Source organism: Phenylobacterium sp., assembly GCF_025351295.1.
Lineage (GTDB): Bacteria > Pseudomonadota > Alphaproteobacteria > Caulobacterales > Caulobacteraceae > Phenylobacterium.
Window position 1 is genome coordinate 1 of the sequence record NZ_JANXWD010000056.1, and the last position, 56,477, is coordinate 56,477.

Genomic DNA, 56,477 nt, shown 5'->3' on the forward strand with positions numbered 1-56,477 from the left:
TCGCGGCAACCCACAACCGCGCGATTCCAATCGATCCAAACGAGGAACTCTGAATGCCATCAGCCACCAATCGCCCGATCAACCGCAAGGTGGTGCTTGTCGAGTACGTCAACGGCATGGTCGGGCCGGAGCACTTCCGCATCGAGGAGGAACCGGCGCGCGAGCCGGGCGAAGGCGAGGTGTTGGTCAAGGCGGACTCGCTCTCCATCGATGCCTTCATCCGCACCAGCCTCAACGCTGTCGAAGGCCTGCATCAGCAGGTTCCGCTCGGCGGCGCGGTCGTCGCGCTCGGCGTCGGACGGGTGATCGAGAGCAACGCGCCGGGCTTCGCGGTCGGCGACGCCGTCTCCGGCCCCCTGCTGGCCCAGACCTACGCCACCATGCCCGCGGCGATGCTCCAGAAGATCGATGACGCCCTGCCGCTGTCGACCTATCTCGGCGCACTGGGCCTGACCACGGGCATCACCGCCTATGCCGGCATCCGCTATGTCGGCGAGGTCAAGGCCGGCGACACGGTGCTGGTGTCGGCCGCGGCGGGGGCGGTCGGCAGCATCGCCGCCCAGGTCGCGAAGAACCTCGGCGCCAAGGTGATCGGACTGGCCGGCGGTCCAGAAAAGGTCGCGTTCCTCACCCGGACCCTCGGCCTGGATTCGGGCATCGACTACAAGAACGAGGATGTCGCCGCGCGGCTGAAGGTGCTGGCGCCCGATGGCATCGACGTGTTCTTCGACAATGTCGGCGGCGAGTTGCTGGACATCGCGCTGGACCACATCCGCGAGCGCGGCCGAGTGGTGATCTGCGGCGCCATATCGCAATACAACGACCACGACCACGTGCGTGGGCCCAGCCTCTACCTGCGACTGGCCGAACGCTATGCGCGGATGGAAGGCTTCACCGTGATGCACTTCGCCGAGCGCTATGGCGAAGCCCACGCCCAACTTGCCCAGTGGCTGAAGGCGGGCACGCTGAAGATGCCGGAGCAGGTCGAGCACGGCATCGACGCCTTCCCCGCCGCCCTGCGCAGACTCTTCGAGGGCGGCAACACCGGCAAGATGTTGGTGAAGCCCTGACGATCGAGCCTCCGGCCGCCGCCGGGGGTGACACATCGTCGTGCTCGCGTCGCTGACCGGCTTCACCCTCAAGGCGCTGCGGGTCATCGCCGTGGGGACCTCCGTCGCGCGCCGGAGCGAGCGGCGCGGGTTGCGCGGGTTGCGCGGGAAAGCCGATGACCGCTATTCAGGCTAGCCATCGGCCGAACCGAGCGACCCGTGATCGGCCAAGGCCTGGAGTCGACACATGGCGGATGGCGAGACGACCCGGCCCCCGGCGACAAAGACCCGCCGCGCCTTCGAAGTCGTCTACGACAAGGTTCGCAGCGATCTGGCCAGTGGCCTGTTGAAGACCGGCGACAAGCTCCCCGCGGAACGCGATCTCGCCGAGCAGCTTGGGTTCAGCCGGTCGGCGGTGCGCGAAGCGTTGCGGGCGCTGGAGGCGACCGGCCTGATCCAGCTGCAGAAGGGCGTCACCGGTGGCGCCTTCATCCGCAGCGGCGACCCGGAGACCGTCAGCCGCTCGATCAACGACATCATCGTCCTGGGGAAAATTCCCCTGCGCGACGTGATGGAGGTCCGAGCCCTGTTGTTGGGCCGCGCAGTGCAACTGGTCTGCGAGCGCGGCAAGGCGACGGATCTCGACCGGATCGCGCAGAACATCGACGACACCGAGGCGGCGGCCAACGCGCGCGCGCGCCTCGAGGACCATGTACGCGCCTTCTACAGCCTGCTCGGCGAGATTTCCGGCAACGAGGTGCTGGCGATGCTGATCGACGCGACCACGTCCATCTCGCTGAACTTTGTGTTCAGCCACAAGATCGAGTTCACCACCGAACTGCTGGTCCTTCGCCGCAACGTCCTGGCCCGGCTGCGGGCGCGCGACGCGGATGGGGCGTCCCGCGCCATCTCCGAGAACCTGGCCTTCCTGCACGGCTACGTCGTGGCCCGCGCCGCAGCCCACTAGGCGCAGCTTTCGCCGCTAGAGCACGACAGCTTGAAGTGGATACCGGTTCAAGCGCCCGTCGTGCTCTAAGTTTTTGATTTAGAGCCTTTTTGTCCGGTTCAAATGATTCCATTTGAACCGGAAAGGCTCTAGCCGGAGGTTGCGCACCCGCACCGTCGACCTATAGTCCGACGCAAATGGCCGGACCATTTGCGAAAGAGGTAGCGCCGAAGCCGCCCGTCGCATCCATTCGAGGGAGGCCGACGATGCTCAGCGACCTGCAGGCCGGCGTGATCGACGTCCATTGCCACGTGGTCCCGGGCGAGTTTCCCGCCTCGCCGTCGATGACCGAGGCCCGCTGGCCCTGCATGGTCTGCGGAGCCGCCGGCAGACGGACGGTCACCATCGAGGGCAAGCCGTTCCGCGAGCTCGACGATCGCTCCTGGGACGCGGCGCGGCGGATCGAGGGCATGGACCGGGACGGACTGGCGGTTCAGGTGCTCTCGCCGATGCCGGAACTGCTCTCGTACTGGTTCGAGACCCCGGCCGCCGAGACGATGTGCGACCATATGAACGGCTTCATCGCCAAGATGGTCGCAGCCGCGCCGCGCCGGTTCCGCGGCCTGGGCATGGCGCCGATGCAGGATCCGGAGGCAGCCGTGCGGACGTTGAGCACCCTGAAGTCGCGGTTCGGCCTGGACGGCATCGAGGTGGGCAGCAATGTCCTGGGCGCGCCGGTCGGCGACGCCCGGTTCGAGCCGGTGTGGGCGGCGGCCGAGCAGCTGGGGCTGGCGGTCTTCGTCCACGCCCTGCATCCGCTGGCCACCCGCGGGGTCGCGGGACAGCCGCTGCTCACCGCCTTCGCCGGCTTTCCCCTCGACACCGGCCTCGCGGCGGCCTCCCTCATCCTGTCCGGCGTGATGGCCCGCCATCCTCGCCTGCGCATCGGCTTCAGCCACGGCGGCGGGGCGCTCGGCTCGCTGCTTGGCCGCATGGACCAGGGGTGGCGGCTGACCAAGGGCTTCGGCGGCTCCGCGGCGGAGCCCCCGAGCCAGGTCGCCCGGCGGATGTTCTACGACAGCAATGTCTATGACCCGGCCTATCTCGCGCACCTGGTGGCGCAGATGGCGCCCGGACAGGTCTTTCTGGGCACCGACTATCCTTACGACATCCTGCAGGCCGACCCCGTCGGCTTCCTCCGCGGAGCCCCGGTGACCCCCGACGCCCTGGCGAGCCTGGAGCAAGGCGCCGCACGCCGCTTCCTCGCTATCGGCTGAGCGCCGAACGCGTTTGACGCTTCCACGGGAGCGATGCTACCAATGGTCCTACCATTTGTTTCAGGGCGTCGAAGCGGTTGCCGAGACCAAGATAAGAAGCGCTGGAGGAGGCCGAGATGCTGGACAAGCTTGACTCAGGCGAGAACGCAAACCCTTGGGTCAGAGAGGATATTGCCGGCGCGCGCTTCAAAGTCTCGCGCAAGGCCTTCGTGGACGAGGCGATCCTCAAGCTTGAGCGCGAGCAGGTGTTCGATCGCTGCTGGCTCTATATCGGTCACGAGTCCGAGCTTCCACAAATCAACGACTTCGTCGCGCGCAGCGTCGGCGGACGCGACCTGATCTTCAACCGCGACCGCAGCGGCCAGGTCCGCGCCTTCTACAACACCTGCCCCCACCGCGGCGCGCAGGTGGTCCGCGAGCCGCGCGGCAACGCCATGTCGTTCCAGTGTTTCTATCACGGCTGGGCGTTCAACAATAACGGGGCCTTTGCGACCCGCTTCAAGGACGGAAACTATCCGCCGGATTTCAATTCCGATGGCTGCGCCAACTTGAAGCCGGTCACGCGTCTGGAAAGCTATCGCGGCCTCTATTTCGTGTGCTTTCTAGATACGGTCGAGTCGCTGCACGACTATCTCGGCAACGCCTGCGAATACATCGATCTCGTCGCCGATCAGAGCGGCGCGGGCATGGAGATCGTCGCCGGCGAGCAGGCTTACAGCATGCGCGCCAACTGGAAGCTGCTGGTCGAGAACAGCGCCGACGGCTACCATGCGGCCACCACCCATCAGACCTATTTCGACTATCTGATGAAGGCCACCGGCGGCACGGCCGACATGTCGACCATGGGCGGCGGCGACAATCGCGGCAACCGCGGCGTCGACCTGGGCAACGGTCACGCAGTGGTCGAGGGCTACGCGCCCTGGGGCCGGCCGGTGGCCAATTGGATTCCGCCGTGGGGCGAGGCGGGCAAGGTCGAGGTCGCGCGGATCCGCGCCGACCTGGAAAGCCGCCTGGGCTTCGCCACGGCCGACCGCATCGCGCGCAAGAGCCGCAACCTGATCATCTTCCCGAACCTGGTCATCAATGACGTCATGGCGCTGACGGTGCGGACCTTTTATCCGGTCGCGCCGGACTTCATGCACGTCAACGCCTGGGCGCTCGCGCCCAAGGACGAGAGCGAACAGATGCGCAAGTGGCGGCTGTTCAACTACCTCGAATTCCTGGGTCCGGGCGGCTTCGCGACGCCGGACGACAACGAGGCGCTGGAGCTTTGCCAGAAGGGCTATCGCAATCTCAAGGAGGTCGGCTGGAACGACATCTCCAAGGGCATGCTGCGGGCCGAGCCGTTCGGCGACGATGAATCGCAGATGCGCGCCTTCTGGCGAGAATGGGGCCATCGCACCAGGGAAGGCGCATTGCAGGGGGTGGGCGCGTGAGCGGCGTGGCCACCCTGACCCGGCTCGGCCGGTCCGAGGCCGAGGACTTCCTGTTCCACGAGGCCGCCCTGCTGGACGAGTGGCGGCTGGACGATTGGCTCGCCCTGTTCGCGGAAGGCGCGACCTATGAGGTTCCGCCCGCGAACGCGGATGACGGGGTCAGGTCCGCCGAGTCGCTGTTCTACATCGCCGACGACTACGAGCGCCTAGGCTACCGGGTGGCCCGCCTGAACGACAAGGGCGCCCACGCCGAATATCCGCGCTCGCGCTGCGTGCGGATGATCAGCAATGTCCGCATCCTGAATCAGACGGCGGCCGGCTGCGAGGTCTCGTCCGTCTTCATCACCTTCAGATCGAAGGCCGATGTCACCGACACCTATTTCGGGCGGCACCGGCATGTGCTGCGCCCGGTCGGCGGCGCGTTGAAGATCGCCAGCAAGCGTACCGCGCTCGACATGAGCAGCCTGCGTCCGCAGGGCCGCGTCAGCATCATCGTCTGATCGGAGCCAGCGCCAAAGCTGACCCATCGACACCTAGGGAGATCTGGTCATGGCTCCAGCCGCCATCCGCTACAAACAGCTCGGTTATGTCGCCCTGAACGTCAGCGACCTGGAGGCCTCCCGGCGCTTCTATCGCGACGTCGTGGGCCTGACGCCGGTCGAAACGGACCTCCCCGACACCGCCATGTTCCGCTGCAGCGGCGCGCACCACGACCTCATGCTGACCCAGGGCGGCGCGCCCGGGCTGAAGCGGGTCGGCTGGTGGATGGAGAGCGATGCGGCGCTGGCCGCGGTCCGTGACCAGCTGCGCGGGCTTGGCCTGCCGATCCTGCCGGTGCCGGCGGGCGAGGCAGCGGCCCTGGGGGTCCGCGAAGCGTTCCGTTCGGTCGTGCCGAGCCTGGGGGCGACATTCGAGTTCTTCGTCGACATGGCGGACGCCGAGGGCCCCTACGCGCCCACCCACACCAAGATCGAGCGTCTGGGCCACCTGGTGATGAACAGTCCGGACCGCGCGGCCAGCGAGAGGTTCATGTTGGAGGAACTCAACTTCCGCGCCTCCGATCGCATCGAGGGCGCGGTGACCTTCATGCGCTGCTTCCCCAATCCGCTGCACCACAGCCTCGGCCTGGGGGGATCGCCGGACGGCAAGGGCCACCTGCACCACGTGAATTTCATGGTCACCGAGATCGACGACATCGGGAAGGCCATCTACCGGGTAAAGGCCCATGAGGTTCCCATCGTGTTCGGTCCCGGCCGGCATCCGCCGTCGGAGTCGGTCTTCCTCTACTTCCTCGATCCCGACCGCCTGACGCTCGAATACAGCTACGGGATGGAGGAATTCCCGGAGGTCGGCGACCGCGAGCCGCGACTGCTGCCGATGAAGCTGGAATCGATCGACTACTGGGGCGGCGCGCCCAGCCCGGGCATGGGATCGACCGGCGCGGTGGAACAGTTCGAGCTCGAGACCGCGGAATGAGCGCCCCACTTGGCGGCCAGGTGGCCGTCGTCACCGGCGCCGCAAGTCCGATCGGCAAGGCCATCGCCCGCCGGCTGGTGGACGATGGCGCGAAGGTGGTGCTGGCGGATGTGGATGAGGCGGCGCTGGCCGCCTTCGCCGCCAGCCTCGGGGATGACGCGCCGTGGCTGGCGGGCGACCTCAGCCTGGAGCCGACCGCCGTGGCGCTGATGGACCTGGCCAAGCGCCGGTTCGGTCATCTCGACATCCTGGTCAACAACGCCGGCGGCGGCGTGATCCTGCCGTTCCTGAAACACACCCCCGAGACCCTGCGGCGCACCCTGGACCGCAATATCTGGACCTGCCTGTGGTGCTGTCGCGCGGCGCTGCCGCTGATGATCGAGCAGAATTATGGGCGCATCGTCAGCATCGGCGCCGACTCGGTCCGCAACGGGCTGGCCGATCACGCGGCCTACAATGCGGCCAAGGGCGGCGTGCATGGCCTGACCACGGGTCTGGCGCGCGAGTTCGCGGGATACGACATCACGGTCAACACCGTGGCGCCCTGCATGGTGATGACCCCCATGGTCGCTGCGGCCATGGAGGCCCGCAATCCGCTGATCGACAAATTCCTGGCGGTGATCCCCAAGGGTCGGCCCGCGGCCTGCGATGAGGTGGCGTCCATGACCGCCTATCTCGCCTCCCGCGACGCGGCGTTCGTGACCGGCCAGGTGATCAGCGTCAACGGCGGAAGCACCATGCTCTAGGCCGCGAGGCCTCCCTCACATGCAGGACGACAGCGACGATGGATCTGGGAATTGAAGGCCGCACGGCGCTGGTCTGCGCCGCGAGCAAGGGGCTGGGAAAGGCTTGCGCCGAAGCGCTGGCCGCCGAAGGCGTCAATCTGGTGCTGACCGCGCGGACCGCCGAGACGCTGGAGGCGACGGCCGCCGAGTTGAGGTCTCGCTACCCGGTCGGCATCATCACGGCGGTGGGCGACATCGCCACCGAGGCGGGCCGCGCCACGGCCTTGGCCGCCTGCCCGGCCCCCGACATCCTGGTCAACAACGCCGGCGGCCCACCGGTCGGCGACTGGCGGACATTCTCGGTCGAACAGTGGCATGCGGCGGTGGACGGCAACATGCTGGCCGCGATCATGCTGATCCGCGCGGTCGTGGACGGCATGGCCGAGCGCGGGTTCGGGCGGATCGTCAACATCACATCGGCCATGGTCAAGCAGCCGAACCCGGCGCTCAGCCTGTCCGTCGCGGCCCGTATCGGCCTGACCGGTTTCGTCAAGGGGATCGCCCCGAGCTACGTCGGCTCGAACGTCACCATCAACAGCCTGCTGCCCGAACAGTTCGAGACCGACCGCCTGCGCTCGAACATCGCGCGGATGACGTCGACCAGCGGCAGCGCGCTCGACGAGGCCATGGCCAAGGCGGCCAAGAGCGGCCCGGCCGGGCGGATGGGACGGGTGGAGGAGTTCGGCGCGGTCTGCGCCTTCTACTGCAGCGCCCATGCCGGCTTCATAACCGGCCAGAACGTCATGCTCGACGGTGGCCGCTACCCGGCCGTGTTCTAGGAGCGACCCATGGATTTTGACCTGCCGAAAGATGACGACCCGCGGCGGCTGGACGTCCGCGCCTGGTTTGAGAGGCACCCCAATCCCACCGGCCGCGAGCTGTTCGCGGCCGGTTATGTCGTGCCCCATTGGCCCCGGCCCTGGGGTCTGGACGCCGACACAGAGCTGCAGCTCATCATCGACGACGAGATCAAGCGCGCCGGGCTGCCGGCCCCCAGCAGCGTCAATCCCGTCGCCATCAACAACTGCGCGCAATCGCTCCTGACCCATGGGACCCCGGAACAGCAGGCGCGGTTCCTGCCGCCCGCGCTCTCCTATGAGGAGGGCTGGTGCATGCTGTTCAGCGAACCCTCCGGCGGCTCGGACCTGGGCGGCCTGCGGACCTCGGCGCAGCGCGAGGGCGACCACTATGTGGTCCGCGGCCAGAAAATCTGGACCTCGAACGCCCACACCTCGAAGATCGGCGTGCTGGTGGCGCGGACCGACCCGACGGCGTCGAAGCACGCCGGCCTGTCGCAGTTTCTCATCGACATGGACGCGCCCGGGGTCACGGTGCGGCCGATCCAGGACATGACCGGGGCGGCGCACGAGTACAACGAGGTCTTCCTCGACGACGTAAGGGTTCCGGCCGACCGGCTGCTGGGCAAGGAGGGCGAGGGCTGGCGGCTGTCCAACCTGCAGCTCCAGACCGAACGGGCCGCCCTGTCCAAGCCAGGCGCGGTGTGGGGCCAGGGACCCTCGGCGCGGGACCTGGTGAAGGCCCTGATCCAGACCGGCCACATCGACGATCCCGGCGTCCGCGACGAGGCCGCGCAGCTCTACATCGAAGGCGAACTGCTGCGGCTGCTGGCCTATCGGGCGCTGACCGACCGGATGAACGCCACCCCGTCGGGGCCCGAGGCCGCGGTGCGCAAGATGCTGGCGGCGCCGCACGGCCAGCGGCTGCTCGACCTTGCCAAGCGCGTCCAGGGCCAGGGCGGCCTGGTCGAGGGCGAGGAGATCTTCCCGCTGCCGAACGAGTCCCGGCACCTGTTCGACAACTGGGACTACGCCTTCTGGTTCAGTCCCGCGGTGACCCTGGGCGTTGGCACCCAGGAGATCCTGAAGAACGTGCTGGGCGAGCGCCTGCTGGGCTTGCCGCGGGACGTCGATCCCACCGCCAAGGGGCCGTGGATCGACACGCAGCGCCCCGAACTGAAGCCGGCGAACTGAACACGCCTCTGGAGCAAGCGACATGAATTTCGCACTGAGCGACGACCACCGGATGCTTCGGGATTCCGCCAGGGCCTTCCTCGACGAGGAAGTGAACCTGCAGCCGCTGCTGAAGCGGGGCGCGACCGTAGAACAGGTCGACTACCTCGGCATGTGGGGCAAGATCGCCGAACTCGGCTGGCCCAGCCTGATCGTTCCGGAGGCCTATCAGGGCCTGGGCATGTCCTGCCTGGACCTGGCGATGATCCTCCAGGAGATGGGCCGCGCGCTCCTGCCCTGCCCGATCTCCGGCGCCCTGGCCGGCGTCTGGTCGATCCTCAAGGGCGGATCCGAAGCCCAGAAGGAGCGCCTGCTGCCGATGGCGGTGACCGGCGACCTGAAGTTGGCCCTGGCGGTCTGCGACGCCGACGGGACGTGCGACGGACCGGCCTCCGACGCCAGGGCGACCGCGGATGGCGACGACTGGCGGCTGAACGGATCGAAGGCGTTCGTGGTCGACGCGGCGGCGGCGGACATGATCGTGGTCGCAGCCGAAAACGGCGGCCGCCGCGGCCTCTACCTGGTGGACGCCACGGCCGCGGGCGTGGAGATCGAGCTGCTGCGCTGGCGCGACACCACACGTCAGCTCTGCAACGTCCGGTTCGCGAACGCTTCTGCCGAGCTGATCGCCGCCGACGACGCGGAGATCTGGCCCTGGATCAAGGACCGCCTGCTGCTGGTGCTGTCGGCTGAGAACGCCGGCGGCCTGCAGAAGGTGCTGGAGATGAGCACCGAATACGCCAAGCAGCGGATGGCCTTTGGCCGGCCGATCGGCGCGAACCAGGCGATCAAGCATGGCCTCGCGGAGACCTTCGGTCTGGTGGAGTGCTCCAACGCCGCGGTCCTGTACGCCGCCTGGATGCTGTCGGAGGCGCAGCCGAGCGCCTCGCTCGCCGCGACCATGGCCAAGGCCTACACCAGCGACGCCTATCGCAAGGCCACACACCAGAACATCCAGGTCTTCGGGGCGATCGGCTTCACCTGGGAAATGACCAACCACCTCTACTTCAAGCGCGCGCGGGCGAACGCCGAAATGCTGGGCGGCACGGCCGAGCTCCGGTCCCACGTCATCGACCTGCTGATGCGCGAGGCGGCGTGATGGGACCCGAAGGCCAGTCCAGGCGCCCCCTCGACGGGATCCGGGTGGTCGATTTCACGTCGATGGTCGCCGGGCCGTGGACGACGCGCATGCTCGCCGACGTCGGCGCCGAGGTGATTAAGGTGGAGGCGGTAGGGGAGGGCGACCTGATGCGCTTCACCGCCCCGGTGAACGCGGGGAAGAGCCGGGTCTACGCCCACTACAACTGCGGCAAGCAGAGCATTTCGCTGAATCTCAAGACCGAGGCCGGCCGCGAGGTCGCGCGCCGGCTGATGCAGGGCGCGGACGTGGTGGTCGAGAACTTCCGGCCCGGCGTCATGGCGCGGCTGGAACTCGACTATGAGACGGCCCGCAAGGACAATCCGAAGCTGGTCTATTGCTCGGTCTCCGGGTTCGGCCAGAACGGCCCGCGGGCCGGCCAGGCCGCCTATGCGCCGGTGGTTCACGCCTGCAGCGGCTATGACCACGTCCAGGCCGTGGCCCAGGGCGGCGATGGCTCGCCCCTCAACAGCGGCGTGATGATCGCCGACGTGGTGGCCGGATCCTATGCCTTCGGCGCGATCCAGACCGCCCTGCTGCACCGGGAGCGCAACGGCGTCGGCAGTCATGTGGACGTCACCCTGATCGAGTCGATGATGAGCCTGGTGGCGATCCAGTTCCAGGAAGCCCAGTGCGACACCCGGATCGCCTCGCGGGTGTTCGCGCCCCTGAAGACCGCGGATGGCCATATCATGGTGCCGCTGGTCTCGCCCAAGACCTATCTCGGCGTCTATGCGGTGATCGGCCGGGCGGACTGGCTGGCCGATCCGGTGTTCGCCTCGATGGCCGGCATCATGGGTCACCAGGCCGAGATCGACGCGGCGGTCGGGGCCTGGGCGGCATCGCGCGCGACGCGCGATTGCGAGGCGGCCCTGAACGCCGCGGGGGTCCCGTGCTCGGTCTATTCGGCCCCGGCCGACGTGCTCGACGATCCGCACCTCGTCGAGAGGGGCGTCTTCGCCAGCCAGGAAGACGCCGTGGGGCCGTTCACCGTTCTCAACGCCCCGTTCAGGATCAGCGGGACGGACTGCGGCGCCCGCGCCGGCGTGTCACGGTCGGGGGAAGACACCGCCGACGTGGTCGCCCGGACCCTGGGTCTCGGCGAGGACGAATATCGCAGACTGCGCGATGCGCAGGCGTTCGGCTGATGCGCCTCGTTACGGAACGATCCGCCTGCAGTTGCCCGTGAAGGGGATCAAGCGATGCGCGAACCAGCACGTGTTCCAGAGGCGATCGGTCGTGAGTTGGTCAGCTCCAAGGCCTATGCGGAATGGGACAGATTGCAGGCGCAACTGGCCGTTCTGCGGCGCGAGGTTCCGCTCGGCGTCGTGAACGTGGACGGCTACGATCCCTTCTGGGCGGTCACCCGGCACGCCGACATCCAGGAGATCGGCCGCCATCCGGACGTCTTTCACACCGGTGGCTATCGCGCCGGCCTGCTGAGCCAGGCCGGCGAGAAGCAGATGCGGGCGGCCAAAAGCGGCGTCCCGCCCATCCGCTCCCTGGTCGCGATGGACCCGCCCGAACACCGGCCCTATCGAATGCTGACCTTCGGCGCCTTCGCGCCAAAGGGAATCCGCGGGCTCGAGGACGAAATACGCGTGATCGCCCGCGAGACGATCGATGAGATGGCGGCGCACGGCGGGGAATGCGAGTTCGTCCGCGACGTGGCCCTGCTCTACCCGCTGCGGGTGATCATGTCGCTGATGGGCCTGCCCCGGTCGGACGAGGCGACCATGCTTCAACTCACCCAGGAATACTTCAACCCGCAAGACCCGGAGCTGAACACGTCCGGGCAGGAGGTCGAGGACAACCAGGCGTCCAGCACGGCGCACGAGGTGCTGGCCAAGTTCATCGGCTTCTTCGACGAACTGACCGCCAACCGCCGGCGCATGCCAACCGACGACATCGCCTCGGTGATCGCCAACAGCGTTATCGACGGCAAGCCGATCCGCAACTGGGAGGCGACCAGCTACTACGTCACCATCGCCACGGCGGGCCATGACACCACCTCGTCGTCAACCGCGGGCGGCATCTGGGCCCTGGCCACGCGACCGGACCAGCTGGCCCGCGTGCGCGCCGATCCGAGCCTGATCCCCGGCCTGGTGGACGAGTCGATCCGCTGGACGACCCCGATCCTGCACTTCATGCGCACCGCCAAGCAGGACTACGAGCTTCGCGGCCAGTCGATCCGCGCCGGCGACTGGATGATGCTATCCTACCTTTCGGCCAATCGAGACGAGGAAGTGTTCGCCGACCCGGCCGAATTCCGGATGGACCGCTCGCCCAACCCGCACCTCGCCTTCGGCTTCGGGCCCCACGTCTGCCTGGGCCAGCACCTGGCCAAGATGGAGATGCGGATCTTCTTCGAGGAACTGCTTCCCCGCCTGGAGTCGGTGGCGTTGAACGGCAAGGCCGAGCGCACCCGCTCGGTCTTCGTCGGCGGCGTCAAGCGGGTCCCGATCCGCTTCAAGATGACGGCGACCTGATGTACCCCGCGCGGTCAGGTCGTCAGGTCAGGTCGTCCGGGCGGGCGGGCCCCCTCAGGTTACCCTGCGTGCAGCAGGCCCGCAGGTACTGGCCGTAACGGCGCCGGCTCACGAAGCCGTCGTCGCTGCCTTGATGCGCGCGGAGCCAGGCGAGGAAGTGGTCGGGCCGCTCGGCCAGGGCGCTCATGTTGGACGCGCGCACATTGAGCTGGGAGAACCGCGCCAGCATACCGGACAACAGGGTCTCGGCGAAATCCTGCACCAGGCCCACCCGCGCCGGCCCCGCCAGGGCGTCGCCGTTCAGGGCCGAGACCGCCCGGCCGTTCATGATCAGGATCTCACGGGCATAGGTCAGCAGCGTCTGGCCGGCCGGCGTCGGGGCCAGGCGGCGGCCTTCGCGCCGCAACAGCGAGGCTTGCACCGTCTCCTCGAGCCGCTTCATCTGCAGGCTGAGCGCACCTCGGTCAGCATCCATGTGTACGGCGGCAATATCGGCGCGGTGCGGCGGTCCACCCACGACGAAGCCGGCGCCGCGACAATGCCGCGTCCGCCATGCAGGCCTACCTCGACCGGGAATTCGGCCTGGTCGAGCCGCTGCGCCGCACCGGGACCCACGGCTTCTATGTGATCAGAGGCAGATCCGGGCCTATTGACGTCAACATGGATGAGGGGCCCGCTGTGGCGCCGGACACTTCAGCGGTGCTGATAGGCGTGTTGAGGACAACTCGTAGCCCGTTTTTAATTCCTACCAGTATGATCGAGATTGAACCGCGACATCTTCCTGGAGGCAGCCATGCCAGTCGAATTCATCGGATTCATCGGGACCAACGGCGGCTCGGAGATCCATCGCTACAGCGGCCCGGTGCTGGACGTCGGATATGTGGAGGCCATCGCCAGGGCGCATGACGCCGGCGGCTTCGACCGCGCCCTGGTGGCGTTCGGCTCCACGTCGCCGGAAAGCCAGCTGGTGGTGGCGCACGCCGCCAGCGTGACCGAGCGGCTGGGCTTCATGATCGCCCACCGGCCGGGCTTCACCGCCCCGACCGTGGCGGCGCGCCAGCTCGCCACGCTGGACCAATTCAGCGGCGGCCGGGTCGCGGTGCACATCATCACCGGCGGCGCCGACGACGAGATGAAGCGGGACGGCGACCACCTGACCAAGGCAGAGCGCTACGCACGGACGGACGAGTACCTCGACGTCCTGCGCCTGGAATGGACCAGCGAAAAGCCGTTCGACTACAAGGGCAAGTACTACGACGTGGTCCAGGGCTTCGGCGCCGTGAAGGCCCTTCAGACGCCGCACATCCCGATCTATTTCGGAGGCTCGTCCGACGAGGCGATCCCGGTGGCCGGCAAGCACGCCGACATCTATGCGCTTTGGGGCGAGACCCAGGCCCAGGTGCGCGAGGCGATCGCCCGGGTCCGCGCCGCCGCCGCGAAACACGGCCGCCAGCTCCGCTTCTCGCTCTCGCTGCGCCCCGTGCTGGCCGCGACCGAGGCGGCGGCCTGGCAGCGCGCCGACGACATCGTCGCCCAGACCATCGCGCTGCGCGAAAAAGCCGGCCTGAAGACCACCGACCACACCCCGCCGAACGCCGGCTCCCAGCGCCTGCTGGACGCCGCGAAACAGGGGACCCGCCTGGACAAGCGCCTGTGGACCGGCGTCGCGGCGGTCACCGGCGCGCAGGGCAACTCCACGGGGCTGGTGGGCACGCCGGAACAGGTGGCCGAGGCCCTGCTCGACTACTACGACCTGGGGGTCACCACCTTCCTGATCCGCGGCTTCGATCCGCTGGACGACGCGGTCGCCTATGGCGCCGACCTGATCCCGCGGGTCCGCCAGCTGGTGGCCGAGCGCGACGCGCGGCGCGTCCGGGCCGCGAGCTAGGCCCGCCCGATGGCGAACGGCGTCGTCGCCTTCTCGCGGGAACCCACCGCCTGGACCCCGCGTCCGGCCGGCGAGGTCGGGTTCCGCAGCGGGCTGGCCAAGCTGACGTCGGGGGTCGCCATCGTCGCGTGCTGGGCGGACGGCCAGCCCCGGGGCTGCCGGTTAGCTCCCTGACCGGCCTATCGACCCAGCCCTGATGACCCTTGGAGCATCGCCACGCTTTGCGACGAGGGATTGCGCTTCGGGGCGGTTCATTTCCTGGCCTCGGCCTTGGCGTCCATCGCCGCCACGACCGTGCGCGCGTCGGTGGGGGTGGCCATGGCGTCCGATTCCGCGTCGACGCGGTCGGCCACGTCCGGGTGGTCGCGCCGCAGTTCTTCAAGCAGCTCGATGATCTTCGCGCTCTTGGTGTCGGCCAGCAGCGCCAGTTCCAGCGTGAGCTGCGCCCGGCGCTCGGCCAGTTCGTCCTCGCGACGCTGGGTGACCAGGATCAGCATCGAGATTACCAGGGCCGTCACCGTGGCCGCGAACTCGAGCCAGGCGAAGATCGGCTGGTCCACCCGCCCACCGGCCATCGCCATGGCCAGGCCGGCCCAGATGCCCAGGATGGCCACGACCGCGATCAGGGCGGCCGGCCGCCCCAGGCGGTTGGTCACCGCGTCGATGGCCCGCTGCGGTCGCGAGGCCCGGCGATAGTGCTGGCGATGGAATTCGGCGACGGTCTCGACCGACCGGGCGACGTGGTCGGAGAGCCCGGCGGCCCCCTCCCCCTCGGCGCGCTCGCCCACGCGGCTAGGTCCGCGCCGCGCGCGGGCTTCTCTTCGCCGCCGGCGCGGGCGCGCGCTGCTTGCGGGACTGGCGTTCGGCGTCAGCCTTCCTGAGGAAGCGCGCGCTGTTGTCGGCCGCCCGCTTGCACTTGGTGTGCAGGAGGTCGAGCTCCCGGTCGGTCAGCGTCTCGATGCCCATGAACTCGTCCTCCGCGTCGGAGGAGCGGATCAGTTCGTCGAGCTTGGTCTGGATCGCCGTGCCGTCGCGGTTCTGGGTATTCTGGATCAGGAACACCATCAGGAAGGTGACGATGGTGGTGCCGGTGTTGATCACCAGCTGCCAGGTCTCCGAGAACTTGAACACCGGCCCGGTCGCGGCCCAGATCACTACCGAGGCCACGCACAGCAGGAAGGCGACGGGACTGCCCGTCGCCCGGGCGGTGGCGTTCGCAAACCTGGCGAAGAGCTTTTCCATGACGGGTCCTAGGCGGGCGCCGCACCCGGGCGGGTCGGCGTCTGGGGCTGCGGCGGGGCGACGGCGTCAAGCATGGCGCGCGGGCCTGGCGATCTTCTGAGTGCCAACGCCCTTCAAACGCCATTGTTCCGCTTGCGCGACCGACCTCGAACGGGCGTGGCGCCTGGCCCACCGCGGGCCGACATCCACCACGCGGCCGATGGCCTTCGCGACCCGCGATGAAGCCTTTCAAGCGCCCTGACCGACGCCAAGTGTCGGCAGCTTGAGCATCGCGCAAGACTGCTGCTGGGGCGGAAGGCGGTGGTGGCCGACTGCGCCTAGGCGGCCACGGTCGGCCGTTCACCCGACGGACTGCCCGCCATCGGCCGGGGCCGCGGCTTCGACGCCCTGTGGCTGGCCAGCGGCTTCGGCGGCGACGGCGTCACCTTCGCCAGCCTCGCGGCCTCGCTCATCGCCGAGGATCTCGCGACCGTGGGAAGCTCCGACCTCGAATGCTTCTCACCGTATCGCTTTGGATAGCCGCCTGGTCAGCGAGACGGGTCGGCGATAGAGGTGGCGGGATGCTCCTGGGACATTCAGCGTGTCGTCAGTCGAACGATCGGCGCCTTGATGGCGATCAACTCGACCTGCGCACGGGCCGGCCCGTTCGATCGATGACGCCCGGCAGCGGCCGGGACGTCGACGGAACGGACGACGGGGACGGCGTGCAAAAAGGGGCGGCCAGGACTAGCCACCGACCGGAAGTTGTGGCGACTCTACGTTCGGTGACCCTGTCATGCGACAGGTCTCCACCCTAGAGGAGCGCGGCGCTTCGGCCTGACGGCGCCATCGGGCTTGGGCTTCCACCTCTGCGTCTGGAGCTGATCGGTGCATGGACAGGCTTGAGACCCGACTGGCCGGCCTACCGCTGATCCTGGCGGGTCCGATCCTGCGGCGGGTGACCGAAAGCTCGGTGACGGTCTGGGTCGCGCTTAAGACGCCGGCGCGCGTCACCCTGCAGATCCGCTCCGGCGACCCGGGCGGCGCGGCGCTGGGCGCGCCGGCCCAGGCGGCGACGATCGCGGTGGGACGCGCCCTGCACATGCTGGCGATCACCGCGCCCGTCACCCTGACCCAGGGCGTCGTCTACACCTACGCCATGAGCTTCGACCCATTCGATCCGCTCGGAGGGGCCCTGCCCCCCGTCTCCCTCCGCGACGCCGTCAAGCCTACCGCGATCGCCAACCCGATCAGCTATCCGCCGTACGACCTGCCGAGCTTCTCGCTGCCGCCGAAGGATCTGAACGACCTGCGGATCATCCACGGGTCCTGCCGCATGCCGCACGGCACCGGGCCCGATGCGCTGTCGATCGTGGACGAACTGATCCGCGTCACCGTCGCCGACGCCGGAAAGCGCCCGCACCAGCTGTTCATGACCGGCGACCAGATCTATGCCGACGACGTCGCGGGGGTGCTGCTGCTGCAGCTGATGGACGCCAGCAACACCCTGCTGGGGATAGATACGAAGACGCCGGGCGGCTGGGGCGGCGAGGAGACCCTGCCCGCGGGACTGCCGGTCGGCGGCCCCGACTACCACACCCACAAACCCAGCGACCTGCCGCCGCTGAGCCGCACGAAGATCCTGGGCGCCGACGGCGCCGGTTTCACCTCGGCCGACCTGCGCAGTCACCTGATGTCGTTCGGCGAGTATCTGTGCATGTACCTGTTCACCTGGTCGGACGTGCTCTGGCCGAAGCCCGACGACCTGCCCACCTCGCTCGACCTGTTGGCTGCGCTGAAGGCGGCCAGTCGATCCGCCAGCACCAAGGACATCAAGGCGGTCCCAGGTGACGCCACCGACGTCCAGACCCACATGAAAACGCTCTTCAGGGTCCGGCGCGCCCTGGCCAATATCCCGACCTACATGATCTTCGACGACCACGACGTGACCGACGACTGGAACATGTCGCCGGAATTCTGCCATGGCGTCTATCACCCGGACAATCCGCTGGGCCGGCGGATCGTGCAGAACGCCCTTGTCGCCTACGCCCTGTGCCAGCTCTGGGGCAACACGCCGGAACAGTTCGGGTCGGATGACTCCCACACACCGGCCGCCGGACGCCAGATCCTCAGCCTGTTGGATAACAAGACCCGGCTGGACTACGACAGCAACTCCGCGCGGCTGCAGACCCTGGTCGGGGTCCACAGCGCCGACCTGATGAAGCGCCGAAATCCCGAGGGCAACTATCACGACCAGTCGACCTGGCTCACGGTCGGCGGCGAGCGGGTCAGCGCGGATTCGCTGACCTACAACTTCGTCTATACCGGACCCGCCCATCAGGTGGTGGTGACCGACACCCGCTCGTGGCGCGCCTATCCGAACGGGTCGGACGCCACGCCCGACCTCTTGCCGCCCGACCAGATCGCGGCGCAGATCCCGCTGCTCCCCGACCTCGGCGACCGGGCGCTGATGGTGATCGTCACCACCAACGCGCCCCCGGTGCAGCCCATCCGCGGGGCGACCCGGCACGACACCGTCAGCACGTTCGCGTCGGCCCGGTTCTCCCACGACGCCCATCCGGACCTGTTCGAGTCCTGGGAGATCCCGTCGCTCGGCTTCGACCGGCTGCTGAAACGCATCACCGACAAGTTCAAGACCGACGCGGCCGGCATCCGTCATGGACAGGCGATCCTGATGTCGGGGGACGTGCACCACAGCTTCGCCACCCGCCTCGTCTACAAGGCCAACAACCGCTACGGCGACACCTCGCCACAGAAGGCGCAGGCGGTCGTCGCCCAGCTGGTCGCCAGCTCGTTCAAGAAGCAGAACGGGGACACCATCGGTTTCCAGCGCGAGGGCTATTTCTATGTCCCGCACTTCCCCGCCGGCGCCTTCGTCAAGGACGACATGAGCGAAGGCTATGTGGGGTGGAATGTCCCGCCCAGCGCCGCGCCCTACAGCGTGGGCACGCGCACCCTGGTGGCTGAGTCGGTCTTCCAGAACTTCACGGGCACGGACAATATACGCAAGATTACGACCGGCGACCCAACCCTGCAGATATTTCCTACCGACAATATAAAATTTCCTGGTGGCTCGATCGAAGCTTTCCTAGACCTGACCCGCGCGCCCGACTATCGGTATCGTCTCGACTATATGCTGCCGAACGCCTCCAGCAGCCAGCCCACCAATCCAACCCCGATCCCGGCGCCGCCGGCCTCCGGCGCGACGCCGGACCAGCGCAAGGCGGCGATGGCCGCGTTCAACACCGCCACCGGCGACTACCGCCTGCACAACCAGACGGCAGGCCACGCGAATCTGATCGGTCGGAACAACATCTCCGAGGTGACCTTCGAATGGGGCGCGAGGGACAGCCAGGGGGACCACAAGAAAGTCAATCATACGATCCGGTGGCGATCCCAGGGCTTCGCACCTAAAAACGCCACGCCAGATCCCGACCTGCCACAGACGTTCGTGATGTTCACCAACTATACCGTGGACCTGGACCCCAATAATCCCTCGTTCAAGGACTACGCAGCCCGCACGGAGAAGCCCTAGTCATGGCCTCCGATCTCTTCCACGCCCTGATCGCCGAGTTCGGCAAGGTCATCGCGCCGCTGCGAGCCGCGGCGGAGGATCCACAGCGGCTGGAGGCCGTGCTGGCGCAGGTTGGCGCCACCTCCGGCGCGCCCGGCGGCGACCCGCTGGCGGCGGCGATCGGGGCCGTGGCGCAGCTTGCCGACCGCACCCAGCAGCTGGACAGCGAGGCGTCCCCCTCCTTCGCCACCCTCGCCGCCCTGCTGGAGAGCCTGCGCAACGTGGCGCTGGCGCTGCGCGCGCTCAGCGAGGCGGACGGGCCGGCGGCGGCGCTCGAGACCCTGGGGCGCGACCTGATCGACTGGCTGATCCTGCGCTATCTCTGGAACTATCATCCGCTGGCCTACGGCGTCGCGGTCCTGACAACCCTGATCACGCCGGCCGCCGCGACGGCCCCGCGACCGGCGATCGTCAGCGGCGGCGCCATGACCCGCCGGCCGTTCCAGCAGGAGCAGTTCCGCTTCGACCGGCTGAAACTGCTGTTTACCGATCCGGTGACCGTCCTCAAGGCTGTGTACGGCACGCCGCTGGCCACGGTGGCGGACGCCAACGCCATGGCCGACCTGCTCTTCCCGCCCCTGGTGCGGGTGCTGCGGGGGCTCGGCGTGGCCTGCCGCTATGGCTTCGATCCTGCCGACGCAGCCCTGCTGGGAGACGCGGCCCGGTTCGTGGACCATTCGCTGATCATCTACACCGCCGATCTGCTGCTGGACGCCGAGGTCGAGGCCGGTGTGGTGGTGACGCTGTCGGCGGCCGATCGCGGCGACTTGGGTTTCGTGTTCAACCCGTTCGGCACGCTGACCGAGACGCGCGACCTGGGCGACTGGACCGTCGAGTTCGACCTGACCGCGGCGGTCCAGGGCTTCGCGGTCGGGCGGCACGGGTTCACGCTCTCGGCCGATCCCAGCCTTGCCGAGGTAGGCGGCAAGATCACCGCGACCCTGGCCGCGCCGGACGACAAGCCGGCTTTCAGGGTCGGCGCGCCGACCGGGACCCGGCTGGAGATCGGCGGCGCGCAGCTTTCTGCGCAGACCACCCTGTCGGAGACGCAGCAGATCCTCGCCGCCTCGGCCGCCGTGTCCAAGTCGGCCCTGGTCGTGCAATCCGCGGACGGCGACAGCTTCCTGCGCAGCGTCCTGCCGCAGGACGGCCTGCGCGCCGACTTCGACCTGGGGATCGCCTGGTCGAGCCAGACTGGGCTGAGCTTCCACGGCGCCGCGAGCCTCGACGCGACGCTGCCGGTGGGGATCTCCATCGGCGGGGTCCTGAAGGTGCCGTCGATCCACCTCGGCCTGTTCGTCAACGACGACGCCCTGCAGGCGGAGGTGTCGGCCAGCGTCAGCCTGACGATCGGACCCGTGCTGGCGGTGGTGGACCGGCTGGGCGTGGTCGCCAACCTCGGCTTCCCGGACGGCGGCGGCAACCTGGGCCCGGTGGACCTGGACTTCGCCTTCAAGCCGCCGTCGGGGGTCGGCCTGGCGGTGGACGCGGCGGGTGTGAGCGGCGGCGGGTTCCTGGCCTTCGACCCGCCGAACGGCAAATACGCCGGCGTGCTGCAACTGCAGTTCAACGCGTTGGCCCTGCAGGCCTTCGGCTTGATCACCACCAAGGTCGCCGGCGGGCAGGGCTATTCCCTCCTCGCCCTGATCGATGCCGACTTCCCGCCGATCCAGCTGGGCTGGGGCTTCACGCTGAATGGTGTCGGCGGGCTGCTGGCCGTGCACCGCACCGCTTCCACCGACGCCCTGCGCGCCGCCGTGATCGGCGGCAAACTCAACTTCCTGTTCCCGAAGAGCGCCATCACCGACGGGCCGCAGATCCTCGCCCAGCTGGACGCCGTGTTCCCGACCGCCCCGGGGCGGTTCCTGTTCGGTCCGATGGCGCTGATCGGCTGGGGCACGCCCACCGTGCTGACCATCGCCATCGCGGTGATCCTGGAGCTGCCCGAGCCGGTGCGGATCGTGCTGCTGGCCAAGCTCGAGGCGAAGCTGCCCTCGGCGTCCGCGCCGCTGATCCGCATCAACATGGACGCGGTGGGCGTTCTGGAGCTGACCCAGGGGCGGCTGTCCCTCGACGCCAGCCTCTACGACTCCAAGCTGATCACCTATGCGCTCGCCGGCGACATGGCGCTGCGAGCCGCCTGGGTGGGAAACCGCGAGTTCGTGCTGGCGATCGGCGGCTGCCATCCCCGCTTCGCGCCGCCGCCCGACCTGCCGGTGCTGAAGCGCGTCAGCGTCGACATGTCGTCCGGCGGCGTCAGCAAGCTGCGGCTGGCCGCCTATCTGGCGCTGACATCCAACACCGTCCAGTTCGGCGCCCAGCTGGACGTCTTCGTCGGGGTGTCCGGGTATGGGCTGTCCGGCCACCTCGGTTTCGACGCGCTGCTGCAGCTGGAGCCGTTCCACTTCGACGCCGACATCTCGGGCTCGGTCGCCCTTACCGCCGACGGCGACGACCTGATGTCGGTCGCCCTGGACGCGACCCTGAGCGGCCCGGCGCCCTGGAACATCGCCGGAGAGTTCAAGATCCATATCGTCTTCTTCGACGTGGGCATCTCGTTCTCGGAGACCTGGGGCGAGGAGGCTCCGCCACCGCAGACGACCACGGTGGATGTCGGCGCGCTGCTGGACGCCAGCCTGGCCGATCCGCGCAGCTGGTCGGCGCCCCTGCCCGCCGGCCTGTCGCGACTGGTCGCCATCCGGGATATCCAGGACCCTTCGGCGGTGATCGCCCACCCGCTCGCGCGCCTGGAAGTTCACGAGCGGACCGTGCCGCTCGGCCTCACCATCGAGCGGTTCGGAGACGCGGTTCCCTCCGGAGCGACGGCGTTTTCCATCACCGCCCTGCAGGTGGGCGCCGCGACCGCCGACTTCGATCCTCTGCAGGACGACTTCGCGCCGGGCCAGTTCTTCAACCTCAGCGACGCCGAGAAGCTGGCGCGGCCCTCGTTCGAGCGCCACGACGCCGGCGCGGTCATGCGCGGCGACCTGGTCGCCCATGGCGCATCGCTGACCAAGACCACGGATTTCGAGACCTTCTACATCGACACGCCCGGCGGAGCGGTCCGCGTGGAGTCGGGCGTGCCCCCGGCCTTTCCCTGGGGCGACGTGCACGCACGGTTGTTCGGCGCGGCCGGCGCGGCGCGAACGATCGGCCAGGCGGGCGCGCGCCGGTACGCCGCGCCCGGATCGCCGGTCCGCGTCGCCGAGCCGGCCTTCGCCGTGGCGGACGTCACCACCCTCGCGGCCGGCGGCGCATCGGCGGCGGGCGGGACGACCTACAGCGACATGCGGGCGGCGCTCGACGCGACCCTGGCCTCGGCGCCGGGCCAGCGGGGCCGCCTGCAGATCGTCGCGTCGCACGAACTGAGGGCTGCCTGATGGCTGATCCCACGGCCGGCTATTCGCTCCTGCCCTGGGTCCGCCGAGGCCTCGCCTCGCAGATCCAGGCGGCTTCGGCGGTGAACTTCGCGACCCTGCCGCTCTCCATCGCCGTGAATGGGGCCGCGGTGGCCGCGCCGCCGCACGTGCGACTGCCCGGGCCGGGCGACGTGAAGTCCCTCGACGGCCGCGCCTTCGTCCGCACGGAGCCGCGCGACGGCGCCGACGCCTTCGAGCCGAACTACCTGGCGGCGGTCGAGCTCGCCACCAGCGACCTGCCCTGGATGCTGACCCCGGACCCGCCGGCCGGCGACCGCCTGCGGCCGTGGATCTGCCTGGTCGTGGTTCCCGACGGCGACGGCGTGTCGTTGACCGCCCAGCCGGGCGGCCTGTCGGTACTGCGCCTGGACGCGCCGCTGGATCCCGCCGCGGAACTGCCCGATCTTGACCAGATCGACAGCTGGGCGCATGCGCAGGTGATGGGCGCGGCGGCGTCCACCGCGGTCCTGGCCGGCGACACCCCCGCGACCGTCTCGCGGCTCATCTCCCCCCGCCGGCTGGAGCCGTCGCGCCGCTACCTGGCGTGTGTCGTGCCCACCTTCCGGGCCGGCGTCCACGCGGGACTCGGCCTGCCGGTCACCGACGACGACCGCAACCTGGCCTGGGACGCCGCCATCACCGCGCCGTTCAGCCTGCCGGTCTATTTTCACTTCCGGTTCCAGACCGGTCCGGGCGGCGACTTCGCGTCGCTGGCGCGCAGGATCGGCCCGCCGGATGCGCCGGTCACGGCAGGGACCCGGACGATCGACGTCAGCGCGCCGGGCTTCGGCGCGGCCCCGGCGCCGGGCGTCAGCCTGGGCCTGGAAGGCGCGCTGCGCACCTTCGGCATGCCTGACCCGCCCTGGCCGGCCGACGCCCAGCCGCCCTACCAGGCCGCGCTTCGCGCCGCGCTCGCGCCCGCCGTCGCCGCCGACCCCGTGCTCGCCCCACCGACCTTCGGCGCGTCCCAGACCGGCCAGGCGCTGCCCAAGGACGGGCAGCCGCCCATCTGGATGAGCGACCTGAACCTCGACCCCCGCCACCGGCTCGCCGCCTCGGCCGGCGGCCAGGTGGTGCAGGCCGACGCCGAGGCGATGGTCGCCTCGGCCTGGGACCAACTGGGTGAGATCCGCAAGGCCAACCAGCTGCTCCGCCAGGCGCAGCTGGCGCGCGAGGTGGCCGCGGTCCTGCATGGGCGGCTGCAGCAGGTCTCCGGCGACGGCGCGTTCCTGCAGATGATGCGACCCGCGCACGGCCGCGTCAGCCTGACCCTTGGCGGCGCCACCGCCACCCTCGCCGGACATGTGGCGGCGAGCCGCGTGCCGGCCGGAGCGGTCTCGGCCGCGCTGCGCAGGATCGCCCGGCCGCGCGGACCGATCGGGCGGGCCTTCGCGGGCGCCGGCCCGGCGCGGATCGTCGAGCGTCTCAACATGCCCACCGGCTCCGGGCCGGCGGCGCTGGCCGTGGCGGGACCCGTCAGGACGCCGGCCGGCATGGTCGCGCTGGGCGACGTCTCGCCCGCCGTCCAGCCGGCCGCGCTGAACCGCGGGGCCTTCCTCGCCGCGGCGGGCTGGCAGGTGGTGGCGCGGGCGCCTGGAACCCCGCCGCCAACGCGCGCGCCGGACCTGAGGACTGGACCGGCGGCCGCCGAGACTGCCGTGGCGGCGGCGCCGCGCGGCGGCGCGGGCGGGCGAGGCGGCGGCGAGATCAATCCGGTCGGGGGGCCGCCGCTGCGGCGTGTGGCGCTCATCGACTGGGGCGGCGACGTCAATGTCCCGCGGGTGCTCCAGGGCGGGGTGACGGCGCTGCCGCCGCGGCTGACCTTCCCGGAGGACCGGACCGACCTGACCCGGATGCAGGACCATTTCCGCAGCGCGGCGGCGGCGGTCGCGGGACGGTTCGGCGAGGCGCAGGTCGCGCCGGTCGATCCGCAGCCGCTCGGAGGCGCGCCTGCGCTGGCCGCGGTGCGCACGGCGCTGAGCGCGCGCCTGGACCCGGCGACCACCATTACGGCCAGGCTTGGCGCGCGGGTCCCGCTGGGCGATGGCGCCGACGCCCTGGCCCAACTGAGCGGCGCGCCGGCCTTCCCGCAGGCCATGTACGCGCCGCTGGTCGACCTTTCGCCGGAATGGATGCTGCCCGGCATCTCCAGCATCCCTACCGACACCGCTGTGTTGCTGCAGACCAACGCCCGGTTCGTCGAGGCCTATATGGTCGGCCTGAACGAGGCGCTGGCGCGCGAGCTGCTGTGGCGGGAATTCCCGGCCGAGCGGCGACAGACCTGGTTCCAGAACTTCTGGGACGCCGACGGGGACCCGGACATTCCGCGCATCGCCGCGTTCGATCCGCTGGGGGGGCTCGGGACGCATACCCAGGATCACGCCCATCCGGGACGGATCGCCCTGCTGGTGCGGGCCAGCCTGTTCCAGCGCTATCCGAATGTGCTGGTCTCCGCCGCGCCCGCCGTCTGGACCCCCGGCGGCCAGACGCGCGCCCTGGGGACCTCGCGGCAGTGGCCGATCTTCCAGGGGCGCATCGGCGAGCAGTTCCGCTTCTTCGGCTTCGACATCGATGACCCCCTGGGGCGTCCCGATCCGGCCGCCGGCGATGCGGGCTGGTACTTCGTCCTCGAAGAGCACGTCGCAGAGCCCCGCTTCGGCCTGGAGCCCTCGCGGCGAGCCGTCGCCAACGGCGGCCTGACCTGGAACGATCTCAGCTGGGAGGATGTCGTTCCCACCGGCGCCTTCCTGGACGCTACCAAGCCCCCCGCCTTCGCCGCCAACGAACCCGTGGCCTGGAGCCGCAGCGCCGCGGCGATGGCGTTCATCCTGATGCGCCGGCCGGTCCGGGTGGCCATGCACGCCACGGCGCTGCTGGGCGGAGGGAGCGGCGGATGACCTTCACCGATCCCCGCGGACCCCGGCTCAGCCCCTTCGTCCGCGACGCGAAGGACCCGGCCGTGTTCTTCCTGCAGGGCAATCTGGCGCGGCCGATCCCGGATGCGGCCACGCTCGCCTTCATGCTGGGCCGGGACACGGTGCGCAGCCTGACCGACGCGGCGCTGGCGGCGATCCCGCGCGGGCAGGCCCTGCCGTCGCGCGAAAACGGCGCCATCCTGACGGAGCTGACGCCGGGCATTCCGATCGGCCCCACCGCCTTCCTCATGCAGGGCGGCGCGAAGCGCCGGGCGCCGGACCCGGCGACCGCTGCCGCGATCCTCGCCATGGGGCGCGGGGCGCACGTCGCCACGCCGGCTGACCTGGCCGCCATCCCGGACGGTCCGGCCCTGCCGTCGCGGGCGGACGGCGTGGCCTATCCGGCCTCCGGCATTGGGTTTGCCTACGTGATGAAGGGGGGCCGCAGGTCGGCCGCGCCCGACGCCACCACGGTGCGCGACGCGGGCGGCAATCCGCTGGCTCTGCAACCGATCTCAGCGACCGACCTCGCCGTCATTCCCGAGGGCGCGCCGCTGCCGTCGACCAGCAAGTTCAGGCGCCCGCCGCCCACGGGCACGCCGCTGCTGCTGTTGCCAGTGCGCCTGGAAGCGCGGTTTCAGGGGCAGGAGCTCTGGCTGCGGATCTATCCCGACACGGTCCACGTCAACAGCTTCGAGCCTGAACTGACGCCGGACGAAAGCGCCGCCCGCGCCGCCTATCGCGGCGCTGCCCAGGCGGATCCACCTTCCGCCACGGCCGCCTTCGCCGCCCTGGCCCGCCGCTTCGGGCCGAAGCGCGCCGCGTGGATCGCCAGCGATGCCGCCGGGGCCGGCGCCAAGCCGGCCTCGTGGACGCGCGCGCCGCATGCCGACGCCCTGCCGGAGCGCTGGATCGTGATCGGCTACCAGACCGACGGACCCGGCCAGGTGCTGTTCGTCGGCGGCCCCATCGCCGACAGCCTGGCCGTCGGGCCGGCCCCGCAGGGCGACGGACCCAGCGCGGACAGCGGCTTCGCCTGGATCTTCGACTTTGATAAGGCCATCACCGCCGGGATGGCGTGCCGGATCCCGCTGACCGGCGGCCAGACCCGCGGCTTCAAGCGGCTGCTGGTCCTGGGCCTGAAGAGCGAGCTGGATCCCGCCGAGGCGGCGCGCCGCGTGGGCGCTCTGTTACAGGCGCACCACTACACCGACGGTCTCGAACTACTGCCGCACGGGGCGGCGACCAACAACACCGAGGACACGGCTTCGGCCCTGTCCTCGCGCGACCCGAACTTCGAGGCGCTCTTCGAACGGGAGCAGGGCGCGCCGGCCGTCCTGACGGGGGCCGATGGGGAGCGACTGGCCCAGGCGCTGGGGTTCGATCCCGGCCTGCTGGCCCACGTGGACGGCGCCGCGGGCGGCCAGGATGCCGACGCGGCGGCGATGAACACCGTGCTGTGGCCGGCGACCTGGGGCTACTATCTCGAACAGATGGTCGGCGGCGCGATCGCCTCGGCCGAGACCCGCCTGCCCCTGACCCGCGACCACTTCGTCAGGCACGTCCGCGGGCGAGGGCACTTCCCGATCCTGCGAGTCGGGACCCAGCCCTATGGCGTGCTCCCGGTGATGCGCAGCGCGGGATGGAAGCCCTTGCAGGGCTCGCCGCTCGAGGCGCCGTTGATGGGACTGCTGGGCCGCATGCGGGCGACCTGGGAGAGCTCGGTCCAGAACGTGCCGCAGCTGCACGGGGCCGCCGACCCGGAGCAGGCGCTGGTCCAGATCCTGGGCATGACGCCCGCATCGGCCAGCTACGTCGCGCGCAACCTGCTTGGGCCGGAATACAACCTCACCGCCTGGCGCTTCCTGCAGCGCGATCTCGGCCAGGCCTGGTGGAGCGGGCTGGCGGCCAAGTCGCTGGCCCAGGTCGGGGACCTTTCCACGGCGATGGCGACGACGCGGCTGGCGAATGCCACCTTCGTCAACACCCACCGGCTGCTGACCGATGTCCTGGTCGCGCCGCAGCCGCTCGAAGGGCAGCCCGCCCCGGACTATGTCGCGCACCTGCAGAGCCTGGGCTGGCAGGCGCTGCGCGACCTGCCGACCCCCGCCCAGCCCGTGCCGCTGCTGCTCCTGCTGCTGCGCCACGCGGCGCTTCGCCAGTACCTCGACACCGCCGGCGACCTGCTGGCGAAGTCCGGCGCCGCCCAGCCGGCCGAGCGGATCGAGGCCGAGCTGCTGGGGCTGTCGACCGCGCCACGCCCCACGCCCTGGGACCTGCTGCAGCGACCGTTCGCCGACAAGGGCCCGGTCGGCGCCTATCTGGATGGGACCAAGGCCGACTCGGCGGTGTCTGCCTTCGCCGGGTTCTGGGCCGCCTTCGCACGGCTCGCGAGCCTTCCGGCGGCGGCGCTCGATGCGGCCGCGCGGGAGACCATGGACCTGGCGGCGTTCCGGCTGGACGCCTGGCTGACCTCCATGGCGCACACGCGGCTGGACCAGATGCGCGCCGCGGCGCCGACCGGCGGGGTGGTCCTGGGCGCCTTCGGCTGGCTGGAAGACCTTCGCCCACAGGCGGCCACGCCCTCGGCCGGCTACGTCCACGCGCCGTCGTTGGCGCAGGGCGCGACCGCCGCGGTCCTGCGCTCGGGCTACCTCAGCCACCAGGGCGTCGGCCGCTCGCCGCTGCAGATCGACCTGACGTCGGATCGCGTCCGGCTGGCGCTGCATCTGCTGGACGGGGTGCGCGAGGGCCAATCGCTGGGCGCCCTGCTGGGATACCGGCTTGAACGGACCCTGCACGACGCCGGGCTCGAACCGCTGATCGCGCCCCTGCGGAGGATCGCTCCGCTCGACAACCCCGACCCGCCGCCGGGCCTGCAGGAGGCGGTGGCGGCGCACAATGTGATCGACGGCCTGGCGCTGCTGCACAAGATCTTCGCCGGCGGGACGCTGGCGGCCGGTCCCGGCCTGCCGACCGATCCTGGGGCCCGCGCAAGGCTCACCCAGGCGCTGGGCGTGCTCAACGACGCCCTCGACGCCGTGGCCGACGTCACCCTGGCCGAGAGCGTGCATCAGCTGACCAAGGGCAATCTGTTGCGCGCGGGGGCGACCTTGGACGCCATCGCGCGCGGCGACGTGCGGCCCCCCGAGATCGAGGTCGTCGAGACCCCGCGCGCCGGGACGCCGCTCACCTACCGGCTCCTGACCGCCGCCGTGACCGACGCAAGTCCGCCGGGCTGGCGCGCCACGCCGCGCGCCCGTGCCGAACCGCGGCTCAACGGCTGGGCCGCCGCCCTGCTCGGCGATCCGACGCGGGTGCGCGGTCGCGTGCGCTTCACCGGCCCGGACGGCGCGGCGGTGGGCGTGGTGGAGATCGGGCTCGACAGCCTTTCGCTGGCGCCCGTCGACGTGCTGGCGCTGGCCGACGACGATCTGGCCGGGGAGCTCGGCGCGCGCCTGCTGCGGAGCGCCGGCGCGGCGCGGCCGTCGACGGCGCCGGCCGATGCGGCCCTCTCGCTCGCCGATGGGCGCGACCCGAGCTGGCCGCCGGAGACCGTCTCGGTGGCGGAGTTCATGGACCTGGCGAAGGCGGTCGCGAAGCTGGTCACCGGCGCCCGCGCCCTGACGCCCCTAGACCTCGTCGCGCCCGGCGAGCCCCCCGGTGCGATCGACACCGCCGAGTTGCAGGCCAGGGCGGACGCCGCCGAGGCCCAGGTGCGGGCGGCCCTGGCCGGTTTGCGGGCGGCAGGCGCGGGCGACCTCGCGTTGCTGGCCGCCGCCGCCTTCGGCGCTCCAGGATCGATACCGGCGAGCGACCCGTCCGGCTGGGCGGCTCAGAGCGTGGATGCGGCGGCGGAGCTTGCGGGTCGGATCGCGGCGCTGGATCGGCTGGCGTCCAGGTTCGTTCGGCCGGGCGCGGCCGGGGAGGCGCGCCGCGACCACGACGTGGCCCGTCTCAAGATCGTCTTCGGCGAGACGTTCACGGTCCTGCCGGCGCTGGATGCGGCGACGGCGACCCGATGGGACCAGCTGTGGAGCGCCAGCTCCGAGCTGCAGGGGGCCGATCCGCTGGCGGGCATCACCTGGTTCCAGCGCATGGCGCGGGTGCGCCCCGGCGCGGCACGGCTGAGCGAGGCGCTGCTCCATGCCGAGAGCCTTGCCGGGCAATCGATCCTGCAGCTCGAGGTGGCTCAATTGCCCGCGGTTGCCGGCGAGCGCTGGGTGGCGCTTCCCCAGCCCGCGCCGGCCTCTGGGCGCCTGTCGCTCGTCGCCGTCTCGCCGCAGCCAGGCACGGCAGGCGCGGCCGCCGCCGGCCTGCTGCTCGATGAGTGGGTCGAGGTCATTCCCAGCGCCCGACAGGTGACGGGGCTCGCCTTCCATCACGATGAGCCGACCGCCCGGGCGCCGCAGATGCTGCTGCTGGGCGTTCCCGCCGACGACTTCCCGGAATGGACACTGGAGGCCGTGGAGGGGACGGTGCTCGAGGCGCTGGACCTGGCCAAGGTCCGCGCCGTGGATCCCGACGCCCTCAATGCGCTGGGCCACTACCTGCCCGCGCTCTACTTCGCGTACAATGCGGGCGGACCGGCGGTCGAGGCCATCTCCACGGACTTCAACCTCGTTCGCGCCGACCTGGTGAGGCGCGCCTGATGTCTTCCATCACCATCTGGGACCGTCTCGAGCCGCGCTGCCGGACCAACGACCTCTCGCTCGGCCTGGCGGCGCGGGTGCATGACCCGCTCTGGCTGCTGGCACGGCAGTGGCAGATGGGCGAGTTCGTGGGCCGCAATGTCGGGTCGCCGGTGACCGCCAAGGTGCAGTGGACCACGGCGGCGTTCGACCGCTTCGCCAGCGGCTCCGCGCCGCCGCAGCCCTATGACGGCGCGCAGCCGATCGAGACCCTGGTCGAGCGGGAGACGGCGCGTCCGGCCGAGGCCGGCGGGGATCTGCGACAGGCCATCGAGGCGGGGTTGCAGTTCCTGCGCATGCTGGATGCCGCGAAGCTCGGCCCCCTTCGGGCGACCTATGTGGCCCACTATCCGCTCGGCGTGACGGGCGAAGGCGAGACCGCGCGGCTGGCGGCGGTCGTGGCCGGGCGGGTGGTCGATGGGGTGAGGTTGCGCGCCGATCTGGCGGCGTCAGCGGGACAGCTGCCCGCGGCGCCTGCACTCAGCGCCACGGACGCGGCGGCGGTGCTGCCGCTGGCCAGGGCCTGGGCGGCCTGGTTCGACGCGCTATTCAGCGAACCCGGGACGCCGGGCTCCTGGTCGCCGGATCGCATGGAGTACGGCTTCGCGCTCGGCGCCGCGGGCGACCCCAACGGGCTGGTGGCGAAGGAATACGACGGCGGAACCGTCGACTGGCACACCTTCGACCGCTCGGGCGCGCCGCTGCCCGGCGGCGGCGCCACTCCGGTGACCGAGAGCCGCAGCCTGGCAGCCTCGCCCGTCGTCTTCCGCGGCATGCCCGCCCGCCGGTTCTGGGAGATGGAGGACGCCGCGGTCGACATCGGCGCCCTGACCGCCGCGGCCGAGGACCTGGGCCGGATTCTGCTGCGGGAATTCGCGCTGATCTACGGCAACGACTGGTTCCAGGTCCCGCTGGCCGTGCCGGTCGGTTCGCAGGTGACCATTCAGACGCTGCAGGTTGTCGACAGCTTTGGCGTCGTGACCCCCATCCCGCACTATACCGCGGCCGACGGCCCGGCCGGGGCCTGGCGGATGTTCGCGCTGCGCGAACCGGCCGGCGCGACGCCGGGTGGCGCCAATCGCCTGGTCATCCCGCCGAGCGCCGTGGGCGCGCTGGACGGGGAGGCGGTGGAGGACGTGCTGCTGCTGCGCGACGAGCTCGCCGAAATGGTCTGGGGCGTGGAGCGCAACGCCATCGGCCCGTCCGGCGCGCGGATCGACCGCCAGCTGGCCTGGACCACCAGCCAGCCGCCCGTGCCGGCGCCCACGGCGACCGGCGCGCCACGCTACCGGCTGGGTTCGACGACCCCGGACTACTGGATTCCGTTCCTGCCGGTGGCGGTCAACCAGGGACCGCTGCAGCTGCGCCGCGGGCGGCTGCCGACCGGCGGCGGCGCGCCGATCGGCAAGCTCCTCGGCTATCCCGCGCTTACCCTCTTCCTGGAGGAGGTTCCCAGGGAGGGCGTGCGCCTGCAGCGCCACTATCGCCATGCGCGGGGCATCGACGGCTCGACGTCGCTCTGGATGGCGCGTCGGCGCACCGTCGGCCGCGGCGAAGGCCAGAGCGGCGTGGCCTTCGACGTCCTGGAATTCTGATCGGCAGCCTTTCTCAAGCGCTGGCTTCCCGCCAGGCGCCGCCGAACGGATCGCGCCGAATGCCGTCTCGCGCTAGGGTTCCGGGATGAGCCGGTCGCCTGCCAAGCCCGCCTATGAGTTCGCGCCGGAGGAGCGGCCGCTGTTCCCAGGCTCGCCCTATTCGCCGGCCCACCCGCTGTCGCACAAGCTGGGCTATGGGGCGATCGCGCTGCTGATGGCGATCGTGGCGACGCTGGGAAATGCGCTGGTCACGGTCAACCTGCCGAACCTGGCGGGGTCGTTGGGGGTCGACATCGCCCAGGCCAGCCTGCTGCCGGCGGTCTATGTAGCGATGAATGCCTGCGCCAACCTGCTGCTGATCAAGGCGCGCCAGCAGTTCGGCATCCCGGCGGTGACCCACAGCCTGCTGGGCGTCTATGCGGCGGCTGGCCTGCTGCAGTTCGTGGTCCCGGGGTTCGCGACGGCGCTGCTGATGCGGGCGGTCTGCGGCATGACCGCGGCCGGCCTGACCACCATGGTGATCTACAACCTGCTGCAGACCGTGCCGCCGGCGAAACGGCCGGTCGCCCTGGTCGCCGGCATCAGCCTTGGCCAGTTCGGCTCGCCGCTGGCGTGGCTGTTTCCGGTGGAGATGCTGGCGCTGGCCCACTGGCAGGGTCTGCACCTGATCGAGGTGGGCCTGGCGCTGGCGGCGTTCGCGGCGCTGATGGCCCTGCCGCTGCCGCCCAGCGACCGCAGCAAGGCCTTCGAGCGGCTGGACTTCGTGACCCTGGCGCTGGCCGTCCCGGCCATCACTCTGTTCTGCGGCGTGCTGGGCGTCGGGCGGGTGATGTGGTGGACCGAGACGCCCTGGCTGGGCGTGGCCCTGGCCGTCGCCGTCCCGCTGTTCGTCGCCGCCCTGGTCATCGAGCACAACCGCGCCCGCCCGCTGCTGCAGACCAAGTGGATCGGCACCCTCGACATCGCCCGCTTCGCGATCGTGGCGCTGCTGGTGCGCCTGGCGCTTGCGGAGCAGACCTATGGCGCGGTCGGGCTGCTGACCTCGGCCGGCCTGACCAACGACCAGCTGCGCGTGCTGTTCGTCCTGGTGATCGTCGCCATGGCGCTGGGCCTTGGCACCACCCTGCTGACCCTGACGCCGCCGCGCATCCCCTATCTGATCATGGCGGCGGCGCTGGCGATCGCGGTGGGCGCCTGGCTCGACAGCCACTCGACCAACGTCACCCGCCCGGCCCAGCTGATCTGGAGCCAGGTGCTGATCGCCTATGGCACGATGCTGTTCATCGGCCCGACCCTGGCCTACGGTTTCCTGCGGATGCTGGAGCGGGGACCAGGCCATCTGGTGACCTTCATCGTGCTGTTCAGCACCACCCAGAACGTCGGCGGGCTGGCGGGCTCCGCCCTGCTGGGCAGCTACCAGGTGATCGCCGCGCGGGGCCACGCGCTGGCCTTGTCCGAGCGGGTGCTGGCCTCGGACCCGCAGGCCGCCGCGCGCCTGCAGGGGGGCAGCCAGGCGCTGGCCGCGGCGCTGACCCGGGAGGCCAACATATTGGCGTTCAACGACGTCTTCCGCCTGGTGGCCGTGCTGGCGCTGCTGACCGCAGCCTATCTGGCCTACATCCGGATCTTCAATACCGTCCGCCAGCGGCGGGCGCAGGCAAGGGCCCAGGGATGACCGACATCGCCACGCCTGCCGCGCCCCCACCCGCGCCGACGCCTGCCACCGCGGCGCCGGGGCCACCGCCGCCGCAGGGGCTGTGGCGGCCGTCGCGCCGCCGGCCCTGGGTCATCGCGGCGATCGTGGGCCTGACCGTGGCCGCGGTGCTGGCCATTCTCGCCGCCTGGGGCCTGCCGCCATTCGCGGGCGGCGTGGTGGCGACCGAGAACGCCTACGTCCGCGGCCGTACGACGGTGATCGCCCCGCAGGTCAGCGGCTATGTCATCCAGGTGGCGGCGCGCGACTACCAGGTGGTGCGGCAGGGCGAGGTGCTGGCCCGGATCGACGACCGCATCTACGCCGCCCGCGTCGCCCAGGCGCGGGCCAACCTGGCCGCCCAGGAGGCCGCCCTCGCGAACAGCCAGCAGGCGCATGCCGCGCGCGCAGCCGGCCTGCAGGGCCAGTCGGCCGGCGTCGCCAACGCCCAGGCCCAGCTGCTCAGGGCCAAGGCCGACATGGCGCGCGCCGACGACCTGGTGCGCGACGGTTCGATCTCGGTGCGCGAGCGTGACCAGACCCTGGCGGCGCTCCGCCAGGCCGAGGCCCAGGTGCGCCAGGCCCAGGCGTCCAGCGAGGTCGCCCGCCAGGACATCCGCACCGTCGACGTCGGGCGCGGCGGCTTGGAGGCCCAGGTGGAAGCGGCCCGCGCCCAGCTGCGGTTGGCGCAGATCGACCTGGACAACACCACGGTCCGTGCGCCGGAACCCGGCCAGGTTGGCGAGGTCGGCGTACGGCTGGGCCAGTACGTCACCAACGGCACTCAGCTCCTGTCGCTGGTGCCGTCCGACCGCTGGGTGATCGCCAACTACAAGGAAGCCCAGACCCGGCGCATCCGGCCGGGCCAGCCCGCGGTGCTGATGGTCGACGCCCTGGGCGGCGCCAAGGTCACGGGCCATGTCGAGCGCCTGTCGCCGGCCGCGGGCTCGGAATTCGCGGTGCTGAAGCCTGACAACGCCACCGGCAACTTCGTGAAGGTGCCGCAGCGGATCGGCGTGCGGATCGCCATCGATCCCGGCCAGGCGGCGGCGGACCGCCTGCGGCCCGGCATGTCCGTGGAGGCGCGGGTCGACACCCGCCAGGCCGGCCGGTGACACGCGCCGCCGCGGGGTTCGCCATCCTTGCCCTCGCCCTTGCGGGCTGCGCCGGGGTGCGCCCCACGCCGCCGCCCGCCGCCGCGATCCAGCCCCCGGCGGCCTGGCGCACCGCCGCCGATCCCGGGGCCCCAGCCGCCGCCGGCTGGTGGGCCAGCTTCGGCGATCCGGCGCTCTCGGCCGTGGTCGAGACGGCGCTCGCCCACAACACCGATATCGCCGCCGCCGCCGCCCGGGTCGAGGAGGCGCGGGCCCAGTACCGTCTCGCCCAGGCCCAGCGGCTGCCGAACCTGACCGGCGTCGCCGGCGGCGGCCGGCAGCGCGACGTCAGCGCGTTCGGGACGCCGCGCGAGCAGACCGCCGGCCAGGCCCAGCTGCAGGTCGCCTACGACACCGACCTGTTCGGCCGCCTGGCCAGCGCCAGCGCCGCGGCCCGCGCGGCCCTGCTGGCTAGCGAGGCCGGCCGCGATGGCGTGCGCCTGGCGGTGGCGGCCTCGGCGGCGAGCGGCTACATCAACCTGCGCGCCCTCGACGCACGGCTGACGATCCTGCGGAGCACGCTGGAGGCGCGGGCCGACTCGCTGAACCTGGCCCGCCGCCGCGCCGAGGCTGGCTATGCCCCGCGCCTGGACCAGGCGCAGGCCGAGGCCGAGTACCACGCCGCCGAACAACTGATCCCGGCGACGCAGGCGGCCATCGCCCGCCAGGAGAACGGCCTCGCCCTGCTGCTGGGCGACAGCCCGCGCGCCATCACCAGGGGCGCCGACCTCGCTGAGCTGGCGCCGCCGCCGGTCCCGGCCGGCCTGCCCGCGGACCTGCTGCGCCGCCGGCCGGACCTGGTCCAGGCCGAGGACCAACTGGTCGCCGCCGACCGTTCGCTGGACTCGGCGCGGGCGGCGTTCCTGCCCAGCGTCCAGCTCACCGCGGCCGCCGGCTATGCAGCCTCGAGCCTGCTCGACGATCCGATCCGGCTGTTCTCGCTGGGCGGCAGCGTGCTGGCGCCGATCCTCGACGCCGGCCGCCTGAACGCCCAGCAGGGCGCGGCCGCCGCGCGCCGCGACCAGGCCGCCTTCGCCTATCGCAAGGCGGCGCTCACCGCCTTCCGCGAGGTCGACGACGCGCTCTCCGCCGAGCGCCGCACCGCCGAACAGGCCGCGGACATCGTCGCCCAGCGGGCCGCCCTGGCCCAGGTCCTGACGCTCGCGACCAACCGCTACCGGGCCGGCTATTCGCCCTATCTGGAACAGCTCGACGCGCAACGCAGCCTGCTTGCCGCCGACCTCAGCCTGGTCCAGGTCCGCGCCGACCGGCTCACCGCCGCGGTGAGCCTGTACCAGACCCTGGGCGGCGGCTGGACGTCGGCGCAGGCGGCCGCGGTTGGCCAATGAGGCGGCAAGCTGGCGCGGGTCGAACACCGGTCGATTTTGCATTGCCGTCCCTGGACAGCCGTAGGATGGTGCCTCGCGCGTAGGTAGAGCCGGCGAGCGGACCCATCGGGGGCGAAGGTGCCTGACTCGGTCAAGGACGTACTCTCGGCCGCCGGCGTTCTGCAGCACGTCGTCCTGCCGCCCGAGATCGGCCTGATCCTGGCGGGCCTGGAGGTGGCGCCCGGAGCCGAGACGGTCGGCGACATCACCACCGGCCAGGTCAACCTCAAGACCGACCTGAGCAAGAGCCCGATCCCCGGCTTCGACTTCGCCCTGGCGCTGCCGCCGGTGGTGAAGCCCGCGCCCTTCAAGCTGAAGCTTTCCCCGACCGCGTTCCAGTTCTGGCTGCTGCTGGCCGACCAGGGACAGGCCACCTTCATCTTCAAGTTCGCCCGCGGCGTCCCGGGCCTGGCCCTGACCGGGGCCGCCCTGACGATCGCCGCGGACGGCAGCCAGTCACTGGACCCGCTGCCGGCCGGCGACCCGAATTCGGCCCCTCACCTGGTCAGCCGGGGCGGCGAGGTCGGGGACGCCCTGGGGCCGGCGCTGCTGATCTCCGGATCGGACGGCGCACCGGCCAACCTGCGGTTCACACCGGACACGGACTCAACCAGGGGTGTCGTCGCGTTGGGCCTGGAGCCGCGCACCGTGGTGTTCGGCGGCTCGAAGATCGGCTTCGACTGCCCGGCGGTGATCATCGACGACAGCGAGGACGACAAAGGCCCCGGTGACGGCGCGCCAGCCCTCGACCCGCCGCTGGCGACGATCGATGCGGACACCCCGGCCTGGCGCGGCCTGCTGGCGCGCGAGATCGACTTCTACCTGCCGGCTTCGGTTCCGCTGTTCGGCGGCCATCCCATCAAGGGCTATTTCGCGATCCCGTTCGGCCACGGCGGCGTGGAACTGGTCGTGCAGACCAAGGTCCCCGCGCGGCCGGCGGCCGGCGACGTGCCCGGCCGTCCAGGCTGGTCGATTCGCATCGAGTGCATCGACCCGACCGCCAGCGGCCTCTCGGGTCTGCTGCCGACCCTGATCTCCGCCAGCATGGAACTGCCGCTTGACGGCGCGGCGGACCACTTCGCGGGCGGCGGGGACCAGACGGTGACCTTCGCCGCCGGCAAGCCGGTGACCGTCACGGCCACCTTCGCCCGCGACCCGGTCAATGCGCCGGACAAGATCAAGCTGGCCATCGGGGTGGCGGCCCAGGGCCAGGAGGGCCTGGTCTCGGTCACCTCCAACGGGTTCGGCGGGGCCAAGATCTTCAATACCGCCGCCGCCCTGGCCACGGCCCTGATCGCCGACAAGGACATCGAGCGCAAGGCGAAGGTCGGCGACGGCACAGGGGTGGTGCTCTACGGCCTGCTGGCCGCGGGAACGGCGTTGTCGTCGCTGTTCACCGACGACAGCCACTTCGTGCTGCACGGCGCCGAGATCGAATCCAGCGGCCATGGCGCGCCGGTCGGCGGCCCGATCGTGCTGACGCTGGACTATTCGGTCGCCGTGCGGGTGACCGAGATCAGCGTCGGCATCCTGTCGGTCTCGATGAGCCCGGACCAGCCGATGCGCATCCGCGTGCGCAAGGCGCGCATGAGCCTGGACCCGGCCAAGAGCGGGCTCAGCATGGTCGGCCTGGATTTCGACCGCGCCGAGATGGAGATCGAGAACCCCGGCGCCTGGAACGTCGAGGGCCTCGAGTCGCTGTTCGACGTGCTGGGCAGCCGGTCGGGCCGCGGCTCCTCGTGGATCGAGGTCGACCTGCAGTTCAAGCTGAACCTGGGTCCGATCAAGGTCTCCGGCGCCACCATCCGGGCGACGCTGAACGACGACGGCTCGATCGCCGCCTCGATCCGCGGGCTGGAGGCCGGCCTGACCATACCGGGCGCCGTGGAAGGTTCCGGATCCCTACAGCTGATCGCCGGCGGGTTCGCCGCCAGCCTCAGCGCCAGCCTGCTGCCGCTGAACGTGTCGGCGGACGCCGGGGTGATCTATGCGCCGCCGAAGATCGTCCTGCGGCTCAGCGTCGACCTGCCCGCGCCGATCCCGCTGGCCAACACCGGGTTCGGCCTGATCGGGGTCGGCGGCCTGGTGGGGTTCTCGGCGATCCCCGACTATGGCCCGGCCGCCGATCCGGACCCGGTGCTGCGGCAGCTGAAGTGGACGCCCAACAACCCGGACAGCTTCGCCACCCAGCGCGGCGAGTCGACCTTTGGCCTGTTCGCGGCGGTGGGCACCCTGCCGGACCTCGGCTTCTCGTTCTCAGCCAAGGCCGGGATCCTGATCAGCGTGCCGGACATCGCGATCCGCGGCTCGCTCAACGGCAAGATCCTGCAACCGCCGGTCAAGATCAACGACCCCAGCTTCCCGCCCAGCCCCGGGATCAGCTTCCTGGGCTTCATCGGAGTAAGTTCCGAGGCGCTCGACTTCGGCGTGCTGGGCCTGGTCGACCTGAAGCCGCTGCTCGAGATCCGGGTGCCGATCGCCGGCCACTTCCCGTTCACGGGCGACACGTCCGACTGGTACGTCTACCTCGGCGCCGACGGCGCGCCGACCCAGGGCCGCAGCATCGGCCCGATCTCCTCGGTGGTGCTGCCCGGCATCCTGGATTCCGGCGCCGACGCCTATGTGATGCTGCGCGGCAAGGGCATCGACGGCTGGCCGGCCGGCCGGTCGCTGCCGGGCGGTCCGCTCAATATCTCCGACGGCTTCGTCCTGGCGTTCGGGTTCGGCATCCAGGAGGTGTTCGGCGTCAAGCCGATCGTCTGGGCCGAGCTCTACGCCAGCCTCGACCTGTTGATCGGCGCCAAGCCGCCGACCCTGGCGGGCTTCGGCCGGGCCGGCGGCAGCCTGAACCTGGGGCCCTTCTCGCTGGGGGTCGAGGCGCAGGTGATCTTCATGGTCCGCGAGGACCAGCAGTTCTTCTGGGCCGAGGTGACGGGCCGGATCGAGCTGTTCTTCTTCGACATCGAAGGCACGGTGACCATCTCGTTCGGCGACAAGCCCGAACTCACCCTACCGCCGCCGGATCGGCACCCTCTGGACCAGTTCGACCCGGCCGGCAACCGCGCCGGGTCGCTGGGCGTGGTGACCGACGACAGCTACCGCACGGTCTCGGCGCTGGTCGAGGACCCGGCGCTGATCAAGGACGAGATGCAGGTCTGGCCCGACGCCATGATCTCGCTGCCGTTCGCCATCGTGCCCGCCATCAACACCGCCACGGCGGCGACCCAGTTCCCGGCGGTGGCCGGACCGGGCGCCCTGCCCGCGCCGCTCAAGCTGGGCAGCGAGATGCTGCACTACAACTGGCGGCTGGACGCGCTGGCGCTGGTCGACGTCACCGACGAGGCCGATCCGTTCGGCGGGGCCGGGGTCAAGCCCACCGGCCAGCTGGCCTCGCGCTGGCAGGCGCCGCGCAGCGGCGGCGGGCCGACCGACCTCAGCGAGCTGCTGCTGTTCTCGACCAGCCCCGACCTGTGGATCAACCGCCTGGCCGACGCCGGCGCCGGCATGGCCAGCAAGCCCCTGGAGCAGGCCGCGAACCTCTGCCAACTGACGGCCAACGGCACTCGCGGCTGGGCGATCGGCTATTTCGCCGGCGAGGACCGGCCGGGCTACCGGCTGCCGCCGGACCCGGTCAGCGCCAACCCGCTGCAGAGCCGCGTCGAGGCGCGGATGCATCATTTCGCGCTCAGCCTGCGCGGCCTGCCGTTCGGCCTGGACGGCGCCCGCACCCTGCCGGAGCCCTTCTCGCTGGAGCCGCCGCGGCTGGTGACGTGGCCGGCGCGGGCCGAGATCAAGCATGTGTTCGAAGGCCATGTGGTCGCGCCCAACCTGCATTGGCTGGACGGCCGAGCGTTCGGCGAGGTCCTGCAGGGCGGCTTCGCCTTCGCCGGCCAGGAAATCGTGCTCGACCTGACCGAGCCGATCCTGGGCGGCCAGCTGATCCTGGTGGCGGACCCCAAGCTGTTCGCCGACCCGAGCCAGCTGTTCGTCACCCCGACCTTCGCCCAGTTGCGGGTCATCGACGACACCGGGGTCCAGTGGGTCCATCCCGAGCAACTGGCCATCCCGACCGGCGAGACGGCCGGCCTATACCATGCGCCGCATGCCAATGCGGTCCGGTCGTTGCGAGTCCTGTACCCGCTCGGCGCCCCGCTGGGTGTCGTGGGCGTCGGCGGCATGACGCTCAGCGCCCGGGACGCGGCGGTCGCCGAGAACAAGGCCATCGCCGACGAGACCGTGCGCCAGATGCAGGCTGCGGCCGCGGGCCCGAAGACCACGCCTGGCCCCAACGTCCCCCACCAGCGAGCGATCCTCGATCCTGGCCGCCTCTACCGCCTCGACATCGACATGGTCTGGGCCGGCGAGATCTCCAAGCAGAACGAGTCCGGGCAGGTGGTCTCGGTGCAGAAGGTCGCCTATCGGGACGCCGGGACCGACGTCTACAATCCCAAGGGTGGGGCCGCGGCGACGACGACGCGGCGGCAGCTGTTCTTCCGGACCACGCCGAAACCGGTGGCGCGGGACACCAAGGCCTATGGCCACGCCCAGTTCAACCTGTGGCTCCGGCAGCAGCAGGACGTATTCCAGCCCGAGATGCTGCAGCGCTACCTGGCGGGCTACGACCCCGCCCAGAGCGAGATGTTCCGCTTCTGCGACGATCCGCTGCGCGCGCATTTCCTGCAGGATCACGTGCCCGCGCTCGCTAAGGCCTACGACTTCGACCTGCAGGTGGCGGTGCAGCGGGTGGACCGCGCCGGCCCGGCCTATGCCTCGCCGCTGTTGATGACCCCGGACTGGGGCTTCGCCACGGACCGCGAGTTCCTCGGCGCGACGGACAAGATCCGCTACGACAACGCCATCGCCTCGGTCTGCAAGACCCCCACCCCCGGCGCCACGGCGAGCGTCAACCCGCCCCTCGAGCCCGAGGCCTGGTACGACATCCACGTCCAGGCCAAGTCCCTCAAGCCCGCCTTTGCCGACGGCAAGCTGCCGGGCGTCACCTTCCACACCTCGCGCTGGCGCACGCCGGCCGACATGCTGGCGGGGCTGGGGTTCACCGTCGCGGGGCAAGCCGCACCCGCCGGCGTGGTCACCGGCGACTTGGCCATCGGCGCCCCGGCCGCCTTCGCGCCGGCCGTGATCGAAGGCGACGACCAGGCCTTCCAGAACGCGCTCCAGGCGCTCGGCATGGACGGCTGGCCGGTCGCCGAAGCGCCGCGCCTGAGCCGGCTCTGGATGCCGATGGATGGCGGGTGGCGGTTCGCCGGCGTGATCCTGGAATCGCCGGAGCCGATCCACCGCCCCGGCCGGTTCGACCTGGGCGGCCTGGCCTTGCAGATGGGCGCCGCCGCCGCGGCGATCCGCTTCGACATTCGCCGCCGCGACCGGGCCGGCGCGCGGCTGATCTACCTGACCGCCACACCGTTCCGGGTGGTCACCCGCGAGCGCTTCGTCTTCGGCCGGTTCCCCTTCCCGCGTGAGCCGGAGAATCCGTTCCCCCACTTCCGCAGCATCACGCCCACCCTGGTGCTGACGGGCGCCAGCAAGCTGCTCGGCGTCCACGCCGACGTTTCGGGCGCGCTGGTGATCCCGGCCGCGCCCGGCTTCTCGGAGGATCCGTGATGGCCACGCTGTTTGCGCCGCCCGAACTGTTCTCCGCCTTCTCCTGCGTCTCGGACGGCTCGGATCCGGACCTGGCGAAGGGGACCCATCTGCGGGTGTTCGCGGGCATGGGCGCGAGCTTCCCCTTGGCCCCGTTCGTGGTCTTCAAGATCGCGGCGCGCCAGGCGGAACCCCACGCGCTGCACGTCACCGACCGGGCCGGAAAGCCGGCCGGGGGCCTGTTCCTGTCGCAACTGGGGATCGCCGACGTCATCCCGATGCTGGGCGATACCTCGACCAGCCAGACCGTCCGCCTGGACCTGCGGCCCAGCGCCGACGGCGGCCTGAGCCGTGCGCAGCTGTTCGATCAGAGCGGCCGCCTGGTCGCCGAACGCGACAGCCCGCCGTTCCTGTTCTCGGCGCCGCGGTTGCACCGGCTGCGGCTCCGCGGCTCTGCCGCCTTCATCAACATCACCAGCAAGACCGTCGACGTCGCCGACATCGTCGAGTTCCCCGGCCTTCTCGCCCTTCATCGGCCCGGACGGCTGCTGGGCCTGCCGGTGCAAGGCCGCCATGCCTGGTATGTCGGGGTGCAGACCCGCCAGGATGGCCTCGACCGGGTCGCCGCCGGCGCCCCGCTGCGCCTCAACCCGATGGACCGGCCGGACGGGCCGCTCGACGCCGTCAGTCCCGAGGCGGAGGTCGCCCGGGTCCAGGCGTTGCTGCAGGCGGCGCCGTTCGACGGCGGGCTGGAAGGCCTGTTGTCGAAACTCATCGACGACGGGGCGACCCCTCCCTGGTTGCAGATCGAGAAACAGCGCATGCCCACCGGCGGTGCGCGCATCGACCAGCTGGCCGAAACACCGCGGCTGGCCGCCCTTCAGCTGGCCGCCATCGACCCCGGCATGTCGCGCTTCCTGGGCTTCGCCGACCACATCGACGACCTGCCCGACCTGCGCGGCGGCGGCGGCTGGGACGCGCTTGCAGTGGCGGGCCTGTTCGCCATCGACCCCACGCGCTTCGACCCGAACGGCTTGCTGGGACTGGAAGACCCCGACCCGAACGAAGGCGGCCTGTTCCAGGCCATCCTGCGCCAGCTTGCCGTCAAGGGCGGCGACGACGCCGTCCGGGAGCTGCGGGAACTGGTGGCGGTCACCCGCGCGCGCGGCCTGCTGCTGCGCGCGATGATCGCCGTGACGGCGCCGACCCCGCCCGCCCTGGCGCCCAGCCTGCCGGAGCCGTTGCTGACCGAGCACCGCTGGCAGACCGCGGTCGGCGACATGCCCAGTTCCCGCTACCGCGCCAGCTTCGCCTTCCATGACGCGCCGCTGGCCGGGATGGCCGCCATGGCCGCGCGTATCGACGACGAGATGGTCTCGCGCCACGCCTTTCTGCCGGTGGGCGACTTCCCGGTTCCCGAGCGGGCGACGCCGCGGATCTTCGGGCGCGAGCAGTCGGCCTTGGCGTCCAGCCGCAGGCTGAAGCGGCTGTCCGCCTCCGGGCACCGGGCCGGCCTGCTGGCCGACCAGGACCTGCCGGCCGAGGCCGGGCCGCTCGGCTACCGCTGGCGCGCGTCCGACCTGTTCGGCCGGTTCGGCGAGCCCGCCGAATCCGATATCGGGCCGCCGCCGCGCCCGCCGCCGCCGCCGCCCGTGCTGCGCTTCCACATCGAGCGGGCGGCGGTCGATCCGGCCTCGCCGGACCCGCTGTCGCCGGGTGCGCTCCGGCTGACCTTCGCCGTGCCGCAACCGCTGCCCGCCGACCGCTTCAACCCTGGCGATCGTGACCGGCTGGCGTCGGCGATGATCGTGCCGGCGATCGGCGATCTCGCCGCCGGGTCCATGCCCGTGGCCCAGGCGACGATCGGCCTGGACGGCGAAAGCCAGGACGTCGACCTCACGGTGGTGGGCTTCACCACCGTCGACATGCCGCTGCCCGCCCTGGCCCCGCAGGAGACCCGCACCCTGACGCTCAGCGTCACCTTCACCGACGCCGACGGCGTGGTGTCCGCCCCCGCGACCCGGCCGGTGAAGGTCACCGACATGCGGCCGCCGCGGGTGATCGAGACCGGCGTCGGCCTGTTCTGGACCACCGCGCCGGGCCCCTCGCCGGACGTCGAGTTGCGGCTGGCCTGGCCGGCGGCGGTCAATTCGCTGCACCGGGTGTATGTCACCGACCAGCAGGGGTTGGGCCTGACCGCCGCCGAGCTGGCCGAAGCCGTGCCCGGCGCGGCCCCATCGCGCGGACGGGTGGCGGAGATCGGCTGCAACAAGGTGCTGGGCGGCGCACCCGTCGATCGCGCCAATTTCCGCCTGCTGACCACCAAGCCCGTCCAGGCCGGCGCCGACGGCCGCGCGATCCTGCAGACCACGCTGCCGCGCAGCCTCCAGGTCGTGCAATTCCTGCGGGTCGTGCCGCTCAGCGCCGAGGGCGCGGAGGCGCCGTTCGACGGCTGCGGTGTCGTCCCGGTCGCGGTGCCGGACAGCCGCCGCCCGGCCCCGCCGCGACTGGAAGGCGGCGTCGATCCGGCGACCGGGATCGCCACCCTGAGCGTGGTCGCCGCCAGCTTCGACGGGATCGGCCTGCAGCGGGACGAGCCTGGGCTGTTCGCGGACCCGGTCGGCGACGCCCAGCCGCCGGAGTTCCGGCTTCGCCGCGCGGTCGGCGCCGTGGCCGACCCGATCTATGGCCGCCCCGTCGCCGCCGGCCTGCTGGACCGCGACGCCGCCGCGGCGCCCGACGTGCGCTTTACCGGCGCGGTCACCGACGACAACCTGGGCCGCGGCCTTGAGCCCTTCGTCCGCTACGTCTATTGGGCCGATGTGCGGCTGCCGCCGGAGCGGCGCCTCCCGGTAGGGGTCGTGCCGATCGATCCGCCCGGTGGCGTCACCGCCCTCGACCCCGGCAACGCCGCCAATCAGGCGCGACCGATGAGCCTCCCCTCGCCGCCACGGGTGCTGGTCCACGTCCCGGCCGACCCGCCCGCGGCGCTGGCCGAGGCCGCGATCACCGCGACCCGGGCCGCGCCCGACGGGGCCGGCGCGGTCGAGGTCAGCCTGGCGATCGCCGACCCCCCCATGGCCCACCCCAAGGCCATCGGTCCCTATCGCCTGGCCGTCTGGACCCAGTGGCCGGGCCAGTCGATCACCCCCATCGCCTTCGCCAACGGCGAGGACCTAGCCGGCGGCTGGCCCGACCTGTCGGACGGGTTCCTGTCGGTCACGGTCGCCGCGCCGGCCGCCCCAGGCAATGCGGCGGCCGATCCGATCACCTTGCGGTTCGCCGTCGTCGATCCGACAGGCCGGATGGGCGATATGACGCCGCCGATCTTGGTGGCGTAGAAGCCTGGGCGATCACCCCATCCAGCGGTAGCCCACGCCGGGCTCGGTCAGGATCAGCACAGGCGCCGAGGGGTCGGGCTCGATCTTCTGGCGCAGCTGTCCTACGAAGACACGAAGGTACTGCACGTCCTGTTCGTGCGCCGGGCCCCACACGGCGGTCAGCAGCTGGCGCTGGGTGACCACCTTGCCGCCGCCCTGGACCAGCTGGGCCAGCAGGTCGTATTCGCGCGGCGAGAGCCGGATCGCCTCGCCGGTCCGGGTCACCAGCCGCTTCACCAGGTCGATGGTCAGCTCGCCGACGGTGACCACCGGCTCGGCGCCCTGATCCTGCAGGCGGTGGCGCAGCGCCACCCGCAGCCGGGCCAGCAGCTCGCCCACCCCGAACGGCTTCTCCACATAGTCGTCGGCGCCCATGTCCAGGGCGTCGATCTTCTCGGTCTCCCGGTCGCGGGCGGAGAGGATGATGATCGGTCCGGCGTAGAAGGCCCGCGCCTTGGCCAGGGCGTCCTTGCCGTCCAGGTCCGGCAGGCCCAGGTCCAGCACGACGGCGTCCGGCGCCTTGCGCGCCAGCTCGCGGAGGCCTTCGGCGGCGGTGTCGGCGCGGATCGGCTCGTAGCCGGCGGCATCCAGCGCCGGGCTCAGGAACCGGTGGATCTGTGGCTCGTCGTCGATCACCAGGATGCGGGGCCGATAGGCGGTCAAAGCAGGCCTCCCGGCATCTGGCGTTCCTTGGGCAGGCTGATCAAGATGCGGGTGCCGCGGCCTTCGTGGATCGGGCTGGCCGCCGCGATGCGCCCGCCCATGGCCTCCACGAAGCCCTTGGAGATGGCGAGGCCCAGGCCGGCGCCCTTGCCCCGGTCGGTCGCCTCGTCCATCCGGCGGAAGCGCTCGAACACCCGCTCCAGCTCGGTCGTCGGGATGCCGCGGCCCTCGTCCTCGATGCTGATCACCACGTTGCCGCGATCCTCGTATGCGGCGACCTCTATCACGGTCCGGTCGGGGCTGTAGGCGATGGCGTTCTCCAGGATGTTGACCAGCGCCTGTTCCAGCAGCGAGGCATCCGCCATCACCATGGAAAGCTCCGATGGAAAGTCACGGTCGACGGTGCGGCCTTCCAGCCGGCGCTTCACCCGCTCGACGGCGGCGCCCAGCACGTCGCGGATGTCGATCCAGTCGCGCCGGGTGACCAGGGCGCCGCCCTCCAGCCGGGTCATGTCCAGGAGGTCGCCGACGTAGCGGTTCAAGCGCTCGGCCTCCTCGCGGATCGAGACCAGAAGATCCTGCGCGACCTTCGGGGTCAGCGACTTGCCGTAGTCGATCAGCGTGGTCGCCGCGCCCAGCACGGTGGAGAGCGGGGTGCGCAGGTCGTGGCTGACCGAGTTGAGCAGCGCCGAGCGCAGCCGGTCGGTGCGCCGCAGGGCCTCGGCGTCGGCCGCGCCGGCCGCGAACTCCGCCCGCTCCAGCGCCACGGCGCCCTGGTCGAGCAGGGCGGCCACGAAGCGCTCTCCCTCTTCCGTCGCCACGGCCGAGGGCTCGACGCCCACCACGCCGGCCCGGGTCTTGACCCCCTGCAGCGGGCGGAAGGTCCACGCGGCGTTGGGCAGGGTGCCGGTCCGCGCGCCTGAGGGCTCGCCCTTCTCCCAGGCCCAGCGGGCGGCGGCCATGTCGCCGGCCGAGAGGGTTTCCGCAACAGGCGAGGACGCGGCGATCTGGATGTCGTCGCCCACCGGGGTCAGCACCACGGCCTTGGCCCCGGTGGCGGCAGCAAGCTGTTCGGCCAGCACGGCGGCGGCGTCCTGCGCGACAGCGGCGGCCGAGAGCCGCCGCGTCGCCGCCAGGACCGCGGAGATCGCCGACGCCCGGCGCGAGACCGCCCGGGACTGGTCGCGGATCCGCCCGGTCAGCCAGCCGGTGGCCACCGCGACCGCGAAGAACACCGCGAACGTGAACACATCCGCCGGGTGGCCGATCACGAAGCTGAACCGCGGCTGCAGGAAAAAAAAGTTGTAGACCAGCGCCGCCGTGGCCGCGGCCAGCAGCGCCGGCCAGAGACCGAAGGCGAGGCCCGAAACCAGCACGCTCAGCAGGAAGACCATGGCCAGGTTGGCGCTCTCGACATGGCGGTCGACCAGCCAGGCCACCGCCCCCGCCAGGCCGACGATTGCGAGCGCGCCCGCGTGTCCCGCCCACGCCACCGGCCCCAGGGCGCGGCGGACCACCGGCGCCGCGCTCTCGGTTTCCGAGGACTCGGTGACGATGTGCAGGGCCGCGCCGGTCGTCCCTTCCAGCAGCGCGGTGATCAGGGTCCGCCGGAACGGTATCCGGCGCAGGCGGGTCTTGCCGATGACGATCTGGGTGAGGTTGTTGCGGCGCGCATAGTCCAGAACCGAGCCCACCAGGTCGTCGCCGGTCAGCACCACCGTCGCCCCACCCAGCTGCTCGGCGAGCTTCAGCGCCTCGCGCAGCTTCTGGGCGGCGGCCGTCGAGGCCGGGCGCGCGTTGGGCCGCTCGACGTGCGCCACCGTCCAGGGCGCGTCCATCATCATGTCGGACAGCCGCCGCCCGGCCCGCACCAGCGCCGGGGCCATGGCGTCGGGGCCGACCAGCACCAGGATCCGCTCCCCCGCCGCCCACGGCCCCTCGACGCCCGCCCGCTTCATGGCGCCCATCAGCTGGTCGTCCACGGTCTGGGCGGCGCGGCGCAGGGCCAGTTCGCGCAGCGCCGTCAGGTTCTCCACCTTGAAGAACCGGTCGGCGGCCAGCCGCGCGGTCTCGGCAAGGTAGACCTTGCCCTCGGCCATCCGCTCGCGGAGCTCGGCGGGGGTGATGTCCACCAGCTCGATCTCGTCGGCTTGCGAGAGCGCGCCGTCCGGCACCGTCTCGCGCTGACGCACGCCGGTGATCTTCCAGACCACGTCGACCAGGCTCTCAAGGTGCTGGACGTTCAGCGTGGTCCAGACGTCGATCCCGGCGGACAGGATCTCCTCGACATCCTGCCAGCGCTTCGGGTGGCGGGAGCTGGGCGCGTTGGAGTGGGCATATTCGTCAACCAGCAGCAGAGCCGGCCGACGCGCCAGGGCGCCGTCCAGGTCGAACTCCAGGAGGGTGCGGCCCTTGTAGTCGATGGGCGCGCGCGGCATGACCTCCAGGCCGCGCAGCAGGGACTGGGTCTCGCGCCGGCCGTGGGTCTCGACGACGCCGACCACGACGTCGCCGCCCTCGGCCTTGCGGCGTCGGGCGGCGCGCAGCATCTCATAAGTCTTGCCGACCCCCGGCGACATGCCCAGGAAGACCTTCAGCCGGCCCCGCCCCGGCCGGTGCGCCGCCAGCAGGGCGTCAGGATCCGGCCTGCGGGGGTCGTCGGGGATCATCGCGCCGCAGGTTGCCCCGGCCTGAACGCAGCGTCGAGCGCGAGGTTGGTCTCCAGCACATTGACGCTCGGCTGCCCCATGACGCCCAGCACGGGCGGCAGGGTCCGCTCGGCGATCAGTCGCTCGACCTGGGCCACCGCGACGCCCCGCGTCCGGGCGATGCGAGCGGCCTGCTGGCGCGCGTTCAGCGGCGAGATGTCGGGGTCCAGGCCCGAGCCGGAGGTGGTCACGGCGTCAGCGGCGATGCGCGTCGCGCCGCCCTGGCGGAGCTGGTCGGCGCTGGCCTTCACCCGCTTGGTCAGGTCCGGATTGAGCGGGCCGAGGTTGGAGCCCGACGAACCCGCTGCATCGTAGCCGTCGGAGCCGGCGGCCGAGGGGCGGGGGTGCAGGTATTCCGGCCGGCTGAAGTTCTGGGCGATCAGCCGCGAGCCGATCACCTGGCCGGCGGCGTTTCGCACCAGGCTGCCGCCGGCCTGGGCCGGGAAGGCCAGCTGGCCGATGCCGGTGACCAGCAGCGGATAGCCGATCCCCAGCAGGAGGGTGAAGAACAGGGTCGAGACGACCGCGGCGCGGACTTGGGCGAGCATTGTCATGTCCTCAGGCGAGACCGAGGGCCGAGACGGCCAGGTCGATGAGCTTGATACCGGCGAACGGGGCGACGAGGCCGCCCAGCCCGTAGATCAGCAGGTTGCGCTGGAGCAGGCGGCCCGCGCCGATGGCCCGGTACTTTACGCCGCGCAGGGCCAGCGGGATCAGGGCCACGATCACCAGGGCGTTGAAGATCACCGCCGACAGGATCGCGCTCTGCGGGCTGTGGAGCCCCATCACGTTGAGCGCCCCCAGGGCCGGCAGGGCGACCACGAACAGCGCCGGGATGATCGCGAAATACTTGGCCACGTCGTTGGCGATGGAGAAGGTAGTGAGCGCGCCGCGGGTGATCAGCAGCTGCTTCCCGGTCTCGACGATCTCGATGACCTTGGTGGGGTCGCTGTCGAGGTCGACCATGTTGCCGGCCTCGCGCGCGGCCTGGGATCCGGTCTGCATGGCCACGCCGACGTCGGCCTGCGCCAGGGCCGGCGCGTCGTTCGCGCCGTCGCCGCACATGGCCACCAGCCGGCCCTTGCCCTGTTCGGCCCGGATCAGCCGCAGCTTGTCCTCCGGCGTCGCCTCGGCGAGGAAATCGTCGACGCCCGCCTCCGAGGCGATGGCCGCCGCGGTGACCGGGTTGTCGCCGGTAATCATCACCGTACGCAGGCCCATGCGGCGCAGGTCGGCGAACCGCTCCTTCACGTTGGGCTTCACCACGTCCTTCAAGTGGATCACGCCCATCAGGACCCCGTTTTCAGAGACCGCCAGCGGCGTGCCGCCTGAGCGGGCGATGCGATCGACCGCGGCATTGAACTCCGCGGGCGCCTTCGAGCTGTCGAGGCCGGCGCCCTTGAGCACCGCGTCGACCGCGCCCTTGCGCCAGACGCTGCCCTCGGAATCGAGGCCGGACTGGCGGGTGGTGGCGCTGAAGGGAATCACCTTGGCGCCCTGCGGCGCCTCCAGCATGAAGCCCTGGTTGCGGGCCAGCTCGACGATGGAGCGGCCTTCCGGCGTCTCGTCGGCGAGCGAGGCGAGCAGGGTCGCGCGAAGCATGGCCTCCGCCCGCACGCCCGGCGCCGGGATCAGCTCCGTGGCCATCCGGTTGCCGAAGGTGATGGTGCCGGTCTTGTCCAGCAACAGGGTGTCCACGTCGCCCGCGGCCTCCACCGCCCGGCCGGAGGTCGCCAGGACGTTGACCTTCAGCAGCCGGTCCATGCCGGCGATGCCGACGGCCGACAGCAGGCCGCCGATGGTGGTGGGGATCAGGCAGATGAACAGCGCGCCCAGCACCACCGGGTCCAGCTTCACGCCGGAATAGGCGCCCAGGCCCAGCAGGGTGACGACGGCGATCAGGAAGATCAGCGTCAGGCCCGCCAGTAGCACCGCCAGGGCGATCTCGTTCGGGGTCTTGCGCCGGTCGGCGCCCTCGACCATGGCGATCATCCGGTCGAGGAAGGTGGAGCCCGCCTCAGAGGTGACCCGCACCTTGATCCAGTCGGAGACCACGGTGGTGCCGCCGGTCACGGCGCTGCGGTCGCCGCCGCTCTCGCGGATCACCGGGGCGCTTTCGCCGGTGACCGCGGCCTCGTTGACCGAGGCGACGCCCTCGATGATCTCGCCGTCGGCGGGGATCACGTCGCCGGCCTCGACCAGCACGATCTCGCCCACCCCCAGCTTGTGGGCCGGGGTCGGCACGATGACGCCGCGCTCCAGGTCGACGATCAGCTTGGCCTTGGTGGTCACCCGGGCGGCGCGCAGGCTGTCGGCCGCCGCCTTGCCGCGGCCCTCGGCGACGCTCTCCGCGAAGTTGGCGAACAGCACGGTCGCCCAGAGCCACAGGGCCAGTTGCAGGGCGAAGCCCCACTGGCCGGCCTGGTAGACGGCCAGAACGGTCGAGACGGTCGCCAGGATGGCGACGATCTCGGTGGCGAAGATCACCGGATTGCCGGTCAGCTTGCGCGGGTCCAGCTTCACGAAGGCGTCGCGGGCGGCGCGGGTCAGGATGGGGCCGGAAAAGCTGCCGACCAGGGCGGTGGCCGTACGGCGCGGCTCGCCCAGGGAGGTGGAAGTCGTGGTCATGTGATGTGTCCCAGGAGTGTCAGCGAGCCGCGAGCGTCTGGAGCACCTGGAAGTGCTCCACGATCGGGCCGAGCGCGAGGGCGGGGAAGAACTGCAGGCCGCCCATAACCAGGATCACCCCGATCAGCAGGCCGACGAAGAGGCCGCCGTCGGTCGGGAAGGTCCCGGCCGTGGCCCCCAGCTTTGGCTTGGCCGCCAGCGAGCCGGCGATCGCCAGTACCGGGATGACGTAGGCGAAGCGGCCCAGCAGCATCGCGATGCCCAGGGTGGTGTTCCACCACGGAGTGTTGGCGCTGAGCCCGGCGAAGGCCGAGCCATTGTTCCCGGTCGCCGAGGAATAGGCGTAGAGGATCTCCGACAGGCCGTGGGCGCCGGGGTTGGCCAGGCCCTTGAGCGCCGCCGGCAGCACCGCGGCGGCCGAGGTGAAGCCGAGGATCGCCAGCGGCAGGATCAGCACCGCCAGCATGGCGTACTTGATCTCGCGGGCCTCCACCTTCTTGCCGAGGTATTCCGGCGTCCGGCCGACCATCAGCCCGGCCACGAAGACCGCGATCAGGGCGATCACCACCATGCCGTAGAGGCCCGAACCCACCCCGCCGGGCAGGATCTCGCCCAGCTGGATCATGAACAGCGCCACGCCGCCGCCCAGCGGCATGAAGCTGTCATGCATGGCGTTGACGCCGCCGTCGGAGGCGCCGGTGGTGGCCGCCGTCCAGACGGCGGTCGAGGGCGCGCCGAAGCGGACCTCCTTGCCCTCCATGTTGACGCCGGTGTCGGCGTGGGCGGCGACCAGGGCCGGGGCGGCCTGGGTTTCCGCCGCATAGATCGCCGCCGACGCGCCGAACACGAACAGCGCCATGACCACGACCAGGGCGCGGGCCTCGCGGCGCGCCAGGACGATCCGTCCGAAGGCCACGACGCAGGCATAGCCCAGCACGTTCATCGATACGATCTCGATGAAATTGGTCCAGGCGTTGGGGTTCTCGAACGGGTGGGCGGAGTTGGCGTTGAAGATGCCGCCGCCATTGGTGCCGAACTGCTTGATCGCCTCCTGGCTGGCGGTGGGATAGAGCGCCAGCGTCTGGTGCGCACCCTCGACCGTGGTCGCCTTGACGTGGGCCAGCAGGCTCTGCGGCTCGCCCAGCGCCACATAGGCGATGGCGATGACCAGCGAGAACGGCAGCAGCACGTAGAGGCAGATCCGGGTCAGATCGACCCAGAAGTTGCCCAGGCCCTCGGCCCGGTTGGCCGCGAAGGCCCGCGCCATCACCGCGGCGATGGCGATCCCGGCGGCGGCCGACAGGAAGTTGTGCGAGGTCAGCCCGGCCATCTGCGAGAAGGTCGAGACCACCTGCTCGGGCACATAGGACTGCCAGTTGGTATTGGTGACGAAGCTGACCGCCGTGTTGAACGCCAGGTCCGGCGACAGGCCGGCGAAGCCCTGCGGGTTCAGCGGCAGCAGGTCCTGGAACCGCAGGATCAGGTAGAGGACGACGAAGCTGGCCGCCGAGAAGGCCAGGAAGCTGGCCGCATAGCCGGACCAGCCCTGGCTGCTGTCGGCCTTCACGCCGCAGCCCCCGTAGACCAGCCGCTCCACAGGCTTGAGCACCGGGTCGAGCCAGGTGCGCTGGCCCTGCCAGACGCGCGCCAGATATGCGCCCAGTGGCCAAGCCAGCCCCAGGGTGACGCCGATGGTGATGACGATTTCCGCCCAGCCGGCGCCGTTCATCAGAACCGCTCCGGCCGGATGAGGGCGACCAGCATGTAGCCGCCGATGACCAGCGCCCCGGCGCCCCAGATCAGGTCCGCCAGCATCAGAGGCGCCTCAGGGCGGCGGCGTAGAGGCCGAACAGGGCGAACGCCCCGACGCCCACAGCCAGGTAGATGAGATCGAGCATGCGATGTCTCCGATCCGTCCCGGCATTGAGCGGGGACCGAGCGGCGCTAGATCGCATTGATGGGCGTTAAGCTTCGAGACGGCCCTGGGGGCCGGCGCATAAGGACGGCATAAGGATCGCCGCCTGTCGCGGTCGGACATTCGTCAGGCGTCGACGGTCGCCAGCGCCGGATAGTCCACATAGCCCTCCGGGCCAGGCGCGTAGAAGGTCTCCAGGGTCCAGGGGTTCAGCGGTGCGCCGGCCTTGAAGCGCGCCGGCAGGTCCGGATTGGAGATGAACAGCTTGCCGAAGCCGGCGGCGTCCGCCTCTCCGGCCTCGATCAGCGCCTGGGCGCGCGCCAGGTCGAGGCCCTCGTTGGCGATATAGACCCCGCCGAACGCCGCCTTCAGCCTCGGGCCCAGCCGGTCGTCGGCCACATGTTCGCGGGCCATCAGGAAGGCGATCCTGCGCTCGCCCATGGCGCGGGCGACGTAGTCGAAGGTCGCCGCCAGGTCGGAATCGCCCATGTCGTGGGCGTCGCCGCGCGGGGCGATGTGCAGGCCGACCCGGTCGGCCCGGAACACCGAGATCGTCGCGTCCACCGCCTCCAGCATCAACCGCGCCCGGTTCTCGATCGATCCGCCATAGGCGTCGGTGCGCCGGTTGGAACCGTCCTGCAGGAACTGGTCGAGCAGATAGCCATTGGCGCCGTGCAACTCCACGCCGTCGAAGCCGGCGCGTTTGGCGTTCTCGGCGCCCTTGCGATAGGCCTCCACGACCCCGGCGATCTCGTCCAGCGTCAGCGCGCGGGGGACAGGATAGGGACGCTTGGGGCGCAGCAAGCTGACGTCGCCCTTGGCGGCGACGGCGCTGGGCGCCACCGGCGGCTGGCCGTCGAGCAGGCTGGGGTCGGAGATCCGGCCGACATGCCACAGCTGCAGGAAGATCAGGCCGCCGGCGTCGTGGACGGCCTGGGTGGTGAGCTTCCAGCCCTCGACCTGGGCGTCCGACCAGATCCCGGGGGTGTCGGCATAGCCGACGCCCAGCGGCGTCACCGAGGTGGCCTCGGCGATGATCAGGCCGGCCGAGGCGCGCTGGGCATAATACTGCGCCACCATCGGGCCGGGCGTGCGCTCCGCCCCCGACCGCGCGCGGGTCAGCGGCGCCATGACGATGCGGTTCCGAAGCGTCAGGTCGCCGACCTGGATCGGATCGAATATGGAAGGCATCGTCGGACTCCTCGATGTCGCAGACGCAGACGTAGGGTTTGCGGGCCGCATTGCACGTTCAGAATTCCTGCAAGCCCGGCCGGCAAATCTCCGGGTCAGGCGCGCCAGTCGGCCAGCGTGTCGCCAAGCGCCGCTTTCAGCGGGTCCAGCCAGGGCTCGAAGCGGCGCCACTGATCGACCCCCTCGCGGAAGATCGGCCGGCGGACCTGCTCGGAGCTCACGGTGCGCACCGCGCGATCGTTGCGGTGGAAGTCGAGGCACGCCGCCTCGAACGGCAGGCCGCAGTGGTCCAGCAGGCGGCGCACCTGGCCCTCGGTGTCGTCGATCAGGTCCTCGTAGATCAGCCGGCAGACGCGGCCCGGCAGCACGGCGTCCATGTGGCGCATCAGCGCCACATAGTCGGCGTAGTAGCGGCCCAGGTCGGTCAGGTCGTAGGAGAAGGCTTGGCCCTGGGCGAAGTGCTGCTTGAAGGCGGAGAAGCCGCAGCCCAGGGGATGGCGCCGCACATCGACGATCCTCGCGCCCGGCAGGATCAGGGCGATAAGTCCCAAGTGCTGGAAATTGTTCGGCATCTTGTCGACGAAGAAGGGCCGGCCCAGCTTTCGATGCACCCTCGTCCGCGCCAGGAAGGCCTCCCCCAGCGCCGCCAGTTCCGCCGGGTCCAGGTCCGCCACGCCCAGGGGGTAGCGCGCCTCGGGCGAGTCCAGCTCCCAGGCGATCAGGCCGATGTCCGGCAGCTCCATGGTGCCTTCCACGGCCGAGTGGCTGGCGAGGATCTGCTCCACCAGGGTCGACCCAGACCTGGGCAGGCCGATGACGAAGATCGGCGTGGCGGCCGACGATACCGCCCCCGACCCCGCCCGCGCGGCGAAGAACTCGGGCGTGAACAGCGCCTTGGATCGTCGCATCTGCGCGGTCGTCTCGTCGGCGTCATAGCCGCCCTGGGCCCGGCGGATGGCCGCCCCGGCGGCATAGTTACGGAACGCCTCTGCGTCTTCGCCGCTGTCTTCCAGCGCCTTGCCCAGCGCGTAGCTCAGGTGCAGCCGGTCGATCTCCGGCAATTCGGCCCGCGCCAGCTGGCCCTGCATCGCCGCCACCTCGGCCGGCTCGAAGGCGGCGACCTTCAGGTTGGCCAGGCTCCAGTAGGCGTCGCCCAGGTCGGGCGCGAGCGCGATGCAGCGCTTGTAGGCTGCCACCGACTCGTCGCGCCGACCGAGGGTGCGCAGGGCATGGCCATAGTTGAGCCAGATCTTCGGCTGGCGCGGAAAGTCCGCCAGCAGCGCCTCGTAAAGCCGCGTCTCCTCGGCTTCCTCCCCGACCAGACCGAGGCAGGCCGCCAGCAGGTTGCGGTAGACCGGATCGGCCGGGTCGGTGGCCAGCAATCGCTCCACCTGCGGGATCGCCTCGGCGGCCTTCTGCTGGCGGAACAGGGCCTCGGCGTAGGCGAAGCGGGCGCCGTCGAGCGCAGGGTCCAGCTCCAGGGCGTGGGCCAGCAGGATCTCGGCGTCGGAGTGGCGCCCCTGGGCGCCGAACAGCTTGGCCAGCATCTGCAGGGCCCCGGTGTCGTTCGGCCTGAGCGCGATATGGCCGCGCAGCAGGTGCTCGGCCTCCTCCGCCCGGCCGGCGAACACGGCCTCGGCCGCGGGACGCAGCGCCGGATCGCGCACCGCGGCGCGCGCGTGTTCGGCGAAGGCCCGCTCGGCGCCCGCCAGGTCGCCGGCCGCGAACAGTCGATCGCCCAGGGCGCGCCAGGCGTCCGGCAGTTCGCGGTTGAGCGTGACCGCCTGGCGCAGGGCGGCGACGGCCGCCGCCTCCTCGCCGCGGGCGCCCAGCACCAGGCCAAGCTCGTACTGGGTCAGCGCCGCGCGGGGATAGGCGAGGGCCAACGGCGCCAGCACGGCCTCGGCCCCTACGATATCGCCCGTGCGCCGGCGAGCCGATCCCAGGATCAGCAGGGCGCGGGGGTCGTTGGGGGCGAGCTTCAGGATCGCCTCGGCCTCCCGCCCGGCCCCCGCGGCGTCGGTCGGCAGCAAGGCCGACGCACGCTCGATGGCGGCGGCTAGAGAACCTGGCGGCGCCATGGCCGGCTGCGCCATTGCGAGCGCCCTCACGGTGGAAACTGGACCGTTGCTGTCGGGTGGCGGCGCCGGCGCGTCAACCGCCAAAGCGGGTCGGGGATCGCGCGGTGGGGGGGGGGGGGGGGGGG

General features: G+C 71.1%; 37 protein-coding genes. 24 read left to right on the forward strand and 13 right to left on the reverse strand.

Annotated features, from left to right (window positions below):
• Positions 1-53 precede the first annotated feature (53 nt).
• From Q0R13_RS08420 to Q0R13_RS08480, 13 genes are all read left to right on the forward strand, one after another.
• Positions 54-1,070 (forward strand): NADP-dependent oxidoreductase, encoded by a 1,017-nt coding sequence (locus Q0R13_RS08420; protein ID WP_293902338.1) that lies wholly within the window; start codon positions 54-56, stop codon positions 1,068-1,070.
• Positions 1,071-1,110: 40 nt separating this feature from the next.
• Positions 1,111-1,245 (forward strand): hypothetical protein, encoded by a 135-nt coding sequence (locus Q0R13_RS08425; protein ID WP_293902341.1) that lies wholly within the window; start codon positions 1,111-1,113, stop codon positions 1,243-1,245.
• Between the two features lie 51 nt (positions 1,246-1,296).
• Positions 1,297-2,016, forward strand: coding sequence for a GntR family transcriptional regulator (locus tag Q0R13_RS08430; RefSeq protein WP_293902344.1), 720 nt, complete (start codon positions 1,297-1,299; stop codon positions 2,014-2,016).
• Between the two features lie 245 nt (positions 2,017-2,261).
• On the forward strand, positions 2,262-3,272 hold the full coding sequence (locus Q0R13_RS08435; RefSeq protein WP_293902347.1) for an amidohydrolase family protein: 1,011 nt from the start codon (positions 2,262-2,264) through the stop codon (positions 3,270-3,272).
• Positions 3,273-3,388: 116 nt separating this feature from the next.
• Positions 3,389-4,708, forward strand: coding sequence for an aromatic ring-hydroxylating dioxygenase subunit alpha (locus tag Q0R13_RS08440; RefSeq protein ID WP_293902350.1), 1,320 nt, complete (start codon positions 3,389-3,391; stop codon positions 4,706-4,708).
• Complete coding sequence (locus Q0R13_RS08445; protein WP_293902353.1) at positions 4,705-5,208, forward strand: aromatic-ring-hydroxylating dioxygenase subunit beta; 504 nt, start codon at positions 4,705-4,707, stop codon at positions 5,206-5,208. The genes Q0R13_RS08440 and Q0R13_RS08445 overlap by 4 nt, the downstream gene beginning before the upstream one ends.
• 49 nt (positions 5,209-5,257) lie before the next feature.
• On the forward strand, positions 5,258-6,184 hold the full coding sequence (locus Q0R13_RS08450) for a VOC family protein (RefSeq protein ID WP_293902356.1): 927 nt from the start codon (positions 5,258-5,260) through the stop codon (positions 6,182-6,184).
• Positions 6,181-6,930 carry an SDR family oxidoreductase gene (locus Q0R13_RS08455; RefSeq protein WP_293902359.1) on the forward strand — a complete coding sequence of 250 codons (750 nt, stop codon included), beginning with the start codon at positions 6,181-6,183 and terminating at the stop codon, positions 6,928-6,930. Before Q0R13_RS08450 ends, Q0R13_RS08455 begins: the two co-directional genes overlap by 4 nt.
• A gap of 38 nt (positions 6,931-6,968) precedes the next feature.
• On the forward strand, positions 6,969-7,748 hold the full coding sequence (locus tag Q0R13_RS08460) for an SDR family oxidoreductase (protein ID WP_293902362.1): 780 nt from the start codon (positions 6,969-6,971) through the stop codon (positions 7,746-7,748).
• Between the two features lie 9 nt (positions 7,749-7,757).
• A complete protein-coding gene (locus tag Q0R13_RS08465) occupies positions 7,758-8,960 on the forward strand; it encodes an acyl-CoA dehydrogenase family protein (protein ID WP_293902365.1) in 1,203 nt (400 codons plus the stop codon).
• 22 nt (positions 8,961-8,982) lie between these two features.
• Positions 8,983-10,098, forward strand: a complete 1,116-nt coding sequence (locus Q0R13_RS08470; RefSeq protein WP_293902368.1) for an acyl-CoA dehydrogenase — start codon at positions 8,983-8,985, stop codon at positions 10,096-10,098.
• Positions 10,098-11,285: a CoA transferase gene (locus tag Q0R13_RS08475; RefSeq protein WP_293902443.1), complete on the forward strand. Its 1,188-nt coding sequence runs from the start codon at positions 10,098-10,100 to the stop codon at positions 11,283-11,285. The genes Q0R13_RS08470 and Q0R13_RS08475 overlap by 1 nt, the downstream gene beginning before the upstream one ends.
• A gap of 54 nt (positions 11,286-11,339) precedes the next feature.
• On the forward strand, positions 11,340-12,626 hold the full coding sequence (locus Q0R13_RS08480; RefSeq protein ID WP_293902371.1) for a cytochrome P450: 1,287 nt from the start codon (positions 11,340-11,342) through the stop codon (positions 12,624-12,626).
• A 22-nt stretch (positions 12,627-12,648) separates the two neighbouring features.
• Here the strand turns inward: Q0R13_RS08480 and Q0R13_RS08485 are convergent, their stop codons facing one another.
• Complete coding sequence (locus Q0R13_RS08485) at positions 12,649-13,101, reverse strand: FAD/NAD(P)-binding protein (RefSeq protein ID WP_293902374.1); 453 nt, start codon at positions 13,099-13,101, stop codon at positions 12,649-12,651.
• 318 nt (positions 13,102-13,419) lie between these two features.
• Between Q0R13_RS08485 and Q0R13_RS08490 the strand changes: the two genes are divergently transcribed.
• A complete protein-coding gene (locus tag Q0R13_RS08490) occupies positions 13,420-14,514 on the forward strand; it encodes an LLM class flavin-dependent oxidoreductase (RefSeq protein WP_293902377.1) in 1,095 nt (364 codons plus the stop codon).
• Here Q0R13_RS08490 and Q0R13_RS08495 read toward each other — a convergent pair.
• The 4 genes from Q0R13_RS08495 to Q0R13_RS08510 form a co-directional block, all read right to left on the reverse strand.
• Positions 14,511-14,636, reverse strand: coding sequence for a hypothetical protein (locus Q0R13_RS08495; protein WP_293902380.1), 126 nt, complete (start codon positions 14,634-14,636; stop codon positions 14,511-14,513). The genes Q0R13_RS08490 and Q0R13_RS08495 overlap by 4 nt on opposite strands.
• Positions 14,637-14,765: 129 nt before the next feature.
• Complete coding sequence (locus tag Q0R13_RS08500) at positions 14,766-15,302, reverse strand: DUF1003 domain-containing protein (protein ID WP_293902383.1); 537 nt, start codon at positions 15,300-15,302, stop codon at positions 14,766-14,768.
• Between the two features lie 4 nt (positions 15,303-15,306).
• On the reverse strand, positions 15,307-15,756 hold the full coding sequence (locus tag Q0R13_RS08505) for a low affinity iron permease family protein (RefSeq protein WP_293902386.1): 450 nt from the start codon (positions 15,754-15,756) through the stop codon (positions 15,307-15,309).
• Between the two features lie 317 nt (positions 15,757-16,073).
• The gene (locus Q0R13_RS08510; protein ID WP_293902389.1) at positions 16,074-16,208 is read right to left on the reverse strand and encodes a hypothetical protein; all 135 of its coding nucleotides are present in this window, start codon (positions 16,206-16,208) and stop codon (positions 16,074-16,076) included.
• Positions 16,209-16,627: 419 nt separating this feature from the next.
• Between Q0R13_RS08510 and Q0R13_RS08515 the strand changes: the two genes are divergently transcribed.
• The 10 genes from Q0R13_RS08515 to Q0R13_RS08560 all read left to right on the forward strand — a co-directional run bounded on the left by Q0R13_RS08515 (position 16,628) and on the right by Q0R13_RS08560 (position 45,127).
• Positions 16,628-19,291: a hypothetical protein gene (locus Q0R13_RS08515; protein WP_293902392.1), complete on the forward strand. Its 2,664-nt coding sequence runs from the start codon at positions 16,628-16,630 to the stop codon at positions 19,289-19,291.
• A 2-nt stretch (positions 19,292-19,293) separates the two neighbouring features.
• Positions 19,294-22,710: a DUF6603 domain-containing protein gene (locus Q0R13_RS08520; RefSeq protein WP_293902395.1), complete on the forward strand. Its 3,417-nt coding sequence runs from the start codon at positions 19,294-19,296 to the stop codon at positions 22,708-22,710.
• Positions 22,710-25,646: a hypothetical protein gene (locus Q0R13_RS08525; protein ID WP_293902398.1), complete on the forward strand. Its 2,937-nt coding sequence runs from the start codon at positions 22,710-22,712 to the stop codon at positions 25,644-25,646. The genes Q0R13_RS08520 and Q0R13_RS08525 overlap by 1 nt, the downstream gene beginning before the upstream one ends.
• Positions 25,643-30,316 (forward strand): hypothetical protein, encoded by a 4,674-nt coding sequence (locus Q0R13_RS08530; RefSeq protein ID WP_293902401.1) that lies wholly within the window; start codon positions 25,643-25,645, stop codon positions 30,314-30,316. Before Q0R13_RS08525 ends, Q0R13_RS08530 begins: the two co-directional genes overlap by 4 nt.
• Complete coding sequence (locus tag Q0R13_RS08535) at positions 30,316-31,950, forward strand: hypothetical protein (protein WP_293902404.1); 1,635 nt, start codon at positions 30,316-30,318, stop codon at positions 31,948-31,950. Before Q0R13_RS08530 ends, Q0R13_RS08535 begins: the two co-directional genes overlap by 1 nt.
• Before the next feature lie 85 nt (positions 31,951-32,035).
• Positions 32,036-33,625, forward strand: coding sequence for an MFS transporter (locus Q0R13_RS08540; protein WP_293902407.1), 1,590 nt, complete (start codon positions 32,036-32,038; stop codon positions 33,623-33,625).
• The gene (locus Q0R13_RS08545; RefSeq protein ID WP_293902410.1) at positions 33,622-34,758 is read left to right on the forward strand and encodes an HlyD family secretion protein; all 1,137 of its coding nucleotides are present in this window, start codon (positions 33,622-33,624) and stop codon (positions 34,756-34,758) included. The genes Q0R13_RS08540 and Q0R13_RS08545 overlap by 4 nt, the downstream gene beginning before the upstream one ends.
• Positions 34,755-36,146: an efflux transporter outer membrane subunit gene (locus Q0R13_RS08550; RefSeq protein ID WP_293902413.1), complete on the forward strand. Its 1,392-nt coding sequence runs from the start codon at positions 34,755-34,757 to the stop codon at positions 36,144-36,146. The genes Q0R13_RS08545 and Q0R13_RS08550 overlap by 4 nt, the downstream gene beginning before the upstream one ends.
• A gap of 117 nt (positions 36,147-36,263) precedes the next feature.
• The gene (locus Q0R13_RS08555; RefSeq protein ID WP_293902416.1) at positions 36,264-41,807 is read left to right on the forward strand and encodes a hypothetical protein; all 5,544 of its coding nucleotides are present in this window, start codon (positions 36,264-36,266) and stop codon (positions 41,805-41,807) included.
• Positions 41,807-45,127: a hypothetical protein gene (locus Q0R13_RS08560; RefSeq protein WP_293902419.1), complete on the forward strand. Its 3,321-nt coding sequence runs from the start codon at positions 41,807-41,809 to the stop codon at positions 45,125-45,127. Before Q0R13_RS08555 ends, Q0R13_RS08560 begins: the two co-directional genes overlap by 1 nt.
• 12 nt (positions 45,128-45,139) lie before the next feature.
• Here Q0R13_RS08560 and Q0R13_RS08565 read toward each other — a convergent pair whose 3' ends face one another.
• From Q0R13_RS08565 to Q0R13_RS08595, 8 genes are all read right to left on the reverse strand, one after another.
• Positions 45,140-45,829 carry a response regulator gene (locus Q0R13_RS08565; protein WP_293902422.1) on the reverse strand — a complete coding sequence of 230 codons (690 nt, stop codon included), beginning with the start codon at positions 45,827-45,829 and terminating at the stop codon, positions 45,140-45,142.
• The gene (locus tag Q0R13_RS08570) at positions 45,826-48,498 is read right to left on the reverse strand and encodes a sensor histidine kinase KdpD (protein ID WP_293902425.1); all 2,673 of its coding nucleotides are present in this window, start codon (positions 48,496-48,498) and stop codon (positions 45,826-45,828) included. Before Q0R13_RS08570 ends, Q0R13_RS08565 begins: the two co-directional genes overlap by 4 nt.
• Positions 48,495-49,085 (reverse strand): potassium-transporting ATPase subunit KdpC, encoded by a 591-nt coding sequence (kdpC, locus tag Q0R13_RS08575; protein WP_293902428.1) that lies wholly within the window; start codon positions 49,083-49,085, stop codon positions 48,495-48,497. Before kdpC ends, Q0R13_RS08570 begins: the two co-directional genes overlap by 4 nt.
• A 10-nt stretch (positions 49,086-49,095) precedes the next feature.
• A complete protein-coding gene (gene kdpB, locus Q0R13_RS08580; protein WP_293902431.1) occupies positions 49,096-51,165 on the reverse strand; it encodes a potassium-transporting ATPase subunit KdpB in 2,070 nt (689 codons plus the stop codon).
• A 19-nt stretch (positions 51,166-51,184) separates the two neighbouring features.
• Positions 51,185-52,894 carry a potassium-transporting ATPase subunit KdpA gene (gene kdpA, locus Q0R13_RS08585; RefSeq protein ID WP_293902434.1) on the reverse strand — a complete coding sequence of 570 codons (1,710 nt, stop codon included), beginning with the start codon at positions 52,892-52,894 and terminating at the stop codon, positions 51,185-51,187.
• Positions 52,894-52,980 carry a potassium-transporting ATPase subunit F gene (locus Q0R13_RS22620; protein ID WP_366852640.1) on the reverse strand — a complete coding sequence of 29 codons (87 nt, stop codon included), beginning with the start codon at positions 52,978-52,980 and terminating at the stop codon, positions 52,894-52,896. The genes kdpA and Q0R13_RS22620 overlap by 1 nt, the downstream gene beginning before the upstream one ends.
• 226 nt (positions 52,981-53,206) lie before the next feature.
• A complete protein-coding gene (locus tag Q0R13_RS08590) occupies positions 53,207-54,271 on the reverse strand; it encodes an alkene reductase (RefSeq protein ID WP_293902437.1) in 1,065 nt (354 codons plus the stop codon).
• Positions 54,272-54,366: 95 nt separating this feature from the next.
• Positions 54,367-56,367, reverse strand: a complete 2,001-nt coding sequence (locus tag Q0R13_RS08595; protein WP_293902440.1) for a tetratricopeptide repeat-containing sulfotransferase family protein — start codon at positions 56,365-56,367, stop codon at positions 54,367-54,369.
• Positions 56,368-56,477: the final 110 nt, after the last annotated feature.

Coding starts and splice junctions, on each gene's coding strand:
- Q0R13_RS08420 (WP_293902338.1), top strand. CDS start 54: ATGCCATCAGCCACCAATCGCCCGATCAACCGCAAGGTGGTGCTTGTC.
- Q0R13_RS08430 (WP_293902344.1), top strand. CDS start 1,297: ATGGCGGATGGCGAGACGACCCGGCCCCCGGCGACAAAGACCCGCCGC.
- Q0R13_RS08435 (WP_293902347.1), top strand. CDS start 2,262: ATGCTCAGCGACCTGCAGGCCGGCGTGATCGACGTCCATTGCCACGTG.
- Q0R13_RS08440 (WP_293902350.1), top strand. CDS start 3,389: ATGCTGGACAAGCTTGACTCAGGCGAGAACGCAAACCCTTGGGTCAGA.
- Q0R13_RS08450 (WP_293902356.1), top strand. CDS start 5,258: ATGGCTCCAGCCGCCATCCGCTACAAACAGCTCGGTTATGTCGCCCTG.
- Q0R13_RS08455 (WP_293902359.1), top strand. CDS start 6,181: ATGAGCGCCCCACTTGGCGGCCAGGTGGCCGTCGTCACCGGCGCCGCA.
- Q0R13_RS08460 (WP_293902362.1), top strand. CDS start 6,969: ATGGATCTGGGAATTGAAGGCCGCACGGCGCTGGTCTGCGCCGCGAGC.
- Q0R13_RS08465 (WP_293902365.1), top strand. CDS start 7,758: ATGGATTTTGACCTGCCGAAAGATGACGACCCGCGGCGGCTGGACGTC.
- Q0R13_RS08470 (WP_293902368.1), top strand. CDS start 8,983: ATGAATTTCGCACTGAGCGACGACCACCGGATGCTTCGGGATTCCGCC.
- Q0R13_RS08475 (WP_293902443.1), top strand. CDS start 10,098: ATGGGACCCGAAGGCCAGTCCAGGCGCCCCCTCGACGGGATCCGGGTG.
- Q0R13_RS08480 (WP_293902371.1), top strand. CDS start 11,340: ATGCGCGAACCAGCACGTGTTCCAGAGGCGATCGGTCGTGAGTTGGTC.
- Q0R13_RS08485 (WP_293902374.1), bottom strand. CDS start 13,101: ATGGATGCTGACCGAGGTGCGCTCAGCCTGCAGATGAAGCGGCTCGAG.
- Q0R13_RS08490 (WP_293902377.1), top strand. CDS start 13,420: ATGCCAGTCGAATTCATCGGATTCATCGGGACCAACGGCGGCTCGGAG.
- Q0R13_RS08495 (WP_293902380.1), bottom strand. CDS start 14,636: ATGGCGACCCCCGACGTCAGCTTGGCCAGCCCGCTGCGGAACCCGACC.
- Q0R13_RS08505 (WP_293902386.1), bottom strand. CDS start 15,756: ATGGAAAAGCTCTTCGCCAGGTTTGCGAACGCCACCGCCCGGGCGACG.
- Q0R13_RS08510 (WP_293902389.1), bottom strand. CDS start 16,208: ATGAGCGAGGCCGCGAGGCTGGCGAAGGTGACGCCGTCGCCGCCGAAG.
- Q0R13_RS08515 (WP_293902392.1), top strand. CDS start 16,628: ATGGACAGGCTTGAGACCCGACTGGCCGGCCTACCGCTGATCCTGGCG.
- Q0R13_RS08520 (WP_293902395.1), top strand. CDS start 19,294: ATGGCCTCCGATCTCTTCCACGCCCTGATCGCCGAGTTCGGCAAGGTC.
- Q0R13_RS08525 (WP_293902398.1), top strand. CDS start 22,710: ATGGCTGATCCCACGGCCGGCTATTCGCTCCTGCCCTGGGTCCGCCGA.
- Q0R13_RS08530 (WP_293902401.1), top strand. CDS start 25,643: ATGACCTTCACCGATCCCCGCGGACCCCGGCTCAGCCCCTTCGTCCGC.
- Q0R13_RS08535 (WP_293902404.1), top strand. CDS start 30,316: ATGTCTTCCATCACCATCTGGGACCGTCTCGAGCCGCGCTGCCGGACC.
- Q0R13_RS08540 (WP_293902407.1), top strand. CDS start 32,036: ATGAGCCGGTCGCCTGCCAAGCCCGCCTATGAGTTCGCGCCGGAGGAG.
- Q0R13_RS08545 (WP_293902410.1), top strand. CDS start 33,622: ATGACCGACATCGCCACGCCTGCCGCGCCCCCACCCGCGCCGACGCCT.
- Q0R13_RS08560 (WP_293902419.1), top strand. CDS start 41,807: ATGGCCACGCTGTTTGCGCCGCCCGAACTGTTCTCCGCCTTCTCCTGC.
- Q0R13_RS08570 (WP_293902425.1), bottom strand. CDS start 48,498: ATGATCCCCGACGACCCCCGCAGGCCGGATCCTGACGCCCTGCTGGCG.
- kdpC (WP_293902428.1), bottom strand. CDS start 49,085: ATGCTCGCCCAAGTCCGCGCCGCGGTCGTCTCGACCCTGTTCTTCACC.
- kdpB (WP_293902431.1), bottom strand. CDS start 51,165: ATGACCACGACTTCCACCTCCCTGGGCGAGCCGCGCCGTACGGCCACC.
- kdpA (WP_293902434.1), bottom strand. CDS start 52,894: ATGAACGGCGCCGGCTGGGCGGAAATCGTCATCACCATCGGCGTCACC.
- Q0R13_RS22620 (WP_366852640.1), bottom strand. CDS start 52,980: ATGCTGGCGGACCTGATCTGGGGCGCCGGGGCGCTGGTCATCGGCGGC.
- Q0R13_RS08590 (WP_293902437.1), bottom strand. CDS start 54,271: ATGCCTTCCATATTCGATCCGATCCAGGTCGGCGACCTGACGCTTCGG.
- Q0R13_RS08595 (WP_293902440.1), bottom strand. CDS start 56,367: ATGGCGCAGCCGGCCATGGCGCCGCCAGGTTCTCTAGCCGCCGCCATC.